Annotated in this window: 58 protein-coding genes (1 of these 58 running past the window's edge); 26 read left to right on the top strand and 32 right to left on the bottom strand. The window is 39.0% G+C overall.

Annotated features, from left to right (window positions below; genetic code table 11):
* Positions 1 to 88 precede the first annotated feature (88 nt).
* A complete protein-coding gene (locus JMN32_RS25690) occupies positions 89 to 811 on the bottom strand; it encodes a pyridoxine 5'-phosphate synthase (RefSeq protein WP_202859277.1) in 723 nt (240 codons plus the stop codon).
* 73 nt (positions 812 to 884) lie between these two features.
* Between JMN32_RS25690 and JMN32_RS25685 the strand changes: the two genes are divergently transcribed.
* From JMN32_RS25685 to JMN32_RS25625, 13 genes are all read left to right on the top strand, one after another.
* A complete protein-coding gene (locus tag JMN32_RS25685; RefSeq protein ID WP_202859276.1) occupies positions 885 to 1,337 on the top strand; it encodes a GatB/YqeY domain-containing protein in 453 nt (150 codons plus the stop codon).
* Positions 1,338 to 1,874 (top strand): CvpA family protein, encoded by a 537-nt coding sequence (locus tag JMN32_RS25680; protein ID WP_202859275.1) that lies wholly within the window; start codon positions 1,338 to 1,340, stop codon positions 1,872 to 1,874.
* On the top strand, positions 1,858 to 2,430 hold the full coding sequence (locus JMN32_RS25675; RefSeq protein WP_202859274.1) for an anthranilate synthase component II: 573 nt from the start codon (positions 1,858 to 1,860) through the stop codon (positions 2,428 to 2,430). The genes JMN32_RS25680 and JMN32_RS25675 overlap by 17 nt, the downstream gene beginning before the upstream one ends.
* Positions 2,431 to 2,474: 44 nt before the next feature.
* On the top strand, positions 2,475 to 3,254 hold the full coding sequence (locus tag JMN32_RS25670) for an alpha/beta fold hydrolase (protein ID WP_202859273.1): 780 nt from the start codon (positions 2,475 to 2,477) through the stop codon (positions 3,252 to 3,254).
* The gene (locus tag JMN32_RS25665; protein ID WP_238354627.1) at positions 3,220 to 3,897 is read left to right on the top strand and encodes a CBS domain-containing protein; all 678 of its coding nucleotides are present in this window, start codon (positions 3,220 to 3,222) and stop codon (positions 3,895 to 3,897) included. The genes JMN32_RS25670 and JMN32_RS25665 overlap by 35 nt, the downstream gene beginning before the upstream one ends.
* Positions 3,898 to 3,900: 3 nt before the next feature.
* A complete protein-coding gene (locus JMN32_RS25660; protein WP_202859272.1) occupies positions 3,901 to 4,773 on the top strand; it encodes an NAD kinase in 873 nt (290 codons plus the stop codon).
* Positions 4,774 to 4,854: 81 nt separating this feature from the next.
* Positions 4,855 to 5,940: a DUF6089 family protein gene (locus JMN32_RS25655; RefSeq protein ID WP_202859271.1), complete on the top strand. Its 1,086-nt coding sequence runs from the start codon at positions 4,855 to 4,857 to the stop codon at positions 5,938 to 5,940.
* 1 nt (position 5,941) lies between these two features.
* Positions 5,942 to 6,679, top strand: coding sequence for a type IX secretion system protein PorG (gene porG, locus JMN32_RS25650; protein ID WP_202859270.1), 738 nt, complete (start codon positions 5,942 to 5,944; stop codon positions 6,677 to 6,679).
* Positions 6,680 to 6,793: 114 nt separating this feature from the next.
* Positions 6,794 to 7,480 carry an isoprenyl transferase gene (locus JMN32_RS25645; protein WP_238354640.1) on the top strand — a complete coding sequence of 229 codons (687 nt, stop codon included), beginning with the start codon at positions 6,794 to 6,796 and terminating at the stop codon, positions 7,478 to 7,480.
* Between the two features lie 3 nt (positions 7,481 to 7,483).
* Complete coding sequence (locus JMN32_RS25640; RefSeq protein ID WP_202859269.1) at positions 7,484 to 10,180, top strand: BamA/OMP85 family outer membrane protein; 2,697 nt, start codon at positions 7,484 to 7,486, stop codon at positions 10,178 to 10,180.
* Between the two features lie 3 nt (positions 10,181 to 10,183).
* Positions 10,184 to 10,714, top strand: coding sequence for an OmpH family outer membrane protein (locus JMN32_RS25635; protein ID WP_202859268.1), 531 nt, complete (start codon positions 10,184 to 10,186; stop codon positions 10,712 to 10,714).
* Between the two features lie 21 nt (positions 10,715 to 10,735).
* Positions 10,736 to 11,272 carry an OmpH family outer membrane protein gene (locus tag JMN32_RS25630; protein ID WP_202859267.1) on the top strand — a complete coding sequence of 179 codons (537 nt, stop codon included), beginning with the start codon at positions 10,736 to 10,738 and terminating at the stop codon, positions 11,270 to 11,272.
* A 61-nt stretch (positions 11,273 to 11,333) separates the two neighbouring features.
* The gene (locus JMN32_RS25625; RefSeq protein WP_202859266.1) at positions 11,334 to 12,239 is read left to right on the top strand and encodes a S66 peptidase family protein; all 906 of its coding nucleotides are present in this window, start codon (positions 11,334 to 11,336) and stop codon (positions 12,237 to 12,239) included.
* Here the strand turns inward: JMN32_RS25625 and JMN32_RS25620 are convergent.
* Both JMN32_RS25620 and JMN32_RS25615 read right to left on the bottom strand, forming a co-directional pair.
* Positions 12,236 to 12,823: a DUF4202 domain-containing protein gene (locus tag JMN32_RS25620; RefSeq protein ID WP_202859265.1), complete on the bottom strand. Its 588-nt coding sequence runs from the start codon at positions 12,821 to 12,823 to the stop codon at positions 12,236 to 12,238. The genes JMN32_RS25625 and JMN32_RS25620 overlap by 4 nt on opposite strands.
* A 711-nt stretch (positions 12,824 to 13,534) precedes the next feature.
* Complete coding sequence (locus JMN32_RS25615; RefSeq protein WP_202859264.1) at positions 13,535 to 17,281, bottom strand: hydantoinase B/oxoprolinase family protein; 3,747 nt, start codon at positions 17,279 to 17,281, stop codon at positions 13,535 to 13,537.
* Between the two features lie 94 nt (positions 17,282 to 17,375).
* Here JMN32_RS25615 and JMN32_RS25610 point away from each other — a divergent pair, with 94 nt between their 5' ends.
* Entirely contained in the window at positions 17,376 to 17,990 is a 615-nt protein-coding gene (locus JMN32_RS25610) for a DUF4230 domain-containing protein (protein WP_202859263.1), read from the top strand.
* Here the strand turns inward: JMN32_RS25610 and JMN32_RS25605 are convergent.
* The 9 genes from JMN32_RS25605 to JMN32_RS25565 form a co-directional block, all read right to left on the bottom strand.
* The gene (locus JMN32_RS25605; protein WP_202859262.1) at positions 17,982 to 18,596 is read right to left on the bottom strand and encodes a LysE family transporter; all 615 of its coding nucleotides are present in this window, start codon (positions 18,594 to 18,596) and stop codon (positions 17,982 to 17,984) included. The two genes, JMN32_RS25610 and JMN32_RS25605, sit on opposite strands and share 9 nt — an antisense overlap.
* Positions 18,597 to 18,611: 15 nt before the next feature.
* Positions 18,612 to 19,649, bottom strand: coding sequence for an ATP-grasp domain-containing protein (locus tag JMN32_RS25600; protein ID WP_202859261.1), 1,038 nt, complete (start codon positions 19,647 to 19,649; stop codon positions 18,612 to 18,614).
* 21 nt (positions 19,650 to 19,670) lie between these two features.
* Positions 19,671 to 20,189, bottom strand: a complete 519-nt coding sequence (locus JMN32_RS25595) for a hypothetical protein (protein WP_202859260.1) — start codon at positions 20,187 to 20,189, stop codon at positions 19,671 to 19,673.
* 85 nt (positions 20,190 to 20,274) lie between these two features.
* A complete protein-coding gene (locus JMN32_RS25590) occupies positions 20,275 to 20,721 on the bottom strand; it encodes a YHS domain-containing (seleno)protein (RefSeq protein ID WP_202859259.1) in 447 nt (148 codons plus the stop codon).
* A gap of 68 nt (positions 20,722 to 20,789) precedes the next feature.
* Positions 20,790 to 21,257: a regulatory protein RecX gene (locus tag JMN32_RS25585; protein WP_202859258.1), complete on the bottom strand. Its 468-nt coding sequence runs from the start codon at positions 21,255 to 21,257 to the stop codon at positions 20,790 to 20,792.
* An 89-nt stretch (positions 21,258 to 21,346) separates the two neighbouring features.
* Positions 21,347 to 21,823: a YcxB family protein gene (locus tag JMN32_RS25580; protein WP_202859257.1), complete on the bottom strand. Its 477-nt coding sequence runs from the start codon at positions 21,821 to 21,823 to the stop codon at positions 21,347 to 21,349.
* Positions 21,824 to 21,932: 109 nt separating this feature from the next.
* A complete protein-coding gene (nadC, locus tag JMN32_RS25575) occupies positions 21,933 to 22,790 on the bottom strand; it encodes a carboxylating nicotinate-nucleotide diphosphorylase (RefSeq protein WP_202859256.1) in 858 nt (285 codons plus the stop codon).
* Positions 22,791 to 22,855: 65 nt separating this feature from the next.
* Entirely contained in the window at positions 22,856 to 23,257 is a 402-nt protein-coding gene (locus JMN32_RS25570) for a DUF4783 domain-containing protein (RefSeq protein ID WP_202859255.1), read from the bottom strand.
* A 139-nt stretch (positions 23,258 to 23,396) separates the two neighbouring features.
* Positions 23,397 to 25,964 (bottom strand): M14 metallopeptidase family protein, encoded by a 2,568-nt coding sequence (locus JMN32_RS25565; RefSeq protein ID WP_202859254.1) that lies wholly within the window; start codon positions 25,962 to 25,964, stop codon positions 23,397 to 23,399.
* A gap of 248 nt (positions 25,965 to 26,212) precedes the next feature.
* Between JMN32_RS25565 and JMN32_RS25560 the strand changes: the two genes are divergently transcribed.
* From JMN32_RS25560 to ppk1, 3 genes are all read left to right on the top strand, one after another.
* Complete coding sequence (locus JMN32_RS25560) at positions 26,213 to 28,753, top strand: TonB-dependent receptor (RefSeq protein WP_202859253.1); 2,541 nt, start codon at positions 26,213 to 26,215, stop codon at positions 28,751 to 28,753.
* Positions 28,754 to 28,772: 19 nt separating this feature from the next.
* A complete protein-coding gene (locus JMN32_RS25555; RefSeq protein ID WP_202859252.1) occupies positions 28,773 to 29,900 on the top strand; it encodes a hypothetical protein in 1,128 nt (375 codons plus the stop codon).
* Between the two features lie 102 nt (positions 29,901 to 30,002).
* Positions 30,003 to 32,093 (top strand): polyphosphate kinase 1, encoded by a 2,091-nt coding sequence (gene ppk1 / locus JMN32_RS25550; protein ID WP_202859251.1) that lies wholly within the window; start codon positions 30,003 to 30,005, stop codon positions 32,091 to 32,093.
* On the opposite strand, the gene JMN32_RS25545 is transcribed toward ppk1, so the two are convergent.
* Together JMN32_RS25545 and JMN32_RS25540 are read right to left on the bottom strand one after the other, a co-directional pair.
* Positions 32,062 to 33,270: a Pycsar system effector family protein gene (locus JMN32_RS25545; protein ID WP_202859250.1), complete on the bottom strand. Its 1,209-nt coding sequence runs from the start codon at positions 33,268 to 33,270 to the stop codon at positions 32,062 to 32,064. The two genes, ppk1 and JMN32_RS25545, sit on opposite strands and share 32 nt — an antisense overlap.
* A gap of 44 nt (positions 33,271 to 33,314) precedes the next feature.
* On the bottom strand, positions 33,315 to 34,547 hold the full coding sequence (locus JMN32_RS25540; RefSeq protein ID WP_202859249.1) for an NAD(P)-dependent oxidoreductase: 1,233 nt from the start codon (positions 34,545 to 34,547) through the stop codon (positions 33,315 to 33,317).
* 75 nt (positions 34,548 to 34,622) lie between these two features.
* Between JMN32_RS25540 and JMN32_RS25535 the strand changes: the two genes are divergently transcribed.
* Positions 34,623 to 35,240 (top strand): methyltransferase family protein, encoded by a 618-nt coding sequence (locus JMN32_RS25535; protein ID WP_202859248.1) that lies wholly within the window; start codon positions 34,623 to 34,625, stop codon positions 35,238 to 35,240.
* Positions 35,241 to 35,281: 41 nt separating this feature from the next.
* Here the strand turns inward: JMN32_RS25535 and JMN32_RS25530 are convergent, their stop codons facing one another.
* From JMN32_RS25530 to JMN32_RS25510, 5 genes are read right to left on the bottom strand one after another with little or no spacing between them, the layout of a single operon-like run.
* A complete protein-coding gene (locus JMN32_RS25530) occupies positions 35,282 to 36,052 on the bottom strand; it encodes a TIGR00266 family protein (protein ID WP_202859247.1) in 771 nt (256 codons plus the stop codon).
* Between the two features lie 2 nt (positions 36,053 to 36,054).
* Complete coding sequence (locus JMN32_RS25525) at positions 36,055 to 36,306, bottom strand: hypothetical protein (protein WP_202859246.1); 252 nt, start codon at positions 36,304 to 36,306, stop codon at positions 36,055 to 36,057.
* Positions 36,307 to 36,318: 12 nt separating this feature from the next.
* Positions 36,319 to 37,869 carry a glutamate--tRNA ligase gene (gltX, locus tag JMN32_RS25520; RefSeq protein WP_202859245.1) on the bottom strand — a complete coding sequence of 517 codons (1,551 nt, stop codon included), beginning with the start codon at positions 37,867 to 37,869 and terminating at the stop codon, positions 36,319 to 36,321.
* A gap of 55 nt (positions 37,870 to 37,924) precedes the next feature.
* Positions 37,925 to 38,398, bottom strand: coding sequence for a hypothetical protein (locus tag JMN32_RS25515; RefSeq protein ID WP_202859244.1), 474 nt, complete (start codon positions 38,396 to 38,398; stop codon positions 37,925 to 37,927).
* On the bottom strand, positions 38,395 to 38,775 hold the full coding sequence (locus JMN32_RS25510) for a RidA family protein (protein ID WP_202859243.1): 381 nt from the start codon (positions 38,773 to 38,775) through the stop codon (positions 38,395 to 38,397). Before JMN32_RS25510 ends, JMN32_RS25515 begins: the two co-directional genes overlap by 4 nt.
* A 50-nt stretch (positions 38,776 to 38,825) precedes the next feature.
* On the opposite strand from JMN32_RS25510, the gene JMN32_RS25505 reads away from it, so the two are divergent.
* On the top strand, positions 38,826 to 39,488 hold the full coding sequence (locus JMN32_RS25505; protein WP_202859242.1) for a 3-hydroxyacyl-CoA dehydrogenase family protein: 663 nt from the start codon (positions 38,826 to 38,828) through the stop codon (positions 39,486 to 39,488).
* Positions 39,489 to 39,564: 76 nt separating this feature from the next.
* On the opposite strand, the gene glmS is transcribed toward JMN32_RS25505, so the two are convergent.
* From glmS to JMN32_RS25490, 3 genes are read right to left on the bottom strand one after another with little or no spacing between them, the layout of a single operon-like run.
* Positions 39,565 to 41,400: a glutamine--fructose-6-phosphate transaminase (isomerizing) gene (glmS, locus tag JMN32_RS25500; RefSeq protein ID WP_202859241.1), complete on the bottom strand. Its 1,836-nt coding sequence runs from the start codon at positions 41,398 to 41,400 to the stop codon at positions 39,565 to 39,567.
* Positions 41,401 to 41,412: 12 nt separating this feature from the next.
* Positions 41,413 to 42,831 (bottom strand): DUF4270 family protein, encoded by a 1,419-nt coding sequence (locus JMN32_RS25495; RefSeq protein WP_202859240.1) that lies wholly within the window; start codon positions 42,829 to 42,831, stop codon positions 41,413 to 41,415.
* Positions 42,815 to 43,621, bottom strand: a complete 807-nt coding sequence (locus JMN32_RS25490) for a glycogen/starch synthase (protein ID WP_202859239.1) — start codon at positions 43,619 to 43,621, stop codon at positions 42,815 to 42,817. The genes JMN32_RS25495 and JMN32_RS25490 overlap by 17 nt, the downstream gene beginning before the upstream one ends.
* Positions 43,622 to 43,736: 115 nt before the next feature.
* Here JMN32_RS25490 and panC point away from each other — a divergent pair, with 115 nt between their 5' ends.
* The 7 genes from panC to JMN32_RS25455 all read left to right on the top strand — a co-directional run bounded on the left by panC (position 43,737) and on the right by JMN32_RS25455 (position 49,437).
* Positions 43,737 to 44,588: a pantoate--beta-alanine ligase gene (gene panC, locus JMN32_RS25485; protein ID WP_202859238.1), complete on the top strand. Its 852-nt coding sequence runs from the start codon at positions 43,737 to 43,739 to the stop codon at positions 44,586 to 44,588.
* A gap of 11 nt (positions 44,589 to 44,599) precedes the next feature.
* Complete coding sequence (gene panD / locus JMN32_RS25480) at positions 44,600 to 44,950, top strand: aspartate 1-decarboxylase (protein WP_202859237.1); 351 nt, start codon at positions 44,600 to 44,602, stop codon at positions 44,948 to 44,950.
* A gap of 45 nt (positions 44,951 to 44,995) precedes the next feature.
* The gene (locus JMN32_RS25475; protein WP_202859236.1) at positions 44,996 to 46,000 is read left to right on the top strand and encodes a lysylphosphatidylglycerol synthase transmembrane domain-containing protein; all 1,005 of its coding nucleotides are present in this window, start codon (positions 44,996 to 44,998) and stop codon (positions 45,998 to 46,000) included.
* Positions 45,981 to 46,466 carry a D-glycero-beta-D-manno-heptose 1-phosphate adenylyltransferase gene (rfaE2, locus tag JMN32_RS25470; protein ID WP_202859235.1) on the top strand — a complete coding sequence of 162 codons (486 nt, stop codon included), beginning with the start codon at positions 45,981 to 45,983 and terminating at the stop codon, positions 46,464 to 46,466. Before JMN32_RS25475 ends, rfaE2 begins: the two co-directional genes overlap by 20 nt.
* Before the next feature lie 15 nt (positions 46,467 to 46,481).
* On the top strand, positions 46,482 to 47,177 hold the full coding sequence (locus JMN32_RS25465; RefSeq protein ID WP_202859234.1) for a zinc metallopeptidase: 696 nt from the start codon (positions 46,482 to 46,484) through the stop codon (positions 47,175 to 47,177).
* A 92-nt stretch (positions 47,178 to 47,269) separates the two neighbouring features.
* The gene (locus JMN32_RS25460) at positions 47,270 to 48,412 is read left to right on the top strand and encodes an acyl-CoA dehydrogenase (protein ID WP_202859233.1); all 1,143 of its coding nucleotides are present in this window, start codon (positions 47,270 to 47,272) and stop codon (positions 48,410 to 48,412) included.
* Between the two features lie 101 nt (positions 48,413 to 48,513).
* Positions 48,514 to 49,437, top strand: coding sequence for a helix-turn-helix domain-containing protein (locus tag JMN32_RS25455; RefSeq protein ID WP_202859232.1), 924 nt, complete (start codon positions 48,514 to 48,516; stop codon positions 49,435 to 49,437).
* On the opposite strand, the gene JMN32_RS25450 is transcribed toward JMN32_RS25455, so the two are convergent.
* From JMN32_RS25450 to JMN32_RS25405, 10 genes are all read right to left on the bottom strand, one after another.
* Entirely contained in the window at positions 49,423 to 50,184 is a 762-nt protein-coding gene (locus tag JMN32_RS25450; RefSeq protein WP_202859231.1) for a geranylgeranylglyceryl/heptaprenylglyceryl phosphate synthase, read from the bottom strand. The two genes, JMN32_RS25455 and JMN32_RS25450, sit on opposite strands and share 15 nt — an antisense overlap.
* The gene (locus JMN32_RS25445) at positions 50,162 to 50,551 is read right to left on the bottom strand and encodes a hypothetical protein (RefSeq protein WP_202859230.1); all 390 of its coding nucleotides are present in this window, start codon (positions 50,549 to 50,551) and stop codon (positions 50,162 to 50,164) included. The genes JMN32_RS25450 and JMN32_RS25445 overlap by 23 nt, the downstream gene beginning before the upstream one ends.
* 2 nt (positions 50,552 to 50,553) lie before the next feature.
* Positions 50,554 to 50,898, bottom strand: coding sequence for a phage holin family protein (locus JMN32_RS25440; RefSeq protein ID WP_202859229.1), 345 nt, complete (start codon positions 50,896 to 50,898; stop codon positions 50,554 to 50,556).
* A gap of 75 nt (positions 50,899 to 50,973) precedes the next feature.
* Positions 50,974 to 52,125, bottom strand: a complete 1,152-nt coding sequence (locus JMN32_RS25435; RefSeq protein ID WP_202859228.1) for a porin — start codon at positions 52,123 to 52,125, stop codon at positions 50,974 to 50,976.
* Between the two features lie 49 nt (positions 52,126 to 52,174).
* Complete coding sequence (locus tag JMN32_RS25430; protein ID WP_238354626.1) at positions 52,175 to 53,263, bottom strand: Na/Pi symporter; 1,089 nt, start codon at positions 53,261 to 53,263, stop codon at positions 52,175 to 52,177.
* A 220-nt stretch (positions 53,264 to 53,483) separates the two neighbouring features.
* Positions 53,484 to 54,158 carry a phosphate signaling complex protein PhoU gene (gene phoU / locus JMN32_RS25425; RefSeq protein ID WP_202859227.1) on the bottom strand — a complete coding sequence of 225 codons (675 nt, stop codon included), beginning with the start codon at positions 54,156 to 54,158 and terminating at the stop codon, positions 53,484 to 53,486.
* A 56-nt stretch (positions 54,159 to 54,214) separates the two neighbouring features.
* Positions 54,215 to 54,967 carry a phosphate ABC transporter ATP-binding protein PstB gene (gene pstB / locus JMN32_RS25420; protein WP_202859226.1) on the bottom strand — a complete coding sequence of 251 codons (753 nt, stop codon included), beginning with the start codon at positions 54,965 to 54,967 and terminating at the stop codon, positions 54,215 to 54,217.
* A gap of 15 nt (positions 54,968 to 54,982) precedes the next feature.
* The gene (gene pstA, locus JMN32_RS25415) at positions 54,983 to 55,840 is read right to left on the bottom strand and encodes a phosphate ABC transporter permease PstA (RefSeq protein ID WP_202859225.1); all 858 of its coding nucleotides are present in this window, start codon (positions 55,838 to 55,840) and stop codon (positions 54,983 to 54,985) included.
* Positions 55,833 to 56,711: a phosphate ABC transporter permease subunit PstC gene (gene pstC / locus JMN32_RS25410; protein ID WP_202859224.1), complete on the bottom strand. Its 879-nt coding sequence runs from the start codon at positions 56,709 to 56,711 to the stop codon at positions 55,833 to 55,835. The genes pstA and pstC overlap by 8 nt, the downstream gene beginning before the upstream one ends.
* 51 nt (positions 56,712 to 56,762) lie before the next feature.
* Positions 56,763 to 57,671, bottom strand: partial view of a PstS family phosphate ABC transporter substrate-binding protein gene (locus tag JMN32_RS25405; RefSeq protein ID WP_202859223.1) — the 3' portion only. Its footprint extends 60 nt past the window's final position; 909 of the gene's 969 nt are visible here — the last part of the coding sequence; the start codon falls outside the window, past its right edge — the gene reads right to left on this strand; the stop codon is at positions 56,763 to 56,765.

The raw sequence follows: 57,671 nt of genomic DNA, 5'->3' as shown, positions 1-57,671 counted from the left end.
CACATAGAGGGGGCCAAAACGAAGGAAATGACAACCCTTGGGATAGGAAGGAACACCCCAAAGATATGATGGGTCTTTGGGGGAAATGTTATCTGTAATGGCCTAGTTGTCTCAGATATAACTGTATAATATTTTCTAACCCATAATAAATGGCGTCACATATTAAGGCATGACCAATAGATACTTCATCAATATAAGTTATGCTTTCTTTCAGGTAAGACAGGTTGTCCAGGTCAAGATCATGGCCTGCATTTAAGCCCAAATCCAGATTTTTTGCAAGGTCAGCAGCTTTAAGATATGGAGCAATGGCAGCTTCCTTATTGCTGTGATATCCCTTGGCGTAGGCCTCAGTGTATAACTCGATCCTATCTGTTTCAACCTTGGCAGCCCCTTCAATCATTTTTGGAACAGGGTCTATGAAAATGGAAGTACGTATGCCCTCCTTTTTAAGGTCAGAAATTATTTCTGTTAGAAACGATTTATTTTTGATGGTATCCCAGCCGGCATTGGAAGTTAGTACGTCAGGAGCATCAGGAACCAGTGTCGCCTGTGCTGGCTTAACCTTTTTCACCAGTTCCATATAGCGGTCATCGGGGTATCCCTCGATATTGAACTCTGTAGTTACGACTTTTGCCAACTCTATAACATCATTATACCTGATGTGCCTTTCATCAGGTCTTGGATGAACGGTAATTCCTTGAGCACCAAATCTTTCACAATCCAGCGCCACTTTAACTACATCAGGGTTGTTACCACCTCTTGCGTTTCTTAGTGTGGCGAATTTGTTGATATTTACGCTTAACCGGGTCATTCCTTTTTTGAATATTTATAACTTTGCTATCATTTATTGCAAATTAACAAATTGAAATTTAAACGCTAATCATATGGGGCTGAAAGAAACAATTGATCAAGAGATAAAGAAAGCTATGTTGGCCAAGAAGAAGGACGAGCTTACAGCGCTAAGGTCGATTAAGTCGGCTATACTTTTGGCAGAAACAGAAAAGAGTGTAGGTTCTTCTCTGGCTGAAGATGCCGAGTTGAAATTGCTGACTAAAGCTGCTAAACAGAGAAAGGACTCGGCAGACTTATATAAAAAGGAAGGACGTGGAGACTTGGCTGAGAAAGAGCTTTTCGAATTGGAAGTGATCAACAGGTTTTTACCAAAGCAATTATCTGAAGATGAAATTAAGAATGAACTTGTTAAAATTATAGACACGGTACAGGCCTCAGGCCCTCAGGACATGGGTAAAGTAATGGGCGTTGCTACTAAAGAGCTTGCAGGGAAGGCTGATGGAAAAGTGATTTCAGGTATTGTTAAAGAACTTCTCAATAAGTAATTGAATACTCTCGATATTATCCTACTTGTGCCACTTGCATATGGCGCGTACCGTGGGTTTAAAAAGGGATTTCTGCTGGAAGTTATTGCTATTCTTGCTTTTGTGCTTGCTGTTATCGGTGGGTTTAAGCTGTTACATTTAGGTATGAACTTCCTTGATCAGCATTTTAATATCAGTGGTGAGTTGCTACCCTATGTGGCATTCATCCTGATTTTTATTGTGATTATTTTGTTGGTCAACCTTCTGGGAAAACTGGTTAAGAAGGTCGTTGACATGACCCTGCTGGGGTCTGTTGATAATCTTGCTGGAGCTATACTTTCAGTGTTGAAATGGGCTTTTGGTATAAGCATAGTGTTGTGGTTAAGCAACTCATTTGGAGTTGAAATCCCACACCTTTACACAGAGGAGTCATGGTTGTATCCATATATTTTGCCCTTTGCACCGGCTGTTGTAGAGCATTTTTCTGCTTTGGTTCCCTTTGCTCATGACCTTTTTGAGACCATAAAAAATATGTTACAGGGTGGTTCTACTTCTTGATAATTTTGACTCCTTTACTTACAATCTGGTAGATTATTTTCAGCAGTTGGGGGTAAAATGTGAAGTAATTCGAAATAATGTCCCTTTGGAAATGATCACTTCCGGCGACTATAAGGGGCTAATTATATCTCCAGGCCCAGAGATACCTCAAAAGGCCGGTAATCTTATGAAGGTATTAGACTATTATCATCAAAAGCTTCCCGTTATTGGGATTTGTCTTGGACACCAGGCAATTGGAGCTTTTTTTGGTTCAAGACTTGTAAAAGCTGCTAAACCAATGCATGGGAAAATTTCCAAGATCACATTGGAAGAAGACGTCCTTTTTGACGGCTTACCCAAAAAAATAAGCGTTGTAAGGTATAATTCGCTCATTGTTCAAGAAGAAATAGGGGGGGCGACAAAGGCAATAGCTTATGCTGAAGATGGTGAAATTATGGCATTACGACATGAAAAGTTGCCAATATGGGGTGTGCAATTTCACCCCGAAGCTGCTTTGACAGAATACGGGTTAGATATTTTAAAAAATTGGCTAACTTATAATCAGATAACAGTATAATTGCTCAATTTTGTTTACTTTGTAGCAAGCACATTAAGACAATTATGGCTCTAACTATAAGAGAAGAAAAAGAATTTAAGTATATAGATGAAGGTAGCGGAGAAGTTCTGTTGTTGCTTCACGGCTTGTTTGGCGCGCTAAGCAATTGGGAAGGCGTAGTGAATAGTTTTAAGGATAAGTATCGCGTTGTTATACCGCTGCTTCCTATTTATGATATGCCTTTGAAGCAAGCAGGACTTGAAGGCTTAAAGAACTTTCTGGAAAAGTTTGTGGCTTTGAAGGGCTTGAATAGCATGACTTTGATAGGAAACTCTTTGGGGGGACATGTTGGGTTGATATACACACTTAGTAACCCTGAAAAGGTTAAAAGCCTTGTTTTGACGGGTAGTTCCGGTTTGTTTGAAAACTCTATGGGCGGTTCATTCCCTAAAAGAGGTAGCTATGATTATATCAAGGAAAGAGTAGCTTACACTTTCTATGACCCGGCAACAGCAACAAAAGAGTTGGTTGATGAAGTGTTTGAGACAACAAAAAGCATTCCTAAGTGTTTGAGAATTGTGGCTATTGCCAAATCTGCTCAGCGACATAATATGGCTAAGGAAATACAAAGAATAAAACAGCCCACATTACTAGTTTGGGGGCTCAATGATACGATCACTCCACCGATGGTTGCACATGAATTTAATAAACTGATACCAAATTCTGAGCTTCATTTCATTGATAAATGTTGCCACGCACCAATGATGGAACACCCTGAAAAGTTTAACGATATACTTAATAAGTTTTTAGATGCTAAACGTGATGATAGCCGAGGAGCTGATTAACCATATGATCCCACCTTTGAAGCCAAAAGATTCTGCCAAGAAGGCAAGACTCTGGATGGAAGAATTGCGGTGTAATCAACTACCGGTAGTGGAGGATGAGAAATTTCTTGGCCTTGTATCAGAGGATTTAATACTTGAGGCAAATGATGCCGAAAAAAACATAGCAGATTTTGATTTGATGGGTAAACGATGTGTCGTTTATGGTAGCTCTCATTTTTACGATGTTATTAAGATAGCTTCAGATAACAGTGTTCAAATGGTTGGGGTATTGAATAATGAAGGAAAATATATAGGAGTTATAACCGTTCAGGATACAATAACATCCTTTGCACAGTCGGCAGCCATTCAAATCCCCGGAGGTATACTCGTGCTATCTATGAACCAGATTGATTACTCTCTGGCTGAGATTAGTCGATTAATTGAAGAGAATAATGCTAAAATTTTAAGTAGCAGTATTAAAGAAGATGAACTGGATCCGTCCAAATTGAAGTTGACATTAAAAGTTAACAGACTTGACCTCACCCCCATAGTGGCCACACTTGAAAGGTTCGGATACAAACTTATTGCAAGATTTCAGGAAACCAAGGTGCTTGATGAAGAAAAGGGCAAAATCGATATGCTCTTAAAATACCTTGATATATAGTTTATGAAGTTTGGAATTCACGGCAAAGAGTTCGATAAAGAAACTATTCCTTACATAAAGGAAGTGTTTCGGGAGTTGAGCAAACGTAAAGCAGAAGTCGTCATTTCGGAGGCTTTTGAGGATCATTTGAAGCAAAACCATATTGATACGGGAGATTTTATCACTTATGAGGAAAAGGATAATCTCGATTATATGGACTTTATGCTAACTCTGGGTGGGGACGGCACCTTGCTTGAAGCGTTAACCCATGTGGGAAAAACCGAAGTTCCTCTGTTGGGAATTAATACCGGCAGACTTGGTTTTTTGGCTACAACGGCTAAACAGGATATATGCAATGCTATAGATTGTCTGTTTGCTTCCTGCTATGATTTTGATCGACGGACCTTGATACAGCTTAAGTCTGAGGGTCTTTTTGACGGTCTGAACTTTGCATTAAATGATTTTACGATCCTAAAGAAAGATACTTCTTCCATGATCGTTGTACATGCATATATTAACGGTGAGTTTCTGAACTCGTATTGGGCTGATGGTATTATTGTATCTACTCCTACGGGCTCAACCGGTTATAATATAAGCTGTGGGGGGCCACTGGTGCTTCCCCAGTCAAATAATTTTATAATAACACCTGTAAGTCCCCATAACCTTACAGTTAGGCCTATTGTTGTTCCTGATGACTCTGAGTTATCTTTTACAATTGAAGGGCGAAGTAAGAATTTTCTTATATCATTAGACTCAAGGTTTGAAATTGTAGATGATTCAGTTAGACTCAAAGTAGTTAAAGAAGATTTTAAAGCGAAACTGGTAAAATTGAAGGAGAATAACTATTTTAAGACTCTACGTCAAAAACTCAATTGGGGACTTGATGTAAGGAACTAATTTTTTGTTTGTGAAATTAATGTTTACTTTTGTCTGATTTCTAGTATTATTTACTATTAGAACTAGCTAAATGCCTTTGAAATGAAAAAAATTTTTGTCGGCTTGATATGTTTTGTGATTCTCTCTGCAGGAGCAGATTCCGTTTATGGTCAGCTTAATAGAAAGCAGGTTAGGAAAAACAATAAGAGAATTTCAACCTTCAGAGGTAAAAAAACATGGTTTGGCAAGGAGAAGCGCTATAACTATGTAGGGATTTCTTTAAACGCGCTTAATTATTTTGGGGATTTGGCGCCTTTGTCTAATAGAGTCAGCACCGATATAGCTTTCACCCGTCCGGGAATCGGAGTTTTTTGGGGGCATAGGTTCGGTCCGTTCTACACGCTTAGAGCCTCTTTTACTTATGGAGCAATTCGTGGGGACGATTTTGAGTCGGCCGATCCTAACGATGAAGATGCAAAGTTTAGGTACATCCGAAACCTACACTTTCGTAATAGAATAAAGGAATTGACGGTAGTGGGAATGTTTGACCTTTTTAAAAATGAGTCGTCATATATAAGTCGTGTACAATGGACTCCATATGCGTTTGTTGGTCTGACTTTGTTTCATCACAACCCTCAAGCTTTTGTGCCTGAAGATAGTGGACTTCCTGAAGCAGGCACATGGGTTGATCTGGAGCCTCTGGGTACCGAAGGTCAACATTCTGATCTAGACGCAACCGCAGCTAATGCTGGCATAGAACCTTACAACAAGTTGCAAATAGCAATTCCTGTCGGTATTGGTATAAGATACAGACTAAACCAAGTACTTGACCTGTCTTTTGAAAGTAGTGTTAGGTATACATTTACGGACTATCTGGATGATGTAAGTCAAAACTACGTAGATCCAAGTGTTTTTGGAGATAATGAACTTGCTAAACTAATGGCTGATCTTTCTCAAGTGGAAACAGCTCCGGTGTCTGGAGATGCAAGAGAGTTAGACAACCCAAACATTCAGGAAATATATAATAACAAAGTAACCGTCAATGGGGAGACTAAAGTTGCAGGCTACGGTTTTGAGCATCCGGAAAATCTTCGGGGTAACAAAAATGAAAACGACCTTTATTTCGTTACGACTATTAAAGTAGCATTTATTATAGGAGCTACTTTCAGAAGAGCGAAATTCAGATAATATGGAGAATAAAATTGCAAATATTACAGGGAAAGCACTTCTATGCTTTCCCGTTTTTGTATTTATATGGCTTATAGGGTTGAGAACTGTTATAGCCCAAGAGACCGAAGTAGGCTTTGGTTTAGGTGGATTTAAGTATTCCGGAGATCTTTCTCGGGGTATTAACCTCAAATCAATTAAACCGGCCGGAACAGTTTTCTTTAGATCAAATATCAGTAAAGCTGTTAGTTTTAGAATTGCCGCCACGGGAGGGAAACTTGCTGGCAGTGATGAAAAAACTCCTATCGATCTGTTTGCTGAGAACAGAGATCGTAGTTTCGATATCTTTCTATTTGAGGCTTCTACTGTTTTTGAATATCATTTCTTGAAATGGAGAGAAGAGTCAACCCTTATCCGTTGGACTCCATACTTCTTTGGTGGATTTGCCATATTCGGTATTTCAGGAGAGTCGGAAAAACCTGAGGAGTATAGCAATATTCAGCCAGCATTACCGTTTGGGTTTGGATTTAAGTATGTGCTAAACCCGAAGTGGTATTTGGGGGCAGAATTTGGTGCTAGAAAGACTTTTTTCGATTATTTGGATAATGTTAGTAGCGGAGATGGAACGATAAAAGATTATCAATATGGAAATAGATTTGATAGTGATTTATACTATTTCATGGGCTTGAGTATTACTTATTCATTTTACAACATTCCTTGTCCTACCAGTCCGTATAAGAAAAATTACCGAAGAAGGTAAAAAGGAACCTTAAAATAAGCATTTTTACATAAATCGGGTTAATTTTGCATCCCTGTGTCTATATCTAATGAAAATATTATAATGGATTCATTGCCGAATCACATTGCTATCATAATGGATGGTAACGGTCGATGGGCCAAGAATAAAGGTGCTGCCAGAATTTTCGGTCATAAGAATGCTATTAAGGCAGTTCGTGAGGTTACCGAAGGTAGTGCTGAGTTAGGAATTAAATACTTGACCCTCTACGCATTCTCCACCGAAAACTGGGGGCGCCCAGTCGAAGAAGTAACGGGGCTTATGCAGTTGCTTGTCTCCACAATTAAAAAGGAACTAAAGACGTTACAGAAGAACGATGTAAAGCTAACCACTATTGGTGATACAGAGACACTGCCAAAAGGATGTCGAAAAGAATTGGCTGAGGCGATGGAGCTCACTAAAAACAATAAGGGGCTAACCCTCGTACTAGCACTAAGTTATAGTGGACGTTGGGAAATATTAGAGGCAGTTAGGCGCTTGGCAAGTGACGTGAAATCAGGAGATCTGGATATAAAGGATATAGACAGCCCCATTTTTGAATCCTATTTAGGTACTAGTGGCATTCCTGACCCTGAACTGTTGATAAGAACCAGTGGAGAGATGCGTATAAGTAATTTTTTGTTGTGGCAGATGGCATACACGGAAATATATTTTACATCAAAATTATGGCCTGATTTCAGGAAAGAAGACCTGCGCGAGGCGATTATTTCATATCAAAAGAGAGAAAGAAGATTTGGTCGAATTAGTGAACAAGTGAAATCCTGATTAATGAAAAGAATATCTGTTTTTTTAATTTTTTGTTTTTTTATAGCCACTTCTCTGAATGCCCAATTCAGAAAACGAGGCAATGCCCAGGATGACAGTGGCTTGAACTATTCAAATCCACAAGAGTATGTTATAGCGGGTATCGAGGTTACGGGACTCAAGGTGTTGGATAAAAATGCTCTTATCTCACTATCAGGTCTAAAAGTCGGGGACAAGATCAAAGTACCCGGTGATGATATCAGTGGAGCTATTCGTAAACTCTGGAAGCATGGGTTAGTGGGTAATGTAGCCATAACCATTGACAGGATCGAGGACGATCAGGTTTATTTAAATATTGAGCTTTCAGAGAGGCCAAGACTTACGGGCTTCACTTTTGAAGGGGTGAAAAAGGGCAGGGAGTCTGATCTACGTGAAGACCTTAACTTAATAAGAGGTAGGATTCTTTCAGATGCCATCATCAGGAATACAGAATTAACTGTAAAAAATCACTATGTGAATAAAGGGTTTCTTAATGCTGAAGTGAAAGTAATACAGCAGGTAGATACGGTTAACAGGGATGGTGTAAAACTGAAGATAGAGGTTGACCCAAAATCAAAAGTTAAAATCCATAAAATCAACATCATTGGTAATGAGGAGTTCTCAGACAATCGACTAAAAAAGAAAATGAAGTCAACCCATGAAAAAGTTCGCTTTGCACTGTTTAAGCGATCTGCGGAGCTTGTTATGGGGGTTAGTCCTAAAAATGTAAAGAGCTTTATAGATTCCTCATATGATGTTTCTGGAGAAGAGTTAAAAGAGTATATTAATGATAATATTAAGCTAAACTTCTTCAACTCTTCTAAGTTTATCAAATCAGACTATGAAGTAGATAAAGATGCGATAATTGCTTTCTATAACTCCAAGGGTTACAGAGATGCGGAGATTGTATACGATACTATTTACAGGCATGATGATAATTCCGTCAATATTGATATTCAGGTTAATGAGGGGCGTAAATACTATTTTGGAGATATAATCTGGACAGGAAACTTTGTCCACACCAGTGAAACACTCAATAAAATACTGGCGATAGAAAAAGGAGATGTTTATAACAAGGAGCTCATAGACCAAAAACTCACCTTTAACCCGAAGGGTCCGGATATTAGCGGACTTTACATGGACGACGGCTATCTGTTCTTTAGAGTTACGCCGGTAGAAGTTGCTGTTAATGGAGATTCTATAAATGTGGAAATGAGAATTTATGAGGGTGAGCAGGCAACAATAAAAGATATCATTATATCAGGAAACGACCGTACACGCGACCATGTAATACGTAGAGAACTATATACTATACCCGGCCAGAAGTTTAGCCGAACTGATATCATAAGAACGCAACAGAGATTATCTCAAATGGGTTATTTCGACCCTGAACAAATTTCACCTACGCCAATTCCTAACCCTGCAGATGGCACAGTTGATATTGAATGGAAGCTCGTTGAGAAATCCAGTGACCAGATTGAATTATCAGGAGGCTGGGGAGGTCAACTAGGCTTTGTAGGTACATTAGGCCTTGTACTTAATAACTTCTCTTTACGTAATATGCTGAAAGGTAAATTTACTCCTATTCCTGTAGGTGATGGGCAAAGGTTGTCAATGAGAGTTCAGGCAACAGGTCGACAGTATCAAAGCTATTCATTCTCTTTTACTGAGCCATGGCTAGGAGGAAAGAAACCTAATTCACTTTCAGTAAGTCTTAACTATTCTATTCAAAGACAAAGAGTTGCTGAAGATAGAGATGGCGATCCTACAAATGGCAACGAGTACTTTCCGTCATATGGAGATTTTAATGCATCTCTTAGCGTAAAAGGGGTGACTGTTGGTCTTGGTCGCAGACTGGAATGGCCTGACAATTACTTTACACTTACAAATTCACTTTCTTATTTGGTTTATGAGTTGGATAACTATGGCACCAGAGGTTTAGGTTTTTCTAATGGAAGTGCTAACAGTATTGCATTCAATACTACATTGGCGAGGAATAGCGTTGATAACCCTATGTATCCTACAGGAGGGTCAAATATATCTTTAAGTGCTACATTTACTCCTCCTTATTCTTTGTGGAGAGACCTTGACTATGATAATGTATCTGCGGCAGAAAAGTATAAGTGGATTGAGTATCATAAATGGATGTTTGATGCTCAATATTACCTGAGCCTGGTGGGTAAGTTAGTGTTGGAAGCAAAAGCTAACTTTGGATATATAGGCTCTTATTCTAATGAAGCAGGGGTTGGGCCATTCGAACGCTTCTATGTGGGAGGAGATGGTTTGGCAGGTCAGAACTTCTTGCTAGGTACTGAGGTTATTGGCTTGAGGGGTTACGAAAACAATTCAATTACACCGCCTTATACCAGCACCGATATTAATGCTATTAGAGGTGGTATTGTTTATAATAAATTCTCTATGGAACTTAGGTACCCTGTTACAACAGGTCAGGCAGCTACTATTTATGGCTTTGTGTTTGGTGAAGCAGGTAATAATTTTGGGTCGTATGAAGAGTTTAATCCTTTTGAGAATTACAGATCTGCAGGGTTCGGAGCAAGAATTTTTATGCCGGCCTTTGGGTTGATTGGTGTTAACTGGGGATATGGTTTTGATACCTTGCCTGGTGCGACAGAAAGAAGTGGGCCGCAGTTCCATTTTACTATTGGTCAACAAATACGATAAAGTATGAAAAGGATATGGATTTTTTTTCTGGCACTATTTTCGATTGTTAATGTTTATGCGCAGAAATTTGGTTATGTAGATACCGACTATGTTCTAAATAAAATGCCGGAATATAAGGAAGCGCAGCAAGAAATTGATAAGCTTTCTAAGGGTTGGCAAGAGGAGATAAAGGAGCTGTCAGGGAAGATCGAGTCAATGTATAACGAGTTACAAGCGGAAGAGGTACTATTAACGGCAGAGATGAAGAAAGATCGCCTGGCAGAGATAAAGAAAAGAGAGGATGAACTGAAGGCTTATCAAAAAAAGATTTTTGGTTTTGAAGGGCTCTTTTTTCTTAAAAAGAAAGAATTAGTAAAGCCAGTGCAGGATAAGGTTTTTGATGCAATAGAAAAGGTATGTAAGGACCAACGCCTGGCGATAATGTTTGACAAGGCAGGAGACCTTGTGATGATATATACGGATCCCAGGCACGACTATACAGATTATGTGTTGGACGAGTTAGGCCTTGGCGACCCGAATGATGTAATTAAGTAAAATGTTTAATTAATAAATACCATGAGAAACAAATTATTATTAACGGTAATAGCACTTACTTTTTTTTGTCTTGCGGCTGTTCAGGCACAATCCGCCTTAAAAATTGCCTACGCTGATGTAGATTATATTTTGAGCCAAATGCCTGAAGCTAAGCAAGTGGAGTCTGAACTTAAGGCTCACAATACCCAATTGCAGAACCAGCTTCAAGCTAAGTATCAGGAATACCAACAAAAGTTGCAAGCCTATCAGCAAGGAGCTGCTACCATGGTAGATGCCATCAGGCAGGAGAAAGAAACGGAATTGGCTCAGCTTGAGCAGAGAATACAGAAATTCCAGCAAGATGCTCAAAGCTCTATGCAAAAGAAGTCTACAGACCTGATGCAGCCTCTTTATACCAAAGTGGGTAACAACATTGAGGCAGTAGCAAAAGAAAATGGTTATGCTTATGTGCTTAACGGACAAGTAGGTGGAATAGATGTTGTTCTTTATGCAGATGAGAAATACGATATCAGTGATCTTGTTTTGAAGAAAATGGGAATCACACCCTCTTCGAACTAAATAAAAAATACTAATGGTGTAAAGCCCTTCTAATTTTGAAGGGCTTTTTTATTTTAGAGGCATGCTTAAACGACCGGAATTATTAAGAACTGGAGATAAGGTGGGAGTAGTGGCTCCCTCACGGGTAATTACAGAAATACAGATGGCTAAGGCCTTTGAAGTTTTTGGTGAGTGGGGTTTGGATGTAAAGCGAGGCGAGTCCTTGCTTGCCAAGGATGGGTATTTTGCCGGCTCTGATGATCAAAGAAGGTTGGACTTGCAACACATGATTGATGACCCGGAAATAAAGGCAATCTTTTGTGCTAGGGGAGGGTATGGAATGACCCGTATTATCGACCAGGTTGACTTGAGCAATGTAGAGAAACGACCTAAATGGATCATTGGCTTTAGTGATATTACAGCTTTGCACCTCGCATTAAATGCACAAGGGGTAGAGAGTATACATGGCCTTATGCCCGTTCAGTATGATTACATGGGGGTTGAGGAATCTCTCTCATCGCTGAAGCAGCTCTTATTTGAAGGAGCTCTTAACTATGAAGTAGCACCGGATGCAATGAATAAAGAGGGTGAGGTAGTAGCGGAGGTGATCGGAGGAAACCTTTCTTTGGTGGCAGAAAGCTTGGGTACAGATACAGAAGTGGCAACCGAAGGAAAGATACTGCTGCTGGAAGAGATCGATGAGTACCTGTATAAAATTGATAGGATGTTTATGCAACTGAGACGGTCTGGTAAACTAAGAAATCTTGCTGGAGTGATCATTGGAGATTTCTCGCAGATGAAAGATACACAAATCCCCTTTGGTAAATCAGTTTTGGATTTGATCGCAGATCATTTTAAAGATTTGGATATACCGGTTGCCTATAATTTTCCTGTTGGCCATGAAGCAAAAAACCTCGCTATTCCTATAGGGAGAGAGGTGAGGCTGGAGGTGCTTAAGGATGTTGTTCGGTTGAGTAATGTACTTTAATTAGTCTCTACTAAAGCCTCAGAGATTGTCTCCTTACTATTATCTGAAAGGTCTAGCTTCAATGCCATTTCCTTTCCTTTGGCGGACATCTTACCCCATGTCTTCCTGAGTATATCCAGTATCTTGTCATGCGGATGCTGTGCTGCGAAATCTTCGAAATAATATTGTAAAAAAACTAAGCAGGCTACATCTTCCAGCTTGCTGGTTGCTTTGTCAGTTTTTAGTTTCTTTTTAATGACCATGTCGGCTACGCTATCGATATCCTTTGATTCATAGTTATACTTTTGCATGATATCTCGCAATAGAGATCCATGCATAAGCTTGAGTTGGGTTCGCCAAGCCAGGTAGCCTTTTCGATCCATAGGATAATCTTCCCTTGGGATTGCCCACCTTTTGATATGCTGGCCTCGTGCTGCTATTTTTAATAACTCATTGGCGCCATCGTCATATGCTTCCAGCATCTGGCTCATTCGCAGGCTGTATAAATATTCCTTCGGAAGAGATTCTCCATCTAGTACTTCTATCCTAGGATCCTGCTTATTAATGCTGTCTATAGCTGTTATTACCGCTGAATATCTTGTCATGCCTTTTGTATTCTAATGAGCGTAAGTTTCGAAAATCAGGTTAATACACTTATCCTTGGCTTTGCGTGGTGTAAGTGCTGCGACCTTCCCTATAATAATAACAGCCGGAGACTTTATATGCAAGTTTTTGACCCTACTTACTATTTTCTAAGTGGCTGAACACCTATTTCTGATTTTCATAAGTATCGTTTTGAATGATTCCCAGCGGTTCATATTCATCCTCATCAATACAATGATTGTGGCTGATGATTGTGTTGTGCAGGTCATGTCTTTTGAAAATGATCCGTTTATGCTTGTCTTCTTACTACACAAAAACCCTAATTTAGCTCCCTTTTGGCTTAGCATATTCCAGTTCTTCACGTCTACGACCAAAAACAAATGGATCATATATAGTTTCATATATCAACGATCATAACATTAATATAGATCTGTTGGTACTGATGTAAACTTTGCCTACGCAGATTTTGATGATGTTATATTAAGTAGTAAATCGTTGGCGCGCTCATAGAGTTAAGCCATCTCATGCTATGAGAGCCTTGAAGAACATGCGAATGTCTATCAATGTGAAAACTGTCTTACTCTATAACGAAGAGTATGGAAATTTAACAGCGTGTATTGAACCAGGAACGCCCTTTGAGGAGTTACCGGAAAGCTCTAAGTACTCCCTTTGTTGAAGAGATAAAATACTTTATAAAAGTACCTGGCACTAGCTTAGACTTTTCCATACCCTCCGCCTCCGGGTGTTTTAACTATAAGTTTATCGCCAGCATTTAGCTTTCTGCTGTCAATCCCTTTGAGCACTTGTTTTGTGCCTGATTTAGTCATTATGAATTGTTCACCACATTCTCCTTTTTCACCTCCTTCAAGGCCATAAGGTTTTTGAATTCTATGTTGGGAAAGAATAGTCATCTCCAGTGGTTTGAGGAATGTTATTTCTCTGATTATACCGTCCCCTCCATGCCATTTACCATTACCACCTGAGTCTTTTCGGATCTCAAACTTATTCAGTCTTACTGGGTAACGCCATTCCATAATTTCGGGGTCTGTAATACGTGTGTTGGTCATATGTTGATGTACCGCATCTTGCCCGTTAAAGCCTTTGCCTGCACCAGTTCCGCCGCATATAGTTTCGTAATAGCCAAAGGTATCATCTCCAAATAACAGGTTATTCATGGTGCCCTGACTGCAGGCAGATAGATTTAGTGCTTTAAGTAGTGTATCTGTGAGCCGCTGGCTAATTTCTGTATTTCCACCAACCACAGCAGGGGGAGGATTGAGGTGCTCAAAATCGGGGTTGAGTATGCTGTAGGGTATCTTTATCTTAACATTTTGAAGAAGACCTTCATTTAAAGGCAGGTCTTCATCCATGAGTAGCCGGAGTACATAAAGTACTACACTAGTTACTATGGCTTCAGTGGCATTAAGGTTTTTATGGTGAACTTCACCTGTCCCCGCAAAGTCAAAGGTTATTTTATCTTTATTAATATCAATCGAGACTTGAAGTTTGCTACCATCATCAAGCAATTCTGTAGCAGTAAAAGTTTGGCCATATAGTGGTACAACTTTTTGTAACAGCTTGCTGCTTACATAATCTTTGAGCATGTACATATGTTGCTTGACCTCTTGGATAGAATAAACGGTGCATAAGTTTTTTAGTCCGTTTATTCCAGCTTGTAATGCAGCTACACCACCCTTAAGGTCAGCAATATTTTCATCTACTGCACGAGAAGGGTAAGCTGCATTGTTAAGCATGTCTTTGATCTCATCCCAATAATAAACCCCATTTTGGGCCAGATAACGAGGTTCAATGATCACGCCCTCTTGGTCTAGTTGAGTCGCATCTATTGGCATGGAGCCAGGAGTTTTACCCCCTATTTCAGCATGGTGTGCTCGATTGGCAACGTAGCCTACAAGTGCTCCGTTTTCAAATGCCCCACTGATAAGGGTGATATCAGGCAAATGTGATCCTCCATAAGCCGGATGGTTAGTAATGATCACATCACCTTCCTCAATGGGCAGTTGCTCCCTGACCTTTCTTACACAAATACCCATGCTTCCCAAGTGTACAGGTATATGTGGCGCATTTACAATTAGCTCGCCAGCTGCATCTAGTAATGCACAGGAAAAATCGAGCCGTTCTTTAACGTTTACAGAAAAGGAGGTTCTTTCCAGTAAGGCTCCCATTTCTTCAACTATGCCGATAAACCTGTTTTTGAAAAGCTCGATACTCGCCGCCTCAGGTGTTGAGATTTTATTTTGATCCGAGGTGCCGGAGGCTTTATTCATGATCGCGTGGTTATTCCTGTCCAGAAAAAACTGCCAGTTCATTTCAACAAAAACGGTACAATTTTGACTGACTATAATGGCTGGTCCATGGATGCGTGCACCAGGCTTAAGTTCTTCCCAAATGTAGACATCGGCTTCCTTCCAGCCATTATTAGTTAGACATTGCTGGGTACCAATGGCCTTAGGTGTATATTCCGAGTCACTAACATCAGCCGTGATATCTGTAGTTTTTTTTGATGACGCTATAAGCTTGATGGACTCGACCTCGATCGATTGCCCTTCCAGCCAATGACCATAGATTTTTTCATATGCGTGTTTAAAATCCTGATAGTAATCTCCATCCTCACACACTTCAATTTCGACTGTGTTTTCCTGCCCACGATAACGTAAATAGGCCAGTTTCTTTTTTATATGAATACTCTCTTTTGCGATACCTTGTTTTTGCAACCTTGAATAGGCGCGTTCTTGCAGTTCCGCCCACCACTCGCTCATGTGATTTAGTGCAGTATTTAAATTCATCAACAACTGTTTCTCTGCAAAAGCCTCAATATCTGCTTCGCTGATGCCATATGCACTAAGGAGGCCAGCATCATAAGGAATGAGAATAGACGGGATGTCCAAAAGCTCGGCAATAGCACATGAATGCTGTCCACCAGCCCCACCATAGGTTACCAAAGTATAGTTTTTCGGTTCATAACCTTTTCTTACGGATACTTTCTTGATGGCTTCCGCCATCTTTTCATTCGCTATAGCCAGGAAAGAGTTTAGCAGTTCAGATTTATCTGGTCTGCTGCCGCTTAGGCGTAATGCATCCATAATATCTTTCAATGCATCTTCAGCACGTTGTTTATTTAGAGGAATGCTAAAGTTTTTTTCCTCCAGCCTGCCACAAAGCAAATTAAGGTCTGTTATAGTAAGGGGCCCTCCTGCACCATAACAGGCCGGGCCGGGCATGGCACCTGCGCTTTCCGGTCCAACCGTGAGTACGCCTTGGGTATATGAACAAATCGAGCCACCACCCGCGGCGATTGTTTCTATAGACAGGCAAGGGCTAAGGATGTGGGCGTCCCCAACTTTGGTTTCATACTGATAGTCATAGCCAGCATTGTAAACAGCTACATCTGTACTTGTGCCACCCATATCAAAAGTGAGAATTTTGTCGAAACCAGACTTTTCTGCAACGGTTTTGGCCCCCACTATTCCTCCCGCAGGTCCACTTAAAAGGCTATCCTTGGGAGTGAAAAGTTTGGAGTTAACCACTGCGCCGGCACTAGTCATGACATGTAGCCTGCCGGTTAGTATGTATTTTTCTATACCTCGTATATAACTGTCAATAATAGGTAACAGGTAAGCATTAGCAATAGCAGTTTCCGCTCTTGGTAAGATTTTGATGTTAGAAGATAGTGAAGAAGAGCGACTGACATACTCAAAACCATTATTTAGTAAGAAACTTTCAAGCTCCTTTTCATGAGTGGGGTTTTTGTAACTGTTCATGAATGCTATTGCAACTGACACATTCTTTTGTGCTGATGTCAATATACTTTTAAAGCTATCATGATCAATCTCTTGTATAATATTGCCATCTCTGTCTATCCTTTCATTTACCTCTATAACATTTTTATAAAGCGGATCGGGTTTAATAATGTTTAAAGCAAAGAGCTCTGGTCGCTGCTGATTTCCAATGCGGATAAGGTCTTTAAACCCTTGAGTGGTGATGAATAATACGTCGGCGCCTTTCCTTTCCAGCAGGGCATTGGTTCCTCTGGTGGACCCAAGCCTCATAACTAGTGCAGGCAACGGAGTGTTTAGAGGGGTTGAAGTTAGAACTCTCGCTGCTAGCACGGGCACTTCTTCGTTTGAAGAGATCTGAAATTCGGTGGTTTTGTCAATTTTTATGGGAGACTGAAGTCTTATAATACTTTCATTCAAATCTACATGCTTTACCAATGATTTTTCGCCACTCCCCAGTACCTCAAATTCAAAGTCTTTAAAGATATCATCTTGTATATGCCAGTTAAAGAGGCCTTTGAATGTGCGGTCGTCTAGTTGTTTAATAATCAACCCCCTTAGGTTGCTACTGCTAAGAATTTTTAGCCTCTTTAAATGGCCGTTAGGAGAGAGTCCCAGGCAGTCGGTAAACGTTCCCCCTGTGTCTATTGAAATTTGCCACATAGTAGTTTGACTTTGATAGAAAGATAACAAGCGTTGAATAAAATAAGCTTCTTATAATTATTAAATTTAGAACGGAAGCAAATGGTTAAGATAAATGCGATTGATTTTAAAATTATTTCCTTGGTTGATTATCCTTCTTCTGGGAGGTTGGGTTTATGTAACTCTTATGTCTGATGAAAAGGCGGAAACCATAATCAACAGAAGTACTATACTTCAGGAGGTAGAGGCCTTGGGTAAGTTAGAGTTGGTAAAGTATAATTTTAAGGAAATAACAGAAGTTACTGAGGTGAGCAAAGAGTATTTCAGGTTATTTAAGTTAGGTCCTGATTCCAAAATAGCATTGATCAGTGAGGGGCATGCTGTCGGTTGCATTGATTTAACCAAGATCAGGGAAAGTGATTTGATATTGGAAAATGATACCCTGTTTGTTAATCTACCCTCTCCTGAGATCTGTTATTATAAGTTGGATATGGAGAAGACTCGCATTTACTCTTTACAAACTAACCCTATGAAGGATGAGAAGAGCTTTATTCAAAAAGCTTATAAACATGCTGAGAGGGAGATTAAGGTTTCCGCTTTGAATTCAGGAATATTGGAGCAAACCCGTGAAAATGCTGAAATAATATTGAAGCCATTATTGGAGCAGGTAAGTGGACATAAAGTTATACTGAAGACTAAGATGGAGGAAGTGCAAATAGACCTAAACTAATTCGAAATACTGAAGGAGTGCGTATGATCCTAAAATCAGAAAGACAATGCCTGGTATAAGCTTGACGAATTCACTCTCTGCTATGATGGGGCGCAGTTTTTTGGCTAACAAAGCCAACAAGGCCAGTAGGAAAAATGTCCCTACGGATATTCCCAGAACATAAACAAATACCTGATCAACGGTTTCCAGGTTGATCCATCCTTGATGATTAAGGTAAGCCGTGACGCCTATCCAGAAAGGTATGGCTAATGGGTTTAATAAGCTGATAATTACACCCTTCCTAAATCCGCTATTCCGAATAGTTTCCATTATTTTGGATGGAGATTTTTTCTGAGGCCAAAGGTTAACCACTCCGAGCAGGAGCATAACTGATGCAGCAATAAGCTTGAAGTTATTGATGATTACCGGTGATGATGTAATCCAGCCTTCAAACTGTACCGCAATGAAAGCATAAGGGTATTCAATGAGTGCTGCTGCCAGCGCAAATCGCAGTGCTGCACTTAACCTGCTATCCAGAGACAGCTGGATGACACTCAGGTTAATAGATCCAGGAGGGATAGAACCTAAAAAGCTGAAAATAAACGCTATCGAGAAAATTAGTGTCAATAGATACGCTATAACTTACTTTATGGCTTTTATCCTTTTATATTCAGACCAGCCTTGTTTTACGGAAAGATAAGGAACTCCCAGCTTATGATTGGCCGTACTGATCTGATAAAGTACTTTCCAGTGATGAAATAATACCCGGTAACCTTCTCTAAGAGAAAAACCAGGATGATATATATGTGAGGGCTCAGCACCAGCCCCATTTAATTCCATGATCTTCACCTTTCCTGCTTTTATGTCTTCTAAAGATGCAGCCCTGAGGTCGAACCTTCCATAAAAAAAGCCATCAATCTGGTTGGAAATGCTGTCATAGGCGTTTTCAAGTTCATCACAAATAATGTGGTTTCCGTTGAGGAATTTGGTCCCTTTGCAGTGATTTCCAATGGAAATAAGTTCTTTGACTTCGCCAGGGTTGAGTATGGTGTTAAGCTCATCCTTAAATTTGATTTTAAGTGAGTCCCACTGCAGTTTGGCTCGGTCATTATTGAGTATAAGTGCTTTAAGTGCATCCCTGCCATTGCCCGTTACCTGAAGCATTTCTTTTAAAACGACAGAGCTTACTTTTCCATGCCTTTCCTGCGGATGTTTGTAATAAAATACACCTGCTTCTACAGGCAGATCAATATATTCTTGAACAATAAAACCCGTGGGACTACTGTTTGAGTAGGTTTTGAGGCTGTTAGTGTCGGTGATTTTTTCGACTCTCCAGCCTCGCTCTCCGATATCTGGCTTACATATGATCGGAAATGATAAGCCGTTATCCTTCATTTTTTCAACAATCTTATATATAGAAGCCTTAGGGCGAAAATAGAAAGTCTTTGGAACTAGGGCAGACGGGATCTTGGTTAGTATCTTGTATTTCGATTCGCCTAATAATCCACCATTTTCTATGCCGGGGTTAGAAGCAGTAAAGAAGAGCATGGATCGAGCCTTTATGGACAACCATGCCCAATAGCCAAAAATGGGTAAATAAACAATTTCAAATGGCCAATACTCCCAACTGCGAACCCGGATAAGAAAATTGCTTCTCCACAACCTGTTAAACCAACTCATACTTCCAAATTAAATTAATATCTACTTGTTGGAAGCCAACTTAGCTTTTTGAAATTTTATTGTTGAAATAGCAACACCAAAATGTGCCGGCAGCTTTATGTATCCAGCGACCTCTTTCACTCCTATTTTTATTATAGCCATATGGTGGATAGCATGTTCTATATTATAAGCCAACTCTCGAAGAAAGTTGGTTTCAATGAACTCAACATGATCATTATTAAACGAATAGTTGGCAACTAACTTCATTTCTTTGTTTCCATTATTCGATGTGAAAAAATCAGAAAGCTCATTTATAATATTCAAAGCCACAAGTTTATCTGTTTCCATCAACTGATCGTGGTCACGGTTGTCATAGTTAATGATGCCAGAAGCGCCGTTGTTTTTAAGGCAGATGAAAAATTCCAGCGTGTGTCTTATATGCTGTCCAATGGTAGAGTTATTTAAAGTTGACACTTCCTTACTGAAATCTTCCTCCTTTATATCTCTGACCACAATTGATAATTGGTCAAGAATATCTTTACAGGCATCAATTAAATTCATCTTTTTCAAATAAGTCAAGGATCAAAGATAATAAGAAAATGTGCTTTGCGAAGCACATCTTTTCTTCAAATGGTTAATCCACAGGTTATTGAGCTATTTTTTCCCAATTAGCGCTTGCCGATTTTAACAGTGATTCCTCATTTTTGTTCCAGTCATTAAGCGTATTGTAACCGTTGAAATTGTAGAACAGGTAAAGCTTACCCCCTTTTATTTTATATGTTTCAGGGTTTACTTTCACTTTTTTCCCTGATTTCCCAATGGCGTATGCACACCAGCCGCCATATTCAGGGATATACTTTTGAGGGGTCTTGGCAAACTTTTGAAGGTTCTCTTCAGTGGAAAACAAATAGGTTACCTCATTGTGGGTATGGCTTAGTGACTCATCCCCTTTTTTTGGGGTATTGGCAAAGTAACTTACCGGGTCATACCCATCAATAGCAACACCCTTTTTAGTGTTAAAATGTTTATCATTTTGCGAGAAACTGTTCCCCGCAGCGATAATTATTATAATAAATGTAATTATAGTTCTCATATCAGGTTGAACTGCTATGAGTATAGCAAGGTTTCAGAAACATGCCATACTGTCGTCTATGATACATTTTACAGATCACGGATAAGAGTCCAAACCAGATTAGGCTCATACCCTTTTTGGATTAGAAAAGTAGCTATCTTTTTCCCTATTATGTACTGGTTTTCGCCGGTTATGGAGGACTTTTTCTTTTCCAAAAGTTGATGAAGCGTTATCTGGTAGTCTTCATCATCAATCTCTGCCAGAGCACGGTTGATACAGTAGTCTGATATTTTAAGGGCCTTTAGGTGGTGGGAGATTTTTACCTTGCCCCATTTTTTCATTCTAAATTTTCCACCGGCATAATGAATGGCAAACCTCTCTTCATTGATAAAGCCTTCGGTGATGAGGTCGGCGAGGATGTCTTCAACTTCATCGCAATGCAGTCCTAGATCAAATAACTTGTCACGAACCTGTTGCTGGGTCCTTTCCTGATAAGCGCAGTAGTCTGCAGCCTTAAGTTTTGCTTCTTTTATTGTTAAAGGTTGCTTCTTTTTCATTTTACCGTTCACTGTTTGTAGGCTTTCCTTGTTCACCGCTCATGGTTATTAGGGAAATGGGTCATACCAACAGTGAACGGTGAGTTGAATTAAGACTTTATCAGGCCTTTTCGTTTTAGTATACTTTCAACGAATTTCCTGTCATTGTCATTATTGAATATCTTATAAGGCAAATGAATAAGCTGAGCTTTATTAACCACCAACACAAAATGATCTTTTGCTACATTGGCTTTTTTTATTTGATCCCACTTTATAGGCATGCCCTGACGGGCATTAAGCTTTACCAAAATTTGTTGGCTGTTGATTTCATATGCCAGCTTTTCAAAGAGCATTTTGGTTTGCTCAAGTTGTGTAACTCCTGCAAACTGGATGAGCCAGAATAATATATAAAGTACCAATGCTATACCTGCTCCGATAAACCACCATGCATTGGGAATCCATAAATATCCGGCACATATGGCCAAGGCAATTAAAAACACCCACCACTGCTGCTTTAGTACATTTTTTAATGCCAGTTTAATATAAGTACTACTTTCAAGTTTGTACTTCTTAGTTTTTACGATCATAATCTATTTTAAATTATTTAGGAACAATGATAAAACAATGAAATGAATATTAGTGTGAATAACACAACTTCTAAAAAGATAACGATTATGTTTTTCTTGCCTTTCAATACTACATGGCCTTGAGGCTGATATCCATACTTTTAACTGAATGGGTTAGTGCGCCTACGGAAATGAAATCGACATCACATTCAGCTACCTCGCGGATATTTTTTTCAGTAATACCCCCACTGGCTTCGGTTTGATATTTACCATCTATGATTTTTATAGCATCCTTCATTACGGAAGGGATCATGTTGTCGAGCATAATTATATCAACACCACCTACTTTCACAACCTCTTTAACTTCCTGAAGGTTTCGGGTTTCTATTTCAATCTTGAGGTTACGGTCTGTATCAGCCAGGTAATTTTTAGTGGCTTTAACGGCTTTGGCAATTCCCCCGGCAAAATCAATATGATTATCCTTAAGCATAATCATGTCATATAGACCAAAGCGGTGGTTAGTTCCACCCCCGATAGCTACTGCCCATTTTTCTGCAATCCTGAAATTAGGAGTAGTTTTTCTGGTATCGAGAAGCTTGGCTTTTGTACCCTTTATTAATGCAGTCATTTCATGGGTATATGTAGCAATACCACTCATACGCTGCATACAGTTCAATATCAGTCTCTCACAAGTAAGTATGGATCGGGCAGAACCTTCTACGGTTAAACCAATATCTCCTTTTTTAACACTGTCTCCATCCTGGATCAGCGTTTTGACCTTAAGTGTATTATCAAATTGGGCGAAGATTTTTTCTGCCAGAGAAATACCCGCAATAATACCGTCATCCTTAATTAAAAGCTGAGCTTTACTTTTGCTTTCTGCCGGAATAGCTGCTAAGGAAGAGTGATCTCCGTCACCTACGTCCTCGTTTAATGCTTCCGAAATAAACTTATTAATAGCCTGCTCAGACAAATAGCTTAATTCCATCCTGCAAAAATAAAAAAAGCACTGATTAAACAGTGCTTATAATATGCTAAATGGTTTGTCTTGTGTTATTCTTTTATAAAGCTTATCTCATGGATTAGGTATTTACTCCCCGTATCCTTAATTCTTACCCAAACCCTGTAGGTGTCTCCTTTTGAGATATATTGACCTATTGCATAGGGTAAACCTCCTTTAGACGCACCTTGATGAACAATAGTAAAACTGGAGGGTGGGTTGTTTTTGAAAAAGTCTTTTAAGACGTACTCTGCCTGGGTTTTGCTATAACTCTGCATGTTACCATCGAGGGTAACGTCTACGCTTTGGTTTAAAAACTTGGCAATTTCTTTTGAACTTCCTGTTTTAATTGCCTCTTTAACGTCATTGATAATCTCTCCTTGTGCAAAGCCAAGGTTGGTAATTAAAAGCACAAAAGCGACACTTAGTAATATTCTTCCCGTTATGAATTTCATATTTGTGGTTAATTAACACTGAAGTTGCGGCTAAAATTATGCCAAACTGTAGTGATGCAATTAATTTTCAAATTAATATATAAATCTAATACAAACAACAACGTACAGTATTTATGGCTGGCTTTGTTGCTTTTGGGGCCTATCTGCCAGCTGTACGATCGATAATAGGGCCAAAGAAAATAGCATTCATAAATATTTTATTAGTGCCGTACCAAAAAGCCCTGAAATTAAGATTGTCAGTAAAACCAATGATCATGCCTTTGCCATAATTACTTGTGCCCACGGCGGATGTACCTTTGAGTAAATCAAGGTTACCCTTGGAAATGTAACCACTTAACAGAGGAAAATCTGTATAAACTATGGGGTTGGCAAATGAGTTGCTGGATTTTTTTAAAAATAACCTGCTATTTCTGAAAACAGGAAGTGTTTGTCTATAATATCCGTAAAGTAGAGGGTGTGTATTGTCAATTTTAGTTTCAAAAATGGCCCCACCAATTTTCTGGGCGCCTTCGGTTTCATTGATATCAGCATATTTCCTCTCTTTCAAAGAGTCCGCATTATTTGGCTTTTCAAACTCAAACTTGCCAAACCCAGATGAGGATAGGAATTTTAATGCATCTTTACTGGCCACTATAGTGCCTCCATGCTGCAACCAGGTCTTTAGCTTATCCTTTGCAGGTGTTGATATATCACTATACCGTCCATTGACCAGGATCATGGTGTTATATTTATTAATCTCAACCTGGTTAAACTCATCGATAGGAACCAGGGAAAGCTCCATATCATACCTTTGGTCCAGTAGGTGCCATACTTCTCCGGCATCATAGGGAGTGACCCCTTCTCCGACCAGCATCATTATCTTGGGGTTGCGTACCTTGTCAAAACTCCGGCTTCCTAAGCTTACGCCGCTATAGTCCAGCCCCGTTGTTAGAGAGTAAATATCTATACCGGTTTCTTTGGCAAGGTGAGATAAGGTGTTGTAAATTGAATCCGGAGTTTTTTCTTGTATGCCAACAGGGATAATAATTGACCCTCTGGCAAATTGTTTTCCATTAGCATTGAATTCTTCATTTCCGACTTTAACCGTGTAGCCCTTTTTTAGTAACTTATTTAATAGTTTCGGAGTGTAGTACCCATACCATTCAAAGGCATAGGCGTAAGCAGATTGTTGTCCGATTAATTTGCCGGAGGGTTTTTGCTCGGAATTGAATTTTTCTCCCAGAAGCGAATGGTTATATGATTTTGCATTTAAAGTTTCGTAATCCAGACCAAAAGCATAGGGGAGGGTCCATGTAGAAATATCGTAGAATAAACTATCCTGAAACTTTGTTCTAGTTTCGAACATGGCTTTTATTAGTCTGTATTGTGACTGGTATAGGGGAACCACATAAACCTGATCCTCAGAAAAGTTTATGCCTTTGATGTTTACCCCTTTTTTGGGGTGATATATATCTACTTTATGGCGTGATATAAGTTCCGCGAGATGATAACTGCGGTATGAGTCTTTTGATGCAAAAATAAAAGCTTTGTTTTGATCTTTTTGCGCTTCCTGTATAGCTTCTTTGTAGAAGTCTCTTTGATGTTGTAAAAAGTCAAGCCTCATTTCGTTTACGGCTTTTAAGGTGGAGAAACTAGTAGTGACCTGATTTCTGATAGTAAAAGGGAACTTTAAAACTCCATGAATACTTTCCTGAGCATGTCCTCTGGAACTAGCCTGCTCAAAAAGTATACCTACGGCACCATTAATATCAGGGTAAGTTGACCCCTTTCCATAATAATAGTCGTCATAACTTTCTTTTGTATAATACAGAGAACCAATATTGTCTAGTGCCCTTGCATGATATACCCCCATTTTTTCAGTTAGGGTATAGGTGTTTTCTGGCGTTAAAGGGTTATTCCTTGATGGTATTCCGGGTTGGAAGAAAAAAGTCGAGTTAGTTCCCATTTCATGATGATCCGTCAGTACATTAGGCTTCCATTCATGAAATAGGGCAACTCTCCCTTGTGATTCAGGTAATTGGGCAGGAAGCCAGTCGCGGTTGAGATCAAACCAGTAGTGGTTGGTTCTTCCCCCTGGCCAAGCTTCATTCTGCTCCATATTGTTAGGATCCGTGGAGACATTGAAGCTTTTTCTTGAATTGACCCAATTGGAAAATCGCTGCAAGCCGTCAGGGTTAAAACTGGGGTCAAGCAGAATAACTGTTTCATTCAGTAGTTTTTCTATTTCGGGCCCCTGAGCAGCTGCCAGGTGATAGGCAACCAAAAGTGCAGCATTGCTGCCACTGGCTTCATTGCCATGAACACTGTAGCCCATATACACCACAGCAGGCATATTTTCCAAATCAAGTTTTTCTGATTCTTGAGGGTTAGTCAATTGAGCGTGTTTTTCTTTGATATCCTTAATGTTATTCAGGTTCTTCGGAGAAGATATGGTAAGCACCAGGAGCGGGCGTGCTTCAAAAGTCTGGGCATATTCTTGTATTAGTATTCTATCAGAAGCCTCAGCAAGGCGGTACATATAGTTGACCAGCCTGTCATGATTGATGTGCCACTCCCCAACCTGATGACCTATCACCTGTTCTGGTGCAGGTATTTCAGGGGAGTATGTTGTATTTCCGGAGAGGTAGTATTCCAAATCAATTTTCTGAGCATAGCTATGGAGGGTGAGTGTGCTAATAATAACTGCTAATGCTAGTTTTTTTTTCATAAATTCACTTTTTTTGCAAGATCAAGAGCGCCTGAATAAGAGCATGGATTATATGTGAAGTTAACGAACTTATTTAGGCCTACACTTCTAAATACTTAACAATTAGTTAATATAAAGACAGTTTCTTTATTTTAAAATAAAATTGCCTCTTAGACAGCTAGTTAAATAATGTCATACATTTGCACCGCATTTTGATGCTGAAGATAATCTAAACACAAAAACTATTTTTAACAAACCTAATACAAGGAATGAAACAAACTTTACGATTTGGAGTTATTGTCATCGCTTTTTTTGTGATGGTCAGCTTTTCTGCTATTGCCCAGACGGGGACAGTTAGTGGTAAAGTACTTGATGAAGCCAATGGGGATGTCCTTATTGGTGCTAACGTACTAGTGAAAGGAACCACCAAAGGATCAGTGACAGACGTGAATGGAGGTTTTAAAATCGGCGATGTAGATGCTGGGTCACAAACTATCGTGATCTCGTTTATCGGTTTCGCTGAAAAAGAAATCCAGGTAACAGTAAATGAAGGTCAAAACACTGATATCGGTAACGTGCAATTGGGTTCAAGTGCTATCGGGTTGGCTGAAGTACAAATTATTGCCTCTGTCGCTGTTGACAGAAAAACACCTGTTGCTGTATCTACAATTAAGCAAGCAGAGCTTGAAGCAAAAATTGGTAGTCAGGAATTTCCTGAGATCTTGAAGTCTACCCCTGGAATTTACGCCACTAAGTCAGGTGGAGGTTTTGGAGATGGCCGTGTTAATATAAGGGGTTTTAATGATGAGAATGTTGCTGTTCTTATTAACGGAGTTCCTGTTAATGATATGGAAAACGGTAACGTTTATTGGTCTAACTGGGCTGGTTTAACAGATGCTACAAGATCAATGCAAGTACAGAGAGGTTTGGGAGCTTCTAAAGTAGCAGTACCTTCTATTGGAGGTACAATTAATATCATCTCAAAAGCAACTGATTTTGAAAAAGGTGGTAATGTATATGTAGCCACTGGAAATGATGCTTATTCTAAAATAGGCTTTAGCTTAAATTCAGGTTTGTCTGAAAACGGTTGGGCATTTACACTTTCCGGAGCAAGAACTAAAGGGGATGGATATGTTGATGGAACTGAGTTCCTAGGCTATTCTTACTATGCTAATATCGCAAAGCAAATCAACGATGATCACGAAGTTACTTTTACTGCGATAGGAACAAAACAAAGACATGGACAGAGACAGTCAAATAGTTTGTTGATAGATTACGAAGAAAGCCCAAGTGGCATTAAGTACAATCCTGATTGGGGATACAAGAATGGAGAAGTTCTTCATGTAGAAGATAACTTTTACCACAAGCCACAACTTTCTCTTAACCATTATTGGACTATAAGTGATAAAGCTGAACTTTCTACAGCTGCATACGCATCTTTTGGTACTGGCGGTGGCGGTGGTACCGGTGGTACATTTGATAAAAGTGTGAGAACAGGAGGACAGTATGGCCCTATTGATGTAGATTACTTTGTAGAGCAAAATGAAAATACTGTTGATGGAAATGCCTTGGCGTGGTTAAGAGCATCAAGAAACGACCACAAATGGTATGGTGTATTGTCATCATTAAAATATGATATTAGCTCAAACCTACAGTTTTTAGGAGGTTTGGATTTTAGATACTATAAAGGAAGTCACTTTTATGAGATCACGGATCTACTTGGTGGCGACTATGTGTTGAATAATGATGATATCAACAACCCGAACAGAATTCTTAAGAAAGGTGACAAGTATAACTACAATTATGATGGCATAGTACTTTGGGAAGGTGTATTCGGTCAGTTCGAGTATACTAAAGATAAACTTTCTACATTCCTTTCATTGGCTGCTTCAAACACTTCATACTCAAGAGTTGAGAATTTCAAAGAAACGCCTGATAACAAGGATTCAGAAGATGTTTCATTCTTTGGATACCAAATCAAAGGTGGGGCTAACTATAACCTTACAAGAAATCATAACATATTCGCAAATATAGGGTTTTTCGAAAAGGCTCCGTTTTTCAGAAACGTATTCTTAAGTAGGACTTCAAATGCAGCTAACGAAGATGCTGTTAATGAAAAAATCATGAGTACAGAGATTGGATACGGTTATAGAGAAAAGGACTTTACTGCTAATATTAACGTGTACAGAACTCAGTGGTTAGACAAAGCTTCTGTAAGATCACTAAGCAATGCAGGTCAGATATTCTATGCCAATATCACCGGAATTGATGCATTACACCAAGGAGTGGAGGTTGACGCCGTATACAAAGGAATTAAGAACTTTACCTTTACAGGAATGTTGTCAGTTGGAGACTGGAGATGGCAAAATAATGTGCAGAATGTAAGAATTGAGGACGAAGATGGTAATCCTCTTGGTGATCCAATAAATATCTTCATTGATGACCTGAAGGTCGGTGATGCTGCTCAGACTACTGCTGCTTTGGGGATGAAATATTCTGCAGGCGAGAATATTACTATCGGAATAGACTATAATTACTATGATAACCTATATGCATCTTTTGATCCTACTTCAAGAACATCAGAAAATGTTGCTGATGCATGGCAGGTTCCTGCTTATGGCCTTTTCGATCTGAACTTAACTTATAAACTTCAGTTAGGTAACTTCAATGCTTCTATATATGGAAATGTATATAACCTTGCTGATACTGAATATGTAGCAGATGCTAATGATGGTGGAGATGCTGCAAACTCTCGTGTTTATTATGGATACGGAAGAAACTGGAACTTAGGTTTAAAAATAAACTTCTAATTTTTTAATGAGATTAGTTATGAAAAATATTAAAGTAATATTAGGGTTAATTATTGCTGCAGGCTTTATGTGGTCTTGCGACCCTTTAGGAGATGAAATTGATGAGATAAAGGCGGAGCAATCAATAGCAAAGACGCTGGAGATTACCTTGGATGATGATGCTTATGAGTTATCGAGTGATGAAGGTGTTGCTAATTATAAGAGTTTTGACAATGAAGGTCACGCGAAAGGGTTAATCCCGGAAATATTAAGTAAACTATATCCTGCGTTGGGAGAGGGATCTTCTGCTACGGTAACTTATGAAGTTTATCAACCCCTATCTTTAAAAGATACTATTGCCACAACAACAGTAACAGCTCAAGAATACACTGATCTTGGTTTTACTTATGGAAACTTTGACAGTGATGATGATATAGATAAATATCTGCAATCAAAGTATCCAGATGCTAGAGATAGAGATGTAGTTGACCTTACATATCAATGGTATAATGGTTCTCAAACTGTTACCGAAACTAAGGCTATAGTATTATGGAATGGACTTTGGAGAAATTCTTATGTTTTATCAGCAGGTACTGGTGACTATGAAAACTTGGGTCGCGGTACTCGTGATTACTTTTCAACACAATCTGAGGCTGAGTTTAAGATAGGAATTTACCTAAAAGAATTGTTTCCATATGCCGAAGCTGGTAAACAACAATTTGTAATCTATAATTTCAGAGATTATGACCAAGGTGGTATCGAGTACGGAGAGGTATTAATGTACACATTCGATGGTACTGATTGGATACTGAAAGATAGTTCAAATGAAGTCAAAACCTTGAAATTTGCTCATAACGGAACAGAGTGGGTTGCTGATAATACAATCAAGTTTGTTTTGAGTGCTGCAGATTATCTGGCTATAGCCGAAGCTTATACTGGAAGTAACCCTGATGGTTCCACAAGTATGACTTCTTATAAAAACTATGATCTGTCTTTGTGGAGTGCTGAGCTGATCCAAGAGTCATTGATCAGCTATTTAACTGATTTGTACCCTCCTGTTGATGGGCAGAAATATCTAATTACTTATGCTACCTGGGAACCTGGTGCAGGTTCCGGCACATTGTATGTTATTGGACAAGGTGGTGAATATATTTTGTTTGAAGAATAGAATATAAAACGCCTTCTAAAAAAAGCTACCTATCAAAATTAGGTAGCTTTTTTTGTTTAATTTAAGCATTAGTAATAGCCATGTGTTTTGAAAATAAGTTTGATGATTGATAGTAGTAAATATTTTGATCGTGATGTTAGTTGGCTTTCCTTCAATAGGAGGGTATTAATGGAAGCTGCAAATACTAGTGTTCCTCTTTATGAAAGGATAAAGTTTCTTGCTATTTACTCTTCTAATTTGGATGAGTTTTTCAGGGTCAGGGTGGCTGCACTCAGGAGTATTGTAGATATTGATAAGAAGAAAATCAATAAAAGGTTTACGATTAAACCAAAGAGGCTTCTTCAGGAAGTGCTTGATGAAGTCAACCTTCAACAGGAAGAGTTTGGTCGTATTAAAAAGGAAATGATTCTTCCAGAGCTTAAGAAGAATAAAATAATCCTCTATAGAAACGAACCTATAATTAAAGAACATAAAAGAGCTGTTGAACATTATTTTAAGAGCAAAATTTTATCGTACCTCCAACCTGTTATTATGACAGGGGAGAAGAGCAAGGCACCATACCTTGACAATAGGGCTCTTTACTTCGCTATTTTTCTGGAAGATAAAATCACAGGTGTAGTTGATTATGCTCACCTTAATATCCCGACAAATCACCTGGGTAGGTTTGTGGAACTACCTAAAACAAATGATTACTTTTATTACATAGCCATTGACGATATCATTAGGGAAAATCTGGGCTTTCTTTTTCCTAACCATATGGTAAAAGGTTGTTATTCTATTAAACTGAATAGGGATGCTGATCTCAACATTGAGGATGAGTATTCGGGTGATCTGGTGAAGAAAATCAGAAAGCAAATAGATAAAAGGAATCTTGGTGTGCCTTCACGTTTCCTTTATGACACTACTATGCCCAAGGAACTATTGGAATTTCTCGTAAAAAAATTCGAGCTGGAGGAAGATGATCTTGTTCCTGGTGGCAGGTATCACAATATGTATGATCTTTTTAACCTTCAAAACCCATTGAAACCTGTATTGGAAAATGAGTATTTGGAGCCTATTACGAAGGCCTGTCTTGAAGAAAGTCCTTCTGTTTTTAATGCCATTGATCAGGAAGATGTGATGCTTCATTTTCCATATCATAACTACGATTATGTGTTACGTTTTTTTAACGAAGCGGCGTTGGATGCTAATGTTGAGGAGATCAAGGTTACGTTCTATCGCATAGCACCAGAATCGTTTATTAGCAATGCACTGATTAGTGCTGCGAATAACGGGAAACATGTTACTGTATTTGTGGAGATCAAAGCTCGTTTTGATGAGGAAAATAATTTAAAATGGGCTGAAAAGATGGAAAGGGCGGGTATTAAAATAATATATAGTATACCGGGGTTGAAGGTGCATGCTAAAGTTGGCTTGGTTTGTAGAAGGCAGATGGACGGGGCTATTAAACGGTATGGCTTTTTTGGTACGGGTAACTTCAATGAAAAAACAGCTACAATATATGCCGATGAAGCATTGCTTACATGTAATAGTGAGATGACGGAAGAACTTGACAATGTATTTGAATATCTATATAAAAAGGAAGAAGTGCCACACTTTAATCATTTGCTGGTTTCGCAGTTTAATATTACCGACCGGTTGACTGCTATGATAGATCAGGAAATAAGACATGCTATGGCAGGGAAAAAGGGACTTATCATTCTAAAGCTCAATAATCTTCAGGATGATGTTATGATCGATAAACTGTACGAAGCGAGTCAGGCAGGTGTCAAAATTGAGTTGATCATAAGAGCGATTTGTTGCCTGCGACCCGGGATAAAAGGCTTGAGTGAAAATATTACGGTTAGACGTATCGTAGATCGCTATCTGGAGCATTCCAGAGTTTTTTACTTCTATAATGATGGTGCAGAAAATTTATATCAAGGTTCTGCTGATTGGATGAAACGCAACCTATATCGTAGAATTGAGGTGGTATTTCCTGTTTATAAAGAGGGTCCAAAGAGGGAAATAATGAAAATGCTTGAGCTCCAACTGAAGGATAATACCAAGGCATGCCTAATTAATGAGCATCTACAGAATGTACTTGTGGAGAATGGTGAATCAGAAATTCAGGCGCAGGTAGATTTTTATACGTGGTTGAAAGCGGAGGAAAGTATGAGTATCAATGAACCGGGAAAAATACCATTGCAATAGCAAATGACAGGATTGCTGCGATAAATCCAAACATAAATACATTATATGACTTTCGAAGCATTCGGTATTTTTTTCCTAATACAATACCCAGAAAAAAGATATCCTTGATCATGCTGCCATAAAGAAAATCTGCATCTTTCATCATTTCTTTCATACCCCACATGTAGTTTTCAATCTCCATACCATGAAAATTGCCAAAGAAGAGCAAGTTTGTCTTTTTGTTGATGATATCTTCTTTGGTGAAAGTTCCTGTAGATACATTTGGGCGTGTAGCAAGTACTGCGAACACAATGGTAACCAGGCAAACAACTACCAATAACATTGCAGGAATGATCAGGTTAGGATAATCTTCAAACTTTCTAAAAAGTACAGAAACCAACACCGACAAAATGATTGAGTTGATTGAAATCATAATGTTCGCCTTGTTGTCAGCCATAGCGCTAAGTGTGAGGTGGTTTTTTGACGTGATCCTGAACATGGTCTCTATCCCGCGGTCGGGTTTTATGACCTTGTTCTTTTCCATCTTAAGCTTGAGCTTTTCGATTTGGTCTTCAAGCTTTTGAGTATATTCGATGTCCACCTTCTTTTCTTTTTTTTTCTGAAGCTTTTTTATGTTTTTCTGTTTCCTTGGTTCTAATATATTTTGACCGTATGTTGTAAAGTAGCTATGGGTTGTTAAGAATTTGAGGTTCTTCTTTGCCCAATCCTTAGGAGGTAGATCTTCATCACATACATTGATCAGTTCCTGACGTAGCTCTTCACTTCTGACGAAATAAATGTCTGAAGAGAGATGGTATAAGTCCGCATCGCACATTACCTTGGATAGTTCATCTTCAGGTGATTGAGGCATTTGCGTGGACTTGATTATTTTTTCCACCTCATCTATTTTCTCTGGAGTAACATTAAACTCAGCCAGCTTCTCCCGCATCAGGCGAGCACTTTCCTCTTCATGGTTTTTGAAGCCGCACTTATAACCTACGTCATGAAACCATGCGGCTACAATTACTATTTCCAATTGTTCCTGTGAGAGTCCAATTTTATTGCCGATCTCTTCTGCTGCTGCAGCTACCTCTTGCGTATGGATGAGGCTATGATAGCTGTATTCCTTTGGTAGACTGCCTAATACTTCCTCAGCGTACTGCTTTGACCTTTTAACTAGCTCAGTTTCTATAAACATATCTCCTAAATGTAATAAAAAATAGTTTGAAATTTCACTACATATTAAAGAGTCCCAGCGGGGGCTTTATTGTCTACATAATTCTGAAGATAACTGTACCGTTCCGTTAATGCCCCATTTTCGGCTATGGTAGCCCTTTTGACTACTTCCTCTGTATCATTATCAAAGAGATGCGGTAACACATTATCTACAAGCTCACGACCAAAGTCTTCAGAGGCATTTCTGGGCAATTCGCATGGTAAGTTATCAACAGCCATGACGGTAATGTTTCCTTCGTCTGATAATGGAGCTTCTACCTTGTCATCACTAGGGTTGTAGTCATAGATAGGGTCTGCTATGGTACATGGCTGTTTTGTGGAGGGAATAGACCCTTCAATATCGCAAGTAATATCTGCTATGATCCTAATTTTGAAATCAGGTTTCATAATATCATCTCTTCTGAACAATACTGGAGCTCGTGGGTCCCAATAAGCTCCTGCAACAAGGAGGTCCGCTGCCTTAGCATATTTCAGGAAGTCACCTTCATAGCTTTGTGGGTTAGCATAAAAGTCATTACGTATAAACTCGCCACCATCTTTTGGTTTGTTGTAGTCCCAAGTGTTAAGCTGACAGTATACAGCCGTATCAAAATAGTTTTCCAAAAATTCTGCAGGAGTCACCTTACGAATGCCCATGCCATTGAGCACTTCCATGGCTCCTTTGGAAACCCTGCCACCGCCTGTTACTACTATTTTTATTGGAGGTAGTGACACCTTACTGTACTCTGTTTTAAGATCCTCCAAGTCAAAACACTCATGTGCTCTTCTTAAGTCGAATAGGTTATAGCGCTTTCCATAGGCCCATATTCCATTATAGGCACCTACTATGCCTGCGTAGCGTCCGAAAGCTACTATACGGGTACCTGTTGAATCAGTTAATGTCTCATAATCTATGAGTCTGATTTTCTTTTGTAGAATGGCTTGTAAGAGATTACGGTTGTAATGTTGTTCTTTTATAGTGTGCGAAAAGAAAAAATAAGTTTTGTTTGGAATAAGGTTGTCAATGGGTACTTCTTTAACACCCATCAAAATGTCACAATCTTCAATAGAGTCAGTTACAGTAATGCTACTTTGACGGTATTCATCATCTTCAAAACAACGAATATCACTTGATTGACAAATTACTTCTACATTTTTGAAGTTTTCTTTCACCTCTTTTGCCTGGGCAGGTGTTAATGGTACTCTTCTGTCGATCGGTACTTTACCTTCCTTAATGATTCCTAATTTCACGTTTTCCATCGTTTGCGCTGGGCTTAAAATTTTTTCTACACGGTAGCAAATATATAATTTATAATCCATTTAGTTTTTGCCACCATGCTTAATTCGTACCTTAATCCCATGGAGGGTATTGAAGCTTATATATTTTTGGCTTTTGGGTGGCTGATTTTCTTCTTTTGTCATAGCCTTTTTGCTTCTCGAAGTAGTAAGGAGAAACTCCAAAAAAGTTTTAATATTTCTTCGAAGACCTATCGTTTACTTTACAATACCTCTTCTATCGTAGTACTTTTGGCAATACTGCTGCTCAATGGAGCTATTAAGGGAGACCGATTGCTTCCTCCTTCATCATTTCTTCAATATATAAGCCTGCTCTTGGCTGGGGGAGGAGTAGTTGTAATAAGAGTTGCTTTTCGTGAGTTTGATTTCAAAAGTTTTATGGGTTTAAGTAGAGAAGACCCTGCCAGCCTTAATAGATCAGGTATTCTAGGGTATGTTAGACACCCAATTTATTCGGGAACGGTACTATTGGTTTTAGGTTTTCTGTTGTATGATTTTAGAATGCCAACCTTGGTATCTGCTATTTGTATATTTGTTTACCTACCTGTTGGAATATGGTATGAGGAGCAGAAACTGATTAAAATTTTTGGGGATGAGTATCTCGAATATAAAAAAACTACACCTGCTATATTCCCAAAAATTCGGTTCTGGTTTTGAGTAATAGATATCCAGAGACTCTTTTAATTCTTATCCAAGCGTTACGATTCCAAAAAGCTACCGAGAATGGAGCTGGACTCCTTGCCTTTGTTTCGCCCATAAGGAGCAAGTGCTTGTATCAGCTTTCTAATGGGCATGGATTGCAAATATACCTTTCCCGTGCCTCTTAATGTTGCCAGAAATAACCCTTCACCCCCAAACAGCATAGATTTTAGTCCGCCGGCAGATTCAACATTAAAGTCAATAGAAGGTTCAAAGGCTACTACACATCCGGTATCGACTCTTAATACTTCGTTATTGAGTTCTTTCTCTATAACTGTGCCGCCAGCATGCACAAATGCTTTTCCGTCTCCTTGTAACTTTTGTAAAATAAAGCCTTCTCCACCCACCAGGCCTGATCCAAGTCGTTTGTTAAATGTAATGGACATTTTTGTTCCTAAAGCAGCGCATAAAAAGCCATCTTTCTGAACTATTAAGGAATTTTGAGGTGCTTTATTGAGATCGATAGGAATAATAGTGCCTGGGTATGGGGCTGAAAATGCTGCTTTAGCTTTTTGAGGTCCTCTATTAGTAAAATGAGTCATAAATAAAGACTCTCCGGTTAGCACCCTGGTTCCTGCAGAGAGGAGTTTGCCAAAAAGACCTTGGTTTGGTTCAGAACCATCACCCATTTTAGTTTCAAAAGTAATGCCATCGTCCATAAAGAGCATGGCGCCCGCTTCGGCGATTACTGTTTCGTTAGGGTCAAGTTCAATTTCAACGACCTGAATACTTTCCCCTTTAATTTCATAGTCTATTTCGTGAGAGTTCATTGCTATTCTTTGTCGTCGTTGTCTTTTTTCTTATCCTTTTTTTCTGGCTTTGAAGATTTTAGATCTTCGTAATCGTCTCGCTCAGCGAGCTTCTTATCCTCTACATTCTTGTTAAGAAACTCGTTGATGCGATCGATGTTAAAATTGGTCTTTATTTCACCAAAGGAATCAATTTCTATGTTAAAACCTTCCAGTTCCGGGTTTACCTTTGGCTGAACTTTCTTTTTTTTCTTCTTTGATTCCTTCTTTGACATGACACTTAGGGTTTAATTGACTTGCTTAACAGGCAATGTATCAATAGCTTTCTTTATTCTGTTAGCCACTTCTTCATTGCCTAGAATCTCAATGATTTCCATTAAGTCAGGTCCTCCGCCTTTGCCAGTTATGGCTAACCTTACAGCTTGCATTACCTGTCCTATTTTAACGCCTTTTTCTTCTAATATGTTATTTAAAATTTCTTTTGCTGTGTCAGCAGTTAACTTATCTGCCTTTAATATAGCTTCTTTATAAGCATCTAACACTGAAACGGCGCCCTCGGTCCATTTTTTGCGAACTACTGTTTCATCATAGTTATCAGGCATGGAGAAGAAGAATTTTCCATCTTTCCACAAGTCAGAAGGAAAAACTATCCGCTCTCTCATGGCCTCACAAACCCTTTTTGCTTTTTGCTCATCAATAGGTATGCCGTTGGTCTCAAGGTCTTTGGTGAGGTATATACTTAACTCTACAGCCGATTTCTCCTTGATATATTGTTGATTATACCATTTAGCTTTTTCGATGTCAAATTTGGTTCCTGATTTACCTATCCTTTCTACTGTAAATGCTTCGATGAGTTCCTGTAATGAGAATATTTCCTGTTCGGTGCCCGGATTCCAGCCTAAGAATGCCAGAAAATTAAGTAGAGCATCGGGTAGATACCCATCTTCTCTGAAGCCATGGAATGTTTCTGTCTTTCCATCCTTACCTGGGAATGAACCCTGAATAGGAAATACGGGGAAGCCGAGCTTGTCACCATCTCTTTTGCTTAGCTTACCATTGCCATCGGGTTTTAGTAACAACGGTAAATGTGCGAATTGAGGCATGGTGTTTTCCCAACCTAAGAACTTATAGAGCAAAACATGTAGTGGTGCTGAAGGAAGCCACTCTTCACCACGTATTACATGAGTGATCTTCATCAGGTGATCATCCACCACATTGGCAAGGTGGTAAGTAGGCATGCCGTCTGATTTCATCAGTACTTTATCATCTATTGCTGATGAATGTACCATGACCCAGCCACGTACCATATCATTGAGCCTTACATCTTCCTTTCTTGGTACTTTTAGTCTGATCACATAAGGTTCTCCTGCTTCTAGTTTCTGATTAACCTCTTCCCCCGATAGGGTAAGGGAATTTTTCATTTGCATACGCGTGATTGCATTGTACTGTGGCGTATCAACACGTGCAGCCTTGAGTCTTTCGCGCATAGCCTCAAGCTCCTCTGCCGTATCGAAAGCATAGTAAGCATTACCCTCATCGATAAGTTTTTGGGCATATTCTGCATAAATGCCTTTTCTTTCGGATTGTCGGTAAGGGCCATATTCCCCTCCTGCATACGGGCTTTCATCGGCAATGATACCCATCCATTCTAACGACTCTTTTATATATTCTTCAGCTCCTGGCACAAACCTGTTTTGGTCAGTATCCTCAATGCGAAGGATCATTTTACCATTATGCTTTTTTGCAAATAAATAGTTGTACAAAGCGGTTCTTACACCGCCAATATGTAATGCTCCTGTAGGACTTGGAGCGAACCTGACACGAACTTCTTTATCCATCTTTTTTGATTGATTTAATTGGACAAAATTACGAAAAGTTAAATTAGCATAATAACTAAGCGCTCATGTTTAGCGCTTCGTCAAGGGCTGCTCTGCTTAATTTTACCTGTTTGTTGAAATTAAGCAGGGTTACAACATAATTGGCAACCCCTGAAGAAAAGGCAATGATGGCATACCCGTATTCTTTAGGGAAGAATATGAAAAAGAGTCCTATCAGCATGGTCATACCTGTCCAGAAAGTAAAAAATAGAATAGAGCTAAAAAATAGCCTGTATTTGATAAATATGATACATCCTCGACTGGATCCCTCGATTTTGCCTTTAATTATGGGTAAGTAGTTTTGTGGGTAATTGACCTTTCGCGAGATGCGAAAAGAAGACTTTCCAATATGCCCAACAAATAAGATATCGGGGCTTTTATGTGATTGAGATAAACCAGCAGGCTGAGTGACAAGGCTCAGCCTGCTTAGGGCTTGTAGTGCCGTAATTGGGGCAACTAAAGTTTCGTTCTTGTGAGGTATCAGGGTCATTTAACCGCTATACAGGATATCTCTACATTTACACTTTTAGGTAACTGGCTTACTTCAACTGTTTCACGTGCAGGTGGGTTTTGAAGAAAATATTTTCCATAGATGGAGTTAATGAGTTGGAAATTATTCATATCCGCAACGAAGATGCTACACTTGACAACATTCGTGAAGTCAAGACCTGCTTCCGATAAAATATGAGCAATGTTACTCATTACCTTCTCTGTTTCCGCCTCTATATTATTGGTAACAAGGTCACCACTCTCGGCATCCAAGGCTATTTGTCCAGATACATATAAAGTATCATTGACCATTACGGCCTGGCTATAGGGGCCAATAGGAGCTGGAGCTTTTTTGCTGTTGACAATTATTCTGTTCATACTGACAATTTTTTATATTAATATCTATTTTTGCCTTAAAGCTGCAAATTATGAAGATATTAATAATTGGGGAGGAGGAAAATTTTTTAGAATTTAAAGAGAAGTTTTCTGAAAACCATGAATACACCTTTCTATCGCAACTTACATCTCCACGATTTTTGAGTGAGAAGGATCTTGTTTTTGATTTCATTATTGATGAAAATCCAGACCATTTCGAATGTTATAAAAATCCGGGAAATGCCGTTGTTTTTCTTAACACTGTGAAGATAAGCCTTGCTGAGCTGGCTTTTTTAAACGGACCTGTTGATGGAAATATATTTGGGTTTAACGGTTTGCCAACCTTTGTAAATCGTGATGTTCTTGAGGTGACTACGCTTGAAAATAATGAGGATGTATTAATAAAAGTATTTGAGTCTCTTGATGCGGAATATAAGCTGGTGGATGATCGAGTAGGTATGGTAACTCCAAGAATTATTTTCATGATTATTAATGAAGCCTTTTATACCGTTCAGGAAGGAACAGCCTCCAGGGAAGATATAAATTCGGGAATGCGGCTTGGTACAAATTACCCACACGGACCTTTTGAATGGCTTGAGCTTATTGGTGTACATCATGTCTATGAAACACTTGAGGCTATTTATGAAGACACTAAAGACGAGAGATATAAGATTTGTCCATTGTTAAAGAAAGAGTACTTGAGGGGAGTCGGTTAAGCCTATAACTTACCAAAAGTAAAGGCTACCCTAAACTGATTAAGGTAGCCTTCAAAAATATTAATTATATATTCTCTTATTCTACAGTCACTGATTTAGCCAGGTTTCTAGGCTGATCCACATTACAACCTCTCATTACAGCAATATGGTAAGACAATAGTTGCAAAGGTATCACTGATACCATTGGCATTAACGCTTCGTCAGTCTTAGGAACCTCAATCACGAACTCTGCCATTTGTGGTATAAGTGCATCGCCCTCAGTAACAACAGCAATTACTCGACCTTTTCTGGCTCTTACTTCCTGTATGTTTGAAACAACTTTGTCGTAAGAACTATCTCTTGTTGCAATTACAACTACTGGCATTTCTTCATCAATAAGAGCAATAGGTCCGTGTTTCATTTCTGCAGCAGGATATCCCTCTGCATGTATGTATGAAATTTCCTTCAGTTTTAAAGCTCCTTCTAAAGCCACTGGGAAGTTATAGCCTCTTCCCAGGTAAAGGAAATTGCGAGCATCTTTGAAGGTTTCAGATATCTCCTTGATTTGAGTGTCTAGTTTAAGAGCCTTTTCTACTTTGGCAGGCACATTTTCAAGCTCAACAAGTAATTCGTGGTATCGCCTTTCAGTTATTGAACCTTTCTTATGAGCTACTCGTAAAGCAATCATGTTAAGAACGGTTAACTGAGCAGTAAAGGCCTTTGTACTAGCAACGCCAATTTCAGGTCCGGCATGGGTATAAGCACCTTCATGTGAAACCCTTGAGATAGATGACCCCACAACATTACAAACACCAAATATAATGGCTCCCTTAGACTTGGCCAGCTCAATAGCGGCAAGCGTATCAGCAGTTTCGCCAGATTGCGAAATAGCAAATACGATATCACCTTCATTGATGATTGGGTTTCTATAACGGAACTCAGAAGCATATTCAACCTCAACAGGTATTCTACAAAACTCCTCAATGAAATATTCGGCTACTAGGCCGGCGTGCCATGATGTACCACAGGCTACTATTATTATTCGTTCAGCATTAACTAGCTTATTGGCATATTCCCTAATTCCACCTAATACCAGACGCCCCTCATTTGCATTAAGACGACCACGCATACAATCACCAATGGATTTTGGTTGCTCAAAAATCTCTTTCAGCATAAAATGCTCATAACCGCCTTTTTCGATCGCTTCAAGCTCCATATCCAAGGTCTGGATGTATGGTGTTGAAACTACATCCTGGGTATTCTTGAGCTTTAATTCATTATTGTCAATTACGGCTATTTCATAATCATTTAGATAAACCACCTCGTTGGTATACTCAATAATTGGAGTTGCATCTGATGCCAAGAAGAACTCGTCCTTTCCTATACCTATAACCAATGGACTTCCCTTTCTTGCTGCGATTAGCAGGTTGGGATTGTCTTTAGACATAATAACTATGGCATATGCTCCAACTACTTTAGTTAGAGCCAATCGAACAGCCTCATCTAGCGAGCAGTTATTGTTCTGCTGAATATCTTCAATGAAGTGTATAAAAACCTCGGAATCTGTTTCGCTTTCGAAGGTATGTCCCTTGTTAACTAGCTCCTGCTTTAGCGAACTGTAGTTCTCTATAATACCATTATGTATTATGGCTAGATTCTTAGAGTGCGAGTAATGTGGGTGGGCATTCTCATCATTTGGTTCTCCATGGGTTGCCCAACGTGTATGACCTATCCCGATATTGCTGTTCAGATTGTTTTCATAAAGGTGTTCTTCCAAGTCGGATACTTTACCTTTTTTCTTATAAATATTCAGGCCTCCGTTGAGAAGAGCAATGCCTGCACTATCATATCCCCTATATTCTAATCTCTTTAGCCCTTTTATGATAACCTCATGAGCCTGTCTGGGCCCTATATAGGCAACTATTCCGCACATATCAGTATTTTTTTATTTCTTATCTGGTATTGAATAATAGAAACGTAAATGCATGTTATCCTTATAAACAACCAATCTGTTAACTGTACTCGAAGTGGGTAAAAATGCCCCACCTACTGTCCTCACGGGAGCCAGGATCAATTGGTTGTAATTTTCTTCATAAAGAAGGTTCTGTAGGGATAAGGTTATGTCATTTCTAATTTCATTATCTTCCGAATCATAAGTTACGGAAGCAGTACCACCATTGTTGTTTAATAACGTGCCCACTCTGTAGTTTTTGTTTTCCAAACTATCCGCACTTGTGAGATAGTAAAGCATACTGGCAGGAGGAGGTGTATTTTCATCCGCATCTACCAGATTGGAGAACACCAATTCAGCTTTTTGAATAACCGGACTATCTGTAGTGTCTGCGAATTGCTGCATAGATGATAAGTCAATCTTCATGAGCAAGTTCGTTCCACTTTGAAGATACGCCAAATTAGAGCTGGTAACGTATGGTGTATAAAACGCAGTAAGGTCATCAAAGTCAGATCCATTCCAACCAACATTTTCATTAGGTTGAATATTGTTATAGTTTATGGTGGAAGATGCTCCAAAGATGAGTACCTCCTGTTTTGTATTGCCCTGACTATCAGTTTCAGTATAGTATAAAACCATTCTTGTATCAGAAACACCGTAAGTTAGAACAGCACTATTGGAGGGTGAAGGGATAAATGCCAATCCATTAAAATAGTCTGCAAAATTATTGGCGCTACTAAATGCTGCATCTTGATTTTTTAACTTATTAAAGAACTCAAGAGCATAGGTGTCATTGATTTTAAAAGTAGATCTGTATATATACTCTTTATTGGTGTCGAAAAACTTTTCAAGATAAGCAGAGTCCTGAGCATCCATATTCTTGTCTCTTCCTGTGTCGGAAAATTTGAGTCCGAGGGAGTCAGGGTAAACAAAGAACTCACTTTCAGCTAATTTACCTGCTAATGCCTGGGATGAAGCTATGGTATAAGTTTTATCCCTAACGGGAATTGTATCTTCAAGTTGATAGATTTCAATCTTGTTCAAAGTATTCTCCACATTGCTACCATATATACCCCTTATTCTGGTTTCCAGTACAAGGGAATCGAAAGTGGCAGTGCCGGAAAAGTTTTTTCCAGGGTCTTCCGCAGGAAGGGTAAGCTCAGTGAAGTTTTTAGCTTCAATATACCCAAAGTATTGATCTTCATAGCTACCAACGAGAATACTGCCTGTAGCTCTTGAATAAATATTGTCTACCCATACTTGCGATACCTTATCATTTAATGGTACGTCGACAAAAAAAATCCCCAAATCGTTTTCGGGGGGGAGACCAACTGTGCTTAATTCCTCTTCGCACGAAAAAAATGTCAGGGCTGATACTAACATCAGCCCTGCTCTTCTAACCCACAAGTTCATTATATAAATTGTAATAAGAGTCCGTAAAATTTTCGTCTTTTTCTATTGTTTCAATTTTCTTTTCTTCAGGGAATTCATCGAACAAGCCATTAAGGGTCTGATCTTCTTCTGCTTTTATTATAGCATCTGAAAATTCAAGGCCTAACTTAATAAAGCCATAATAATCAGCTGTTAAAAGGTTAGTTAACATGCTGTCTTCGATGTCCATCATCTTAACCTTTTCTATCAGATCATTATTGAATTTATGGCTAAATGCATTGTTATACGTTGTGAAAACAGATTTAGTATCCTTAAATAGAGGATCGTTTTTATAAGTTGTTTTCAAGTATAACGGAATTAAGCTTGTCATCCAGTCATTGCAGTGAACAATGTCAGGTGCCCATCCCAGTTTTCTTACAGTTTCTATAACGCCTTTACAGAAAAATATTGCTCTTTCGTCATTATCTTCATAAAAATTATTTTCTTTATCGTGGAAAACATACTTCCTGTGGAAGTAGTCTTCATTATCAATAAAATAAACCTGTAATTTAGCATTAGGTATTGAGGCAACCTTAATGATCAAAGGTTTTTCTTCTTCGCCTACTGCAATATTGATCCCTGAAAGTCTGACAACTTCATGTAACCTGTTCTTTCTTTCATTTATCAAGCCGAATCTCGGAACCAGTATTCTGATTTCCATCCCTTTTTCCTGCATAGCCTGTGGCAACTTTCTAACAAATTCTGCTACTTTAGATGTTTGTAAGAAAGGATTGATTTCACTGGCTACATAAAGAATACGAAGTTTTGACATATGTGTAGAGATTTGTTTGCCTAAAAATAAGACCACAAAATTACAAAATTTTTAGCACTTTTCAAGATATTATCTTTTGAAAGACATAGTTTTGCTATCCTTTTAAACGATTCTGATGGAGATTTACAAGGATATTGCTCCTTTACAACAGTACTTAAATGGACATAAGTTCCATGGTAAAAAAATAGGCTTTGTGCCTACCATGGGGGCGCTGCATAATGGGCATCTGTCGCTCATCCAGGCATCGTTGCAGGATACTGATATTACAGTTTGTAGTATCTACGTAAATCCTGCACAGTTCAATAATAGTCAGGACCTGGATAAATACCCTAGAAACCTTGATCAGGATATAAGTTTATTGCAGAAAGCAGGCTGTCATGTATTGTTTTGCCCCGATGATAGTGAAATTTACACGGAACAACCCAAAATAAGCTTTAACTTTGATGGGCTGGATCAGGTTATGGAAGGAAAGTTCCGTCCTGGCCACTTCAGTGGAGTTGGGTTGATTGTTTCTAAATTATTCAATATAGTAGCTCCACATTATGCATACTTTGGACAAAAGGATCTTCAGCAGTACTTGATTATTAGGCAGCTGGTGAAGGATCTTTCCTATAATGTGCAGTTGAAGTGTATCCCTATTATGCGAGAGGCGGATGGAATGGCCATGTCATCAAGAAACAGAAGATTGACAGAAGAAGGCCGGGATAAGGCAGTAATTTTATATAGGGCGCTTAATGAAGCTCAAAAATTACTGAATGCTCGGGTAGAGCTGCCTCAGGTGAAAAATGAGGTGACCACTATTATCAATCGGGCGGGCGTAGAGTTGGAATACTTTGAAATCGTGAATCCTGAAACATTAGAATTGATGGATCACAATTTAAGTGGGAAAAATGTTGCGCTTTGCGTGGCTGGGTATGTTGATGATGTCAGGTTAATTGACAATGTAATTTTTAATTTAGAATTCTGAATTTCAGATCGATGAATATTGAAGTTTTAAAATCGAAGATCCACCGTGTGAAAATCACTCAGGCTGAATTGCATTATGTAGGTAGCGTTACTATCGATGAAGATTTGATGGATGCTGCCAATATGATAGAAGGAGAAAAAGTGCAGATAGTCAATGTGAATAATGGTGAAAGATTAGAAACGTACATTATTAAAGGTGAAAGGGGGAGTGGTATGATATGCCTGAATGGGCCGGCAGCCCGAAAAGCTCAGGTCGGTGATGTCGTGATCATCATTTCCTATGCCATCATGGACTTTGAGGACGCGAAAACTTTTGAGCCTACGCTTATATTCCCTGATGCAGATAATAAACTGCTGCAGTAACCACGTATGGCTTCTGGAGTTAAAAATACTGTTAAGTATATAATTATGCTTGGCATTACAGCCTTTTTACTTTGGCTGTCTTTTCAAAATATTCAGGTATCAGGAGGAGAAAGTAAGTGGAGTTTTGTTGTAAGGACCTGGGATTCCGCAAATAAACCTTTCCTTTTTTTGTCTGCTTTTGCTGCTATTTTTAGTCATGTGCTGCGAGCAGAGCGGTGGAAGTTATTGTTAAAGCCTCTCGGCCATCATATTCCTTTGGGTAATAGTTTTATGTCTGTTATGGTTGGGTATTTTATCAATTTGGCTATTCCAAGAGGAGGTGAAGTTTCACGATGCTATAACCTTTACAGGTTAAACAGAGTGCCTGTAGATGTTTCTTTTGGAACAGTGGTGATGGAAAGAATAATTGACCTTATTTTTCTTGTCGTTTTGCTCACAACGGCCTTTTTCATTGAGTTAGATAATCTGCTTTACTTCTTTCAGTCTGATGAAATTCAAAAACTAACATCTTCTGGGCAAGATTCAAGCTTCTCATACACTTTATTAGTGGGTGTTGTGGTATTTATTATTGCTGTGGTACTTATAGTAAGGTACATATTTAACAGTAAGCGGTATCTTGCGCTCCGTTATATGTCAAAAATAAGGGGTATGATGCGAGGCCTAAAAAGTGGAGTAACAAGTATATTTAAGCTAGAAAAGCGAGTATTGTTTATTGTTTACTCTTTGCTGATATGGTTATGCTATTACCTGATGATGTATCTGGTGATGCTGGCATTTCCTGAAACTGCTCATTTAGGTATTCTTGCTGCACTCACTATTTTTGTGATAGGGGGTATTGCAATGGCCATTCCTTTGCCAGGAGGTGCGGGAAGCTTCCATATATTAGTGCCATTGGGCCTGGTGATCTTATACTCATTGCCCGAGGAGAAAGCCGTACCTTTTACATTTATATTTCATGGATGGCAAACTTTGGTTATAATTGTTGTAGGAGCATTGTCTCTGTTTATGAGCCAGATATCTAAAAAGAAAATTGAAGTCCACAAAAAGTAAGATTGTAGATCGAAGTAGCTTGCAGTCGATTGTTCAGGGCTGGAAGAATGAGGGTAAAAAAGTCGTTTTTACTAATGGCTGTTTCGATATTTTGCACCTTGGTCATGTTGACTATCTTGAAAAAGCTCGTCAGCGTGGTGATAAACTTGTGTTAGGTTTAAATACGGATAGTTCAGTAAAACGCCTTAAAGGAAAAGACAGACCCCTAAATGATCAGTATGCCAGAGCCAGGCTTTTGGCTTCCTTAGCTTTTGTTGATGCGCTGACCTATTTTGATGAAGATACTCCTTATGAGTTAATTAAGGAACTAAAACCTGACATTCTCGTTAAAGGAAATGACTATTTGGCAGAAAATATCGTTGGCGCAGATATTGTTGTGGCTAACGGAGGAAAAGTGGAGACTATTGCTCTCGTAGAGGGGTTTTCCACTTCAAATATTATAGAAAAAATAAAACAACAAAGTTAGATATCGGAGAAGAATATGGGAATTATAATCATTATGATTGTTTTCGGTATCATCAGTTTTGCAGTTAGCTCAAGACTGAAGAGTAAATTTAGAAAATACTCGCAGATACCACTAAGCAAAAATTTATCAGGAGCTGAAATAGCCCAACTTATGTTGACAGACAATGGTATTCATGATGTGAAAGTGACATCTGTGGAAGGTAAGTTGACGGATCACTATAACCCGGTAAATAAAACAGTTAACCTAAGCGAGGCTGTTTATTACGGTAGAAATGCTGCCGCTGCGGCAGTTGCAGCACACGAATGTGGTCACGCTGTACAACATGCCAAAGCATACAGTATGCTTGAATTTCGATCGGCTATGGTGCCAGTTCAAAATGCTAGCGGCAGAATTATGAATGTTATCTTTATGATGATGCTGTTCGGAGGGTTCTTACTCCCTTCGCTGATACCGTTTAAATTGGCTCTGTTAGTTATAATAGGGTGTTATACGGTATTTACCTTATTTGCGTTTGTAACTCTACCTGTGGAATTTGATGCCAGTAAGAGGGCACTCGCATGGGTTGAGGAACGAGGAATTGTTACTTCTTCAGAGCATGGAATGGCTAAAGATGCGTTGAAATGGGCAGCCATGACGTATGTAGTAGCTGCGGTAGCTTCTTTGGTGACACTGCTTTATTACATCAGCTTGTTTTTGGGGAGTCGAGACTAAGTAAAGTAAGATAAAATTTGTAATTTTGAGGGTTATTATGCATGCATAATAACCCTCAACTTTTTTACAAAATATTAAAACCTGTATAAACAATGAACTTTGAATTGACAGAAGAACAATTAGCAGTCCAGGCTGCTGCGCGTGATTTCGCTCAGAATGAACTGCTTCCGGGAGTAATCGAAAGGGATGAAGAGCAAAAATTCCCAGCCGAACAAATCAAGAAAATGGGTGAGTTAGGTTTTATGGGAATGATGGTTGACCCTAAGTATAACGGTGGTGGTATGGACTCTGTTTCGTATGTGTTGGCGATGGAGGAGATCTCTAAAGTAGATGCATCATGTTCAGTCGCTATGTCTGTTAACAATTCATTGGTATGCTGGGGGTTGGAGAAGTTTGCTACCGAAGAGCAGAAGCAGAAATACCTGACAAAGCTAGCTACGGGTGAAATTATAGGCGCTTTTTGTTTGTCCGAGCCTGAAGCGGGTTCTGATGCCACAAGTCAACGAACAACGGCTGAAGATAAAGGAGACTATTACTTGCTTAATGGTACTAAGAACTGGATTACCAACGGTAACAGTGCAGGAGTTTACATTGTGATCGCTCAGACTGATCCGGAAAAGAAGCATAAAGGTATAAACGCTCTGATCGTAGAAAAGGGTATGGATGGCTTCGTGGTAGGTAAAAAAGAAAATAAATTGGGAATCAGAGGGTCTGATACACACTCATTGATGTTTACAGACGTTAAAGTACCAAAGGAGAATAGAATAGGAGAGGATGGTTTTGGGTTTAAGTTCGCTATGGCTACATTGAACGGTGGACGTATTGGTATTGCTTCTCAGGCTTTGGGTATCGCTTCAGGTGCTTATGAGTTAGCCCTGAAATATTCTCAGGAACGTAAGGCTTTTGGCAAACCTATTGCAGAGCATCAGGCTATTCAGTTTAAGCTTGCAGAAATGGCAACCCAGATTGAGGCAGCGAGACTTTTGTGCTTGAATGCGGCATCTTTGAAGGATCAGGGTAAGAATTATGTGAAAGCGGCAGCAATGGCGAAGGTATTTGCATCAAAGGTTGCTATGGATGTTACTGTTGAAGCAGTGCAGGTACATGGTGGATATGGATTCGTTAAAGAGTACCATGTAGAGAGATTAATGCGTGATGCTAAGATCACTCAAATCTACGAGGGAACTTCTGAGATTCAGAAGATTGTGATTGCACGAGAGCTACTTAAGAGCTAATTTCTTCTCAATTCTAAAAAAAATTATATGTAACTTGGAAAAGTGCATGAATATTTGGTTGAACTTATTTATATTTGGGGTTGGTTTAATACAGTAACGTGATGGAAGATTACAATAAAATAATTGAATCCTTAGGAATTAAGTTCGTAAAGTCCAATAATATAAAAGTATCACACCCTTTTTCTATTAAGGATTACGAAGAAACCGAAAACACAATTCTTATTCTCAAAAAAGGAATTGTCAGATTTGGAAAGGATAATGAGTTGTTGAAGGAAGGTCATGCGCTATTTATCCCTGCCATGAGGTATACACCTCTTTCATTTGGTGAGGTAGATGATAGAAGTCCCGAGTTATCTCTGGAAGAGTTTAGTTATAAGCAAACGGAATATTTTAAGACGAACCCTGAGGATATTTCAGGTGTACCTGTAGCTGATTTTACATCTATTGTTTTTGAAACAAAAGTATTTGATACGGTTAATTTCTTTACGGCGCTAGATATACCGGCCTTTACTTTAGAAAACTCTAAAGTGAACAGCACGATATATGACATCGTAAAAGAACAGGAGACCCGACTTGAAGGTAATCAGCGAGTGGTGAAGTTAAAAACGGAGTTGTTGGTAGTTGAGGTTATTCGTCACATCCTTCAGAAGAGGCTTTTTGTTGAGCAGATGGCTACAAACAGTACCTACTTCAAGGATCCCCGTTTGATCAAATTGTTTAAGTATATCAAAGATAATCTTGGAGGTGAGTTGACCAACAAAACATTGTCTGACGTGGCAGATGTTTCCGAAGATTATGTAGGTCAGTACTTTAAAACGCTTACGGGTATTAATCCTCAGGATTATATTGAGTATCAGCGTATGGAATATGCTGTTAAATTACTTAGAACAACAAAAATGAGTATCAGGGATATTGGTCGTGCTTGTGGTTATAAGGACACAGCTTACTTCTGTAGAAGATTTAAGATGATGTATGGTATACCTGCAGGAAAAATGAGAAAGAGAGAAACCTTAATGAATATTTAAGGATCTGTTGAAATCATAAATTTTTTCAGAAACCTCAATCAATAGATTGGGGTTTTTTTCTATCGCATTTCCTATTACAATCATATCAGCCCCTGCTTCTATAGAGGTTTTAGCTTTTATGGCCGAATCTATACCCCCCCCAATGATAAGTGGGACATCTATTACTTTTTTGACTTGGCTGATCATTTTAGGGGTTATGGCTTCCCGTGCTCCACTTCCCGCATCCATAAAGATGAGTTTCAGGCCTAACATTTCTCCTGCCATGGCTGTACAGGCTGCTACGGAGTATTTATCAGGTGGTATGGGAGAGGTGTTGCTCATATATGAGACTGCCGAGGTGCGCTCAGAGTTAATGAGCATATAACCTGTAGGCAAGACCTCAATACCGCTGTTTTTTAAAATTGGAGCTGCTATTACATGTTGTCCAATGAGAAGGTCTGCATTTCGACCGGAGATAAGGCTGAGAAATAGAATACCATCTGCACTAAGATCAAGATGCATGTTGCTTCCAGGAAACAGTACCACAGGGATTTCGCAACTGGTCTTAATAGTTTTGATAATCCTGTCCAAGTTGTTATTAGTAATTAGGCTACCTCCTACGAAGAAATAATCAACATAACATTCCTTGGCAAGATTGAGCAGACTATTGATAGAGGAGGTGTCATCGACATTATCCGGGTCTATGAGTACGGCTAAAGATTTTTGTCCTTTTTGAGTTCTTTCTTCAAGCGCCTTTAGAATGTTCATCTTCCCTGGAATTGAGATTTTCGATATAATTTATTAGCCTTTCTTTGGCCAAGTCGAGCAAAAATACAGCCATTTCTGTTAAAATAACGTTTCCGACTGTTGAAAATAAAGAAGGGTTTTTCTGAATTGTAACGCTCTCTGTATTTTTATCAACGTTTGTTTTTTTTTCTGAATCTTTGCTGGTCAGTTTCTTTATGAGGTAGTAGGTGAGAGCAAAGCTACCTCCCACGACCAGTGCAGATGTGGCAATACGTTTTGTTTTGTCAATAACTTCTGACAGTTCAACCTCAAATGCCTCTTTGTGCCTTTGTGAGTCTTGTTCCAGTTCTTCTCTTCTCTTCTTATTCGATGTGGCTTCCGGTATCATATTTATTTGTTAGAATTTAGCCAACTGTCTATTTGCTTATCAAAAAACTCTTTCAATCCCAATTTTTCTTTTAGAAGGAATATCAGCGTAAACAATAACAAATAAATTCCTGAAATGATCAAAAAGCCATAAAAAAAGCTTCCCAACAGTGCGCTGAAGTAATAGCCGGCAGCCATACTGAGAAACATAATAAAAAAAAAGCCGAGGCTGAATAAAAGTAATCCAACCATCAGCTTGGATAGAGCTTTGGAAGCTTCCTCCCTAAGCTCTATCTTATATATATCTATCTTTGATTCTATAAATGCGGCTAGATGTTCAAATAAACTATCCAGTTTAAAAAAGCTCATAAATCCTTTTTTTCTCACTCACGTTTTGATTTTTGAACCAAGATAAGCAAAATAGCAGGATTCCTCAAAGTACATTTAGAAGGCCAACTCCACCTGAAAGCGGTATCTCAATTCGTTATCGCTAAATTCATTATCTACATGCGATAAGTCGCTTTGAATTTTTAAGCTATGGCCTACAAAATATTTTGAAACACCTAGTGTTAATTCAGTTATGCCTTCGTAGCCTGTAACTTTTTCAGGAGTTATGTCTGTATAGCGACCGGCTATTTCGAAGTTATTTTGGAATAAATATCCCATCTGGAAGTTTACACCTGTACCAGTATAAAAGGCTCCTTCGGAAGTGACCGGAGAGCCATCTGTTCTTTTGTTAGCATACTCAAACATGCCGGAAAAACCTTGGTATTTAAACATAGCATCTACAAAGTATGTCTTAAGGTCATGGTGTTCGCTCAAGAAGTCTCCTGCAAAGCCACGTTCACGAGGGGCGTTGTTGTTCTGATCGTAAGTAACGCCTATAGACAGTTTAGGGGTACTTTCTCTTTTAAGATCGGACCCAAAATAGTCTCCGCTGCTGGCGAATTTACCAAAGGGTAAATATTCTACCCTTCCGGTATATTCATAACCACCAATGTTGTCGATGGTAAGGTTCCTTCCTTCTCCCATGGAAATTGACCCAATCTCTCTCAAAACAGCATTACCTACATTGTGCTCATGGTGTATCTGTATACCTTGGCCCCTATCAATATTATATTTGGAGTTTACCTGGCTACGGTCAACAAACTGTAGTTTTTGAGAAGATATTACACGCTCTCTGTTGCCAGGTAGTTTTGTTTGTCCAAACCAAACTTCCCAGCCTGGGGCAAATTGATACTTTAATACCGCATCAAGTACAATGTTTGCTGCAAGATTTGATTCTGCATTAATTTTCCCATTATCGCGGTTACTAATGGCTAATTCTACTTTGTATTCAAGCCTGGGATCGTAGGCGAACCCTTCAAACTTAAGTCGGGCTCTTCTGATCAGCATCTTGTCAGTCCATTCGTCTGTTTCAAGGTTTAGGTTTCCATCATATAGTGTTTGAAACCTGGTGCTAAATTTCATGTAGAAAGAAGAATCTTTAGCTGCAATCTTTATCCCTTTTCCAAAGCTGTTAGAAGTTGTATCCTGAGCATAGGATAATAAAGGGAAAATAAATAATGCTAGTAGAACATATTTTAACTTGTTCATGATTGTGTATGAGTTTAATTATGTATGAGTTTAATTAAAGATTAGTATATCATAGGCTTTCAAATCCTTTGGTGAAATAGATAAGGCAGAAAGGAATGATAAAGAATATCATTAGTATATAAATGATAACCGTGAATCGGTAATTGGATGCTAGCGCGCTAAACTTTTCAGCCATTTTGGTGAGAACCTCTCTTAGCCATGGGAATGGTAAAAAGATCATTACACCTATAATGTTAAAAGTAAGGTGTACAATGGCTATGCTTACCAGTTCGTAAGACTTAAAAAATACAGCTATAAAAGCTGTTATTGTAGTTCCAACATTGGCGCCTATTATAAACGGGGTTATTTTTCTTAGGGATATCTTGTCGGTTGCTACAAACGGAATCACCAATGATGTGCTTATTGAACTCGACTGGATAATGGAGGTCACGAAAGTGCCCCATAGAAATGACATGCCTGTATTATTGAAAATGTATTTTTGTAGTTTTTCTTCAGACTCTCCTATGAGAAGCTTTGATATAATCCTTGATAGTATTTTTATTGAAGCAAATAATAGTAAGAAGGAGAATAATAGGTTGATTATGGCAATGTCAATGATGGACGTATATAGACTTGTGATAGGGGAAAAGTCGATTAATTTAAATGGTGCCTGATGGATCGCTTCAGTAGCATCTATTCCAATCAATGTAGACGAAATTTTATCGGCCATTGAGGATAGGAATTCATACTTTAGCTCAAGTGGGAAAAGTATCATTACCACTAGAATATTGAAAAAGTCATGAACTACAGCGGCGGAAAGAGCCTTTCTGAATTGTTCCCTATTGCCAATGTAGCTAAGCGAAATAATAGTACTTGTAATTGTGGTGCCAATATTTGCGCCCATAATCATGGGTACAGCATCTACTAAATTTATGGAGCCAGAGGCAACAGCTGCTACAATCAATGTTGTACTGGTAGAGCTGCTTTGTATCAGGGCTGTAATAAGTAATCCTATGAAAAGGCCAATGAACGGGTTTGATGCAGCTTTGAGAATGGATTCTATAGCTTCTTTACTGAGATGCTTGAAAGAATCACTCATCAGGTCAATCGAAAACAAGAACAGGAATATCGATGCAATGATGATCGCTATTCTTATCAACAGCCACCTGTTTGAAATTAATGTATCTGTGATGATTTTAACCAAAGCTAACGGCGGGGCTTAAATGAAGGTGCAAAGGTAGGTTTATTATAAATCCTATATATTTCCTGTAGGTTAATTAATTGTTAAGTATTCAGCATCTTATCTAAGAATTGAAAGACCAGCAACATAATTAATGAGGCTGGTCTTTTAAATTCGCTCATGTACCTTAGATAACAGGTTACTTTTTCTTTTTCTGGTCCTTTTTATGTTTAAGGACTTTGGCTTCGATGTGAAAAATAAGTTCTTCCCCAACGTTCTTTGTCAAATCACCTACACGCTCTAACTTTCTTACTATCGAGAAAAGTTTAAGGATGAGCTTTATTTTATTAGGGTATTTCTCTATAAGTTCTGCAGCAGTTTTTGATGCATTTTTGTTATTCTCATTCAATTGATCATCCTTTTTGAAGATCTTTCTGGCTAGCTTAGTATCCTCATTCTCCATTGCCTCTTCCATGTCATGAAGCATGGAAATAGTCACATCGTACATCATGTTGAGCTTAAATTTTTCAATCATGTCGTCTTCAGCTTTTTCCATAACATCAAAGAGGAAGTTGGCAATACCCTCAGCATTATCGCCTATACGCTCCAGGTCATTGCTTATTTTAAAAGCGGCCAGTACAAAACGCAGATCTGTTGCCACGGGATTGTAGAGTGCCAAAATGTTCTCACATCGTTTGTCTATGGCAAGTTCAAGTGAGTTTACTCTTTTTTCCATGGAGATCACCTCTTTGGCTAAGTCAGCGTCCGCATCAAAAGTAGCTTCTTTGCATTTAACCAATTGTGATGTTACCAGCTCCAACATTTCAAGGAGCGTGTTCTTTAATGAGTCTATTTCCGGATCTAAATGTGACATATGTCTGTAGCGTATAGGTATTGTGTTTTAAATGAGTTTAACTGAGGTGGTTCTTTTTACCCAAATCTTCCTGTGATGTAGTTTTCTGTTCTCTCATTTTTAGGGTTCGTAAATAACTCTTTTGTTTTGTCGTATTCTATGAGGTTACCCATATAAAAGAAAGCTGTTTTATCACTTACCCTTGCAGCCTGTTGCATATTGTGAGTTACAATTACTATGGTATAGTTGTCTTTTAACTCTGCAATAAGATCTTCGATCTTGGCCGTTGAAATAGGGTCGAGGGCAGAAGCAGGCTCATCCATAAGAAGGGTTGAAGGTTCTACCGCTAATGCTCGGGCTATACATACTCTTTGTTGCTGTCCGCCTGACAGTGAAAGTGCAGACTTATGCAGAGAGTCTTTTACCTCATTCCATAGAGCGGCCTGTTGTAGAGAGCGTTCCACTGCTTCTTCCAATATATTTTTGTTTTTGATCCCTTGTATTTTCAATCCGTAAGCAACGTTCTCGAAAATTGTTTTAGGGAATGGATTTGGCTTTTGGAATACCATACCCACCTTTTGCCTTAGCTCTTCAACTCTGACCTTTTTATCATAAATATCATTTCCTTCAATAAAAATATCACCTTCTTTTCTGAATCCGTCTATGTAATCATTCATGCGGTTAAGGCAACGTAGGAATGTAGATTTTCCACAGCCGGAAGGGCCAATGAATGCCGTTACCGTATTAGCTTTCATAGTCAGGGAAATATCTTTCAACACATGGTTTTCGCCATAATAAGCGTTGACATTATTTGCTTCAATATGTTTCATTCTTATAATATAAACTTACCAGTTTACTTTTTTCTGCCATTTATTACGTAAATAAATAGCTATTCCATTCATTATAAAGGTAATAAGTAATAAAATAATAATTGCTGCTGCGGCATTGATGACAAACCCATGCTGCGGTCTGGATACCCAGTTAAATATTTGCATGGGCAGCACTGTAAACTCGTCCATGGGGGTTGAGGCCACAAAAGGAACGTAGGCGAGTGCACCAATCACAATCAATGGGGCAGTTTCTCCAACAGCTCGAGAAAGGGCCAGGATGATCCCTGTTAAAATGCCTCCTGAAGCAGCAGGAAGTGTCTGGTACCATATGGTTTGCCATTTGGTTGCCCCCATTCCAAAAGACGCTTCTCTCAAAGATTTAGGAACAGCTTTAAGAGCTTCTCTGGTGGCTACAATAATAATAGGTAATATAAGTAATGCTAGTGTAAAAGCACCGGCAAGCAGGCTGCCTCCAAAGTTCAATGTTCTTACGAAGATTTCGAGACCAAGCAGGCCATAAATGATAGAAGGAACACCGGCCAGGTTGGCAATATTGATTTCAATGATTGATGCAAGCCTGTTCTTTTTACCGTACTCTTCCAAGTAAACACCGGCTGCCACACCAAGAGGTATCGAAATGATTGCCGTTAGACCTAGTATCCATGCTGTACCTGTCCATGCTGTTAATATACCTGCTTTGGCTGGCCTTCGTGAAGGTAGATTGCTAAGGAAGTCCCAATTGATGCGTTGAACACCTTCTGTAAGAATATTAAAAATAAATATTGCCAGAACTATCAACCCAAAAAACGTGCAGAAAATGCCGAAGTATTTAAAAGTGGAGTCTATGATCCTGTTTTGCTTAAGCTTAGTCATACTTTTCCTGGTATTTTTTCTTTATCCAGAAACTGATGTTATTAAGGATAAATGTGAAAATAAATAATGTAATACCTGCTGCAAATATGGTTTTGTATGCAAGTGACCCGTGAGGAACATCCCCTAGGCTTACCTGAACAATATATGCAGTAATGGTTTCAACAGCATCTCTTGGATCCAGGGTTAGAATGGGTTGTTGACCTGCAGCAATGGCTACAATCATAGTTTCTCCTATTGCACGGGCTATAGCCAGAATGATTGAAACAATGATGCCTGATGATGCTGCCGGTACGGCCACTTTAAATGCCGTTTGGAATCGAGTAGCTCCCATACCATATGAGGCTTCACGAAGTGATTTCGGTAGTGAGTGTAGCGCATCTTCGCTAAGGGATGAGATCATTGGAATAATCATAATTCCCATAACAAGACCCGCTGATAACGCATTAAAACTACCTAAACCTGGAATAATGCTTTGCAAAAAAGGAGTTACTACAGTTAGCGCAAAAAAACCGTAAACTACAGTAGGTACGGCAGCAAGCACTTCGAGCGCAGGTTTTATGCTTTTTCGGAAATTTTTGGGAGCATACTCACTTAAATATACCGCAATGGAAATTCCAATAGGCATTGCAGTAAGAATTGCAATTGCCGTGGTGAGAAATGTTCCTGCAAGAAGTGGTAGTATCCCATAATGTTTTTGGGTAAATAGGGGAGTCCATTCTGTGTCTGTAATAAAGTCTGAAACCGACACTACCTGAAAGAAACTGAATGATTCAGAGACCAGTACCCAGATAATTCCTAACGTAGTGAGAATGGTAATGAGGCCGCTAAATGCTAAAGCGCCCTCAATAATTTTTTCTCCAGTATTTTTCAAAATAGCTTAAAGTAATATGCCAGGCTTTGACACCTGGCACAATTCAATAATTTATTGTTTTGCTGTTTGAACAAAGCTTTCAAACTCGGATTTTTCTTTTTGATACTCTTCATTCGGAAGGGGAATGTACCCTACATCCTGAACTAGTTCCGGAGCCACTTCAAGGTAGAAGTCTACAAAAGCTTTCACGGCGGGTCTGTCAGCTGCTCCTCTGTTAATATATATGAAGATAGGTCTTGAAAGAGGAGCGTATTCACCACTCTTTACAGTTTCCAAAGATGGTAATACAGGCTCGCCTTCATGTTTTACAGCTATGAGTTTCAATTTGTCCTGGTTTTCTTCGAAGTATGCAAGTCCAAAGAACCCAATAGCATTTTTGTCCCCGGCAATTCCCTGAACCAAAACATTATCGTCTTCACTTGCAGTATAATCACCTCTGCTAGCGCCACTTTCTCCAACGATAGCTTCAGTAAAGTAATCGTAAGTTCCTGAAGCAACACCAGGACCGTAAAGGCTAAATTCTTCATCTGGCCACTCAGGTCTGATTTGGCTCCACTTTGTTATTGCTCCCTGTGCAGCAGGTTCCCATATTTTTTTAAGCTCTTCAACAGTAAAGTGGTCAACCCAGTCGTTTTCAGGGTTAATTACAACTGCTAATCCATCATAAGCAACAGTTAGCTCAACGAAATCTATGTTCTCGCCTGAACAAGCTGTTTTTTCCTTATCCTTTATTGGTCTTGAAGCATCATTAATGTCAATTTCGCCACGGCAAAACTTTTTGAAGCCACCTCCAGTTCCTGAAACTCCTACAGTTACCTGAATGTCTGGTTGTTCGGCTCTAAATTCTTCAGCAACAGCTTCAGTGATAGGATAAACGGTGCTTGAACCATCAATTTTTACTTCTCCCTCAATTTGATTTTCAGATTTTGAATCATTTGAATCAGATGATTTTTGGCCACA

The organism is Fulvivirga marina, from assembly GCF_016775155.1.
Classification (GTDB): Bacteria; Bacteroidota; Bacteroidia; order Cytophagales; family Cyclobacteriaceae; genus Fulvivirga; species Fulvivirga marina.
This window is presented reverse-complemented; position numbering and strand designations above follow the sequence as displayed.

Excerpts from the sequence above, each read along its gene's own strand:
- JMN32_RS25655 (WP_202859271.1), top strand. The coding sequence starts at position 4,855 with ATGAAAAAAATTTTTGTCGGCTTGATATGTTTTGTGATTCTCTCTGCA.
- JMN32_RS25530 (WP_202859247.1), bottom strand. The coding sequence starts at position 36,052 with ATGAACTCTCACGAAATAGACTATGAAATTAAAGGGGAAAGTATTCAG.
- JMN32_RS25600 (WP_202859261.1), bottom strand. The coding sequence starts at position 19,649 with ATGAGTTGGTTTAACAGGTTGTGGAGAAGCAATTTTCTTATCCGGGTT.
- JMN32_RS25615 (WP_202859264.1), bottom strand. The coding sequence starts at position 17,281 with ATGTGGCAAATTTCAATAGACACAGGGGGAACGTTTACCGACTGCCTG.
- gltX (WP_202859245.1), bottom strand. The coding sequence starts at position 37,869 with ATGGATAAAGAAGTTCGTGTCAGGTTCGCTCCAAGTCCTACAGGAGCA.
- JMN32_RS25455 (WP_202859232.1), top strand. The coding sequence starts at position 48,514 with ATGGAAGATTACAATAAAATAATTGAATCCTTAGGAATTAAGTTCGTA.
- JMN32_RS25630 (WP_202859267.1), top strand. The coding sequence starts at position 10,736 with ATGAGAAACAAATTATTATTAACGGTAATAGCACTTACTTTTTTTTGT.
- JMN32_RS25475 (WP_202859236.1), top strand. The coding sequence starts at position 44,996 with ATGCTTGGCATTACAGCCTTTTTACTTTGGCTGTCTTTTCAAAATATT.
- JMN32_RS25635 (WP_202859268.1), top strand. The coding sequence starts at position 10,184 with ATGAAAAGGATATGGATTTTTTTTCTGGCACTATTTTCGATTGTTAAT.
- panD (WP_202859237.1), top strand. The coding sequence starts at position 44,600 with ATGAATATTGAAGTTTTAAAATCGAAGATCCACCGTGTGAAAATCACT.
- JMN32_RS25535 (WP_202859248.1), top strand. The coding sequence starts at position 34,623 with ATGCTTAATTCGTACCTTAATCCCATGGAGGGTATTGAAGCTTATATA.
- JMN32_RS25685 (WP_202859276.1), top strand. The coding sequence starts at position 885 with ATGGGGCTGAAAGAAACAATTGATCAAGAGATAAAGAAAGCTATGTTG.
- JMN32_RS25565 (WP_202859254.1), bottom strand. The coding sequence starts at position 25,964 with ATGAAAAAAAAACTAGCATTAGCAGTTATTATTAGCACACTCACCCTC.
- JMN32_RS25465 (WP_202859234.1), top strand. The coding sequence starts at position 46,482 with ATGGGAATTATAATCATTATGATTGTTTTCGGTATCATCAGTTTTGCA.
- JMN32_RS25450 (WP_202859231.1), bottom strand. The coding sequence starts at position 50,184 with ATGAACATTCTAAAGGCGCTTGAAGAAAGAACTCAAAAAGGACAAAAA.
- JMN32_RS25595 (WP_202859260.1), bottom strand. The coding sequence starts at position 20,189 with ATGAATTTAATTGATGCCTGTAAAGATATTCTTGACCAATTATCAATT.
- panC (WP_202859238.1), top strand. The coding sequence starts at position 43,737 with ATGGAGATTTACAAGGATATTGCTCCTTTACAACAGTACTTAAATGGA.
- JMN32_RS25435 (WP_202859228.1), bottom strand. The coding sequence starts at position 52,125 with ATGAACAAGTTAAAATATGTTCTACTAGCATTATTTATTTTCCCTTTA.
- JMN32_RS25580 (WP_202859257.1), bottom strand. The coding sequence starts at position 21,823 with ATGATCGTAAAAACTAAGAAGTACAAACTTGAAAGTAGTACTTATATT.
- JMN32_RS25525 (WP_202859246.1), bottom strand. The coding sequence starts at position 36,306 with ATGTCAAAGAAGGAATCAAAGAAGAAAAAAAAGAAAGTTCAGCCAAAG.
- pstB (WP_202859226.1), bottom strand. The coding sequence starts at position 54,967 with ATGAAACATATTGAAGCAAATAATGTCAACGCTTATTATGGCGAAAAC.
- JMN32_RS25640 (WP_202859269.1), top strand. The coding sequence starts at position 7,484 with ATGAAAAGAATATCTGTTTTTTTAATTTTTTGTTTTTTTATAGCCACT.
- JMN32_RS25515 (WP_202859244.1), bottom strand. The coding sequence starts at position 38,398 with ATGACCCTGATACCTCACAAGAACGAAACTTTAGTTGCCCCAATTACG.
- JMN32_RS25445 (WP_202859230.1), bottom strand. The coding sequence starts at position 50,551 with ATGATACCGGAAGCCACATCGAATAAGAAGAGAAGAGAAGAACTGGAA.
- JMN32_RS25440 (WP_202859229.1), bottom strand. The coding sequence starts at position 50,898 with ATGAGCTTTTTTAAACTGGATAGTTTATTTGAACATCTAGCCGCATTT.
- JMN32_RS25620 (WP_202859265.1), bottom strand. The coding sequence starts at position 12,823 with ATGACAAGATATTCAGCGGTAATAACAGCTATAGACAGCATTAATAAG.
- JMN32_RS25545 (WP_202859250.1), bottom strand. The coding sequence starts at position 33,270 with ATGTTTATAGAAACTGAGCTAGTTAAAAGGTCAAAGCAGTACGCTGAG.
- pstA (WP_202859225.1), bottom strand. The coding sequence starts at position 55,840 with ATGACTAAGCTTAAGCAAAACAGGATCATAGACTCCACTTTTAAATAC.
- ppk1 (WP_202859251.1), top strand. The coding sequence starts at position 30,003 with ATGATTGATAGTAGTAAATATTTTGATCGTGATGTTAGTTGGCTTTCC.
- JMN32_RS25495 (WP_202859240.1), bottom strand. The coding sequence starts at position 42,831 with ATGAACTTGTGGGTTAGAAGAGCAGGGCTGATGTTAGTATCAGCCCTG.
- JMN32_RS25625 (WP_202859266.1), top strand. The coding sequence starts at position 11,334 with ATGCTTAAACGACCGGAATTATTAAGAACTGGAGATAAGGTGGGAGTA.
- JMN32_RS25460 (WP_202859233.1), top strand. The coding sequence starts at position 47,270 with ATGAACTTTGAATTGACAGAAGAACAATTAGCAGTCCAGGCTGCTGCG.
- JMN32_RS25540 (WP_202859249.1), bottom strand. The coding sequence starts at position 34,547 with ATGGAAAACGTGAAATTAGGAATCATTAAGGAAGGTAAAGTACCGATC.
- nadC (WP_202859256.1), bottom strand. The coding sequence starts at position 22,790 with ATGGAATTAAGCTATTTGTCTGAGCAGGCTATTAATAAGTTTATTTCG.
- JMN32_RS25570 (WP_202859255.1), bottom strand. The coding sequence starts at position 23,257 with ATGAAATTCATAACGGGAAGAATATTACTAAGTGTCGCTTTTGTGCTT.
- JMN32_RS25555 (WP_202859252.1), top strand. The coding sequence starts at position 28,773 with ATGAAAAATATTAAAGTAATATTAGGGTTAATTATTGCTGCAGGCTTT.
- JMN32_RS25585 (WP_202859258.1), bottom strand. The coding sequence starts at position 21,257 with ATGAAAAAGAAGCAACCTTTAACAATAAAAGAAGCAAAACTTAAGGCT.
- glmS (WP_202859241.1), bottom strand. The coding sequence starts at position 41,400 with ATGTGCGGAATAGTTGCCTATATAGGGCCCAGACAGGCTCATGAGGTT.
- JMN32_RS25660 (WP_202859272.1), top strand. The coding sequence starts at position 3,901 with ATGAAGTTTGGAATTCACGGCAAAGAGTTCGATAAAGAAACTATTCCT.
- JMN32_RS25645 (WP_238354640.1), top strand. The coding sequence starts at position 6,794 with ATGGATGGTAACGGTCGATGGGCCAAGAATAAAGGTGCTGCCAGAATT.
- porG (WP_202859270.1), top strand. The coding sequence starts at position 5,942 with ATGGAGAATAAAATTGCAAATATTACAGGGAAAGCACTTCTATGCTTT.
- JMN32_RS25590 (WP_202859259.1), bottom strand. The coding sequence starts at position 20,721 with ATGAGAACTATAATTACATTTATTATAATAATTATCGCTGCGGGGAAC.
- JMN32_RS25610 (WP_202859263.1), top strand. The coding sequence starts at position 17,376 with ATGCGATTGATTTTAAAATTATTTCCTTGGTTGATTATCCTTCTTCTG.
- JMN32_RS25510 (WP_202859243.1), bottom strand. The coding sequence starts at position 38,775 with ATGAACAGAATAATTGTCAACAGCAAAAAAGCTCCAGCTCCTATTGGC.
- JMN32_RS25670 (WP_202859273.1), top strand. The coding sequence starts at position 2,475 with ATGGCTCTAACTATAAGAGAAGAAAAAGAATTTAAGTATATAGATGAA.
- JMN32_RS25665 (WP_238354627.1), top strand. The coding sequence starts at position 3,220 with ATGCTAAACGTGATGATAGCCGAGGAGCTGATTAACCATATGATCCCA.
- JMN32_RS25505 (WP_202859242.1), top strand. The coding sequence starts at position 38,826 with ATGAAGATATTAATAATTGGGGAGGAGGAAAATTTTTTAGAATTTAAA.
- JMN32_RS25560 (WP_202859253.1), top strand. The coding sequence starts at position 26,213 with ATGAAACAAACTTTACGATTTGGAGTTATTGTCATCGCTTTTTTTGTG.
- JMN32_RS25690 (WP_202859277.1), bottom strand. The coding sequence starts at position 811 with ATGACCCGGTTAAGCGTAAATATCAACAAATTCGCCACACTAAGAAAC.
- phoU (WP_202859227.1), bottom strand. The coding sequence starts at position 54,158 with ATGTCACATTTAGATCCGGAAATAGACTCATTAAAGAACACGCTCCTT.
- JMN32_RS25490 (WP_202859239.1), bottom strand. The coding sequence starts at position 43,621 with ATGTCAAAACTTCGTATTCTTTATGTAGCCAGTGAAATCAATCCTTTC.